We start from the raw sequence: 57,181 nt of genomic DNA, 5'->3' as shown, positions 1-57,181 counted from the left end.
CACGACGAGGTCAGCGTGCGGCGGGCGCCGAAGATCTCGGTCTTCCTCATCGTCGGCGCGATGGCGGGCGTCGTCGTCTCGTTGATCGTCACGTCGCTCTTCCCGTTCGACGAGGGCGAGGGCATCGCCTCGACCTACGGCTACTTCGCGCTGTGGGGCCTGACCTTCGGCGGCGCGATCGGCGCCACGGTCGCGATCGTCGCCGACCGCAGCTCGATCCGCCGCGCCAAGCGGGTGCGGGCCGAGCGCGAGAGCGTCGACGCCCCCGACGAGCCCGCCGTCGAGGGCGAGCTCGAGTAGAGCCCCCGGGTCTCGAGCAGAGCCCCCTGCGGGTCAGGAGCCGGAGGCGCGCCGCAGCCGGGCGAGCAGCTCCGGCCCGCGCTCGTCGAGCGAGCGTCCGCCGCGCACGACGCCGACCACCACGAGCACCCCGCCGAGCAGCAGGCCCACGACCAGCGCCGCGACCCCGAGCAGCAGGCTGCCCTGGGCCAGCGCGACGAGCCCCAGCGCGATCTCGGGCAGCGCGAACGCGAACGACAGCGCCCACGCCGCGTACATGCCGAGCGCCGACGTCAGGCTGGCGCCCTGCGGCGACTTGAACGGGCTCTCGCCCGCCGCGGGCACCGGCATCAGGAAGCGGGTCGACGCCACGCTCGAGACCCCGAAGCCGGTGAGCATGACGCCCAGGCCGATGCCGAGCAGCGCGGGTGCCTTCGTCAGCTCGCCGAGCACGGCGAGGGGCACGAGGGTCGCGACGACCACCACGGGCACCGCGAAGAGCGAGAGCGTGATGACGCGCCCCGCCCGGTCGGCACGGCCGGAGACCCCGGTGGAGAGGTGCGCGGCGAACGCGGTGCCGTCGTACGACACGTCGGCGCACAGGGTCACGGCGAGCAGGGCGGCGATGCCCGGGCCGAGCGCGGAGAGCAGCCAGTCGCTGCCCGTCGTCGCGGCGAGGAACACCGCGAGCACCGGCAGCAGCGGCACGATCACGAGCGAGCCGCCGTAGCGCGGGTCGCGCAGCCAGTAGACGGCCGTGCGGGCCGCGACGGCGCCGGTCGGCGTCGCCGGGAACCAGCGGAACGGCCCGAGGCCCTTCGAGCGACCCGAGGCGGCCGCGCCCGGCGACGAGACCAGCGCGGCCCGCAGCCCGACGCGCCAGAGCAGCAGCAGCACGGCCAGGGTGGCGAGGGCGATCAGGGCCTTGACCCCCGCCTCCCCGGGGCGGCCCAGGGCGAGGTCGCCCGGCACCGACCAGACGGCCCCGAGGGGCGTGAACGAGAGGACCCCGGCGATCTTCGGCAGGTCGTCGCGCAGGCTCGAGAGGCCCGTGCCCGCCAGCACGATCAGGGGACCGGCGAGGATGAGCGGCACGAAGACGAGCACGCCCATCACCTCGCGGTAGCGCCGATGGGCGCCGAGCGAGCTGGTCAGCGACTCGAGCGCTCGCGACGCGGCGATGCAGGTGAGCACCCCGACGACGCCGCAGACGACGGCGGTGAGCAGTGACAGCGGGTGCTGCCACCAGCTCAGCCCGGTCGCGACACCGGCGACGAGGGTGACGAGCCCCGGCACGCCGAGCACCCCGCACACCAGCAGGGCCACGAGGAGGCGGTCGGCCGGCAGCGGGAACGCCCGCAGCTTCGAGATCGCGAGCGTCTGGTCGACGCCGCGCAGCAGCAGCGGCACGACGACCCAGCCGAGCACGGCGACCGAGCCGCCGAGCACCCCGACCGTCCACGCCCAGGTCTCGGGCGCGAACGACAGCGCGAACAGCCCGCCGACGAGGAGGGCGAGGATGCCGAGGCCGTAGAGGAGCCCGATGATCGCGGCGATCAGCTGCCAGGTGCTGCGACGGAACCCGTTCAGCATCACCCGCCAGCGGAGGCTCAGGAGGTGCGCAACCACGAGGGCCCCTGTGCGTGCTGCCGGCCGCCGACGAGCTCGACGAAGCGGTCTTCGAGGCTGGAGCCGGCGCGCACCTCGTCGGTCGTGCCCGCCGCGAGCACGCGGCCCGACGACACGACGGCGACGTGGTCGCACATGCGCTGCACGAGGTCCATCGAGTGGCTCGAGACGATGACGGTGCCGCCGCCCTCCACGTAGCCGTGCAGGATGTCGCGGATGTTCGCCGCCGAGACCGGGTCGACCGACTCGAACGGCTCGTCGAGCACGAGGAGGCGCGGGGCGTGGACGAGCGCGCAGGCCAGCGCCACCTTCTTGGTCATGCCCGCGGAGTAGTCGACGACGAGCGTGCCGCCCGCCTCGCGGAGGTCGAGCAGGTCGAGCAGGTCGCCGACGCGGAGGGCGGTCGTCGCGCGGTCCATCCCGTTGAGGAGGCCGTGGTACGTCACGAGCTGCTCGCCGGTCAGCCGGTCGAAGAGGGCCACGCCGTCGCTCAGGACGCCGACGAGCGACTTGGCGCGGACGGGGTCGCTCCACACGTCGGTGCCGAGCACCTCGATCGTGCCGGCGTCGGGGCGCAGCAGGCCGGTCGCCATCGACAGGGTGGTCGTCTTGCCGGCGCCGTTCGGGCCGACCAGCCCGTAGAAGGAGCCGAGCGGCACCGTGAGGTCGAGGCCGTCGACGGCCACCTTGGGGCCGAACGCCTTGCGGAGGCCGGCGATGCGCAGGGCCGAGGCGGCGGTCACCGCCGGGGCGGCGCCGGGGGCCGGGGCCTTCTCGGGCACCGCGGGCGGGCGCACGGTCGCGGTGTCGTCGGGGGGCACGGGGGAGCCGAGGTCGCTCATGGGCACGAGCCTATTGACGACGGCTCGGGTCGGCCACCGTCTCGTGGGGGAGGCGCGGCCGCCCAGGCCGACCCGCGCCTCCCTCACGGTCAGCTGAGCTGGTTCGCCTCGACCCAGGCCAGGTACTCGGGGGTGACCGAGCCGGTGACGTAGTCGCCGGTGAAGCAGCTCATCTCGAGGTCGACGACGTCGCTGCCCTCGGTGATGGCGCTCCGCATGTCTTCGACCTCCTGGTAGATGAGGTGGTCGGCGCCGAGCTCGCGCGCGATCTCGGGGATCTTGCGGTCGTGGGCGATGAGCTCGTGCCGGGTCGGCATGTTGATGCCGTAGACGTGCGGGTAGCGCACCGGAGGCGCGGCGGAGGTGAAGGTGACCTCGTTCGCCCCGGCGGCGCGGGCCATCTCGACGATCTCGCGCGAGGTCGTGCCGCGCACGATGGAGTCGTCGACGATGAGGATGTTCTTGCCCTTGAACTCGCTCGACATCGCGTTGAGCTTCTGGCGCACCGAGCGCTTGCGTTCCGCCTGCCCCGGCATGATGAAGGTGCGGCCCACGTAGCGGTTCTTGTAGAAGCCCTCGCGGTACTCGATGCCCAGCTTGCGGGCGACCTGCATGGCGGCGGGCCGCGACGAGTCGGGGATGGGCATGACCACGTCGATGTCGCCGGTCGGCGCGTAGGTCGCGATCGTGTCGGCGAGGCGGTCGCCGAGGCGGAGGCGGGCGTCGTAGACCGAGATGCCGTTCATCACGGAGTCGGGCCGGGCCAGGTAGACGTACTCGAACGAGCAGGGCACCAGGCGGGGCGCCGCGTGGCACTGCTTCGACACCATCTCGCCGTCGAGCGAGACGAACACGGCCTCGCCGGGGGCGACGTCGCGGACGATCTCGTAGCCGCCCGACTCGAGCACGAGCGACTCGCTCGCGACGATCCACTCGTCGCGCTGCCCGTCGGCGGCCTTCCGGCGGCCGAGCACGAGCGGACGGATGCCGAACGGGTCGCGGAAGGCGAGCAGGCCGTGGCCGGCGATCATCGCGATCGCGGCGTACGAGCCCTGCACCCGGTCGTGCACGCGGGTGACCGCGGCGAAGATCTGCTCGGGGTCGAGGTCGGTGCCGTTGACCTGCTCCTGCAGCTCGTGGGCGAGCACGTTCACGAGCAGCTCGGTGTCGCTGTTCGTGTTGAGGTGCCGGCGGTCGACGTGGAAGAGCTCGCTCGTCAGCTCACGCGTGTTCGTGAGGTTGCCGTTGTGCACGAGGACGATGCCGTAGGGGGCGTTCACGTAGAACGGCTGCGCCTCCTGCTCGTTCGTCGCCGCGCCCTTCGTGGCGTAGCGGACGTGGCCGAGGCCCATCGTGCCGAGCAGCGCCCGCATGTCACGCGTGCGGAAGCCCTCGCGGACCTGCCCCTTGGTCTTGTGCACGTGGAAGATGCCGCGCTCGGCGGTCGCGATGCCGGTGCTGTCCTGCCCGCGGTGCTGCAGCAGGAGGAGGGAGTCGTAGACGAGTTGATTTGCTGGCTCGTGCGCGACGAGACCGACGATGCCGCACATGCGGATCTGGCTCCAGACCGTAGAGTTGGGGTTACTGCGTCAGTCTGCCACGACACCGAACGGATGAACGAATGGTGACCTCCCCTGCCCCCTCGAGCAGCGCCTCCTACGCGGCGGCGGGGGTCGACACCGCCGCGGGCGACCGTGCCGTCGAGCTGATGAAGGCGGCCGTCAGCGCCACCCACGGGCCCGGCGTCGTCGGCGGGGTCGGCGGCTTCGCGGGGATGTTCGACGTGTCGTTCCTCAAGGACTACGACCGGCCGCTGCTCGCGACCTCGACCGACGGCGTCGGCACGAAGGTCGCCATCGCGCAGGCCCTCGACAAGCACGACACCATCGGGCAGGACTTGGTGGGCATGGTCGTCGACGACATCGTCGTCGTCGGCGCCCGCCCCCTCGTGATGACCGACTACATCGCCTGCGGCCGCGTCGTGCCCGCCCGCATCGCGTCGATCGTCGAGGGCATCGCCCGCGCCTGCTCGGAGACCGGCACCGCCCTCGTCGGCGGCGAGACCGCCGAGCACCCCGGCCTGCTCGGCCCCGACGACTACGACGTCGCCGGCGCCGCGGTGGGCGTCGTCGAGGCCGGCTCGCAGCTCGGCGAGCACCTCGTCGTCGACGGCGACGTCGTGCTGGCCCTCGCGTCGTCGGGGCTGCACTCGAACGGCTTCTCGCTCGTGCGGCACATCCTCGCCTCGCGCGACCTCGGCTACACCGACAGCGTCGACGAGCTCTCGGGCACCCTCGGCGAGGCCCTGCTCGAGCCCACCCGCCTCTACACCGCGCCCCTGCTGCGCGTGCTCGACGACCCGGCGCTCGCCGGGGCCGTGCACTCGCTCAGCCACGTCACCGGCGGCGGCATCGCCGCGAACCTCGCCCGTGTGCTGCCCCGCGGGTCGTGGACGGAGGTCGACCGCACCACCTGGTCGCCCGCCCCCGTCTTCCGCGTGCTCAGCGAGCTCGCCGGATCGACGCTCGAGTCGAGCGAGGGCACCTGGAACCTCGGCATCGGCATGATCGCCGTCGTCGCGGCCGACCGCGCCGCCGCCGTCACCGCGGCCCTCGCGGCCGACGGCGTCGAGACGTGGCAGGTCGGCACCGTCGCCACGTCGACCCGCGACCTCAGCGGCTTCGAGCAGGGCGCCAAGGGCGTCGACGGCGGGGCCGTGCGCCTCGTGGGGGCGTACGCCGGCTGAGCCGGTGCGGAGCGGAGCGGGCGGCGCCGGTCGGGGCGGGGTCGCTGGTCGCCGGTCGCTGCTCGCTGCTCGCTCGCCGCGACTCCCCTTTGCTGCAAATGCCGACCGGCGAGCCTGCAATGCGGAGGAATCCGGGTACCAGAGAGGCTCTGGGGGCGGAATGGTCGGCATGTGCCCCGAGGAGGCGCGGGGCGGGTCGGCGGGGCCGGTCGGGGGAGACGGGGCGGCCGGGGCGGCGAGACGGTGGCCGATCGCCGCGGGCGGCCGAGGATGCGGGTGCGGAGGCGGGCGTCGCGTCGTAGGATCAGCGCACGCCCTCCGGGGCGCGACCCGACGACGACGTCGGGACGGACGACGAAGGAGTCGACCAGATCATGACCACGCACCCGCACGCCCTGCCCGCCCGCTCGACCCGCGCCTCCCGGGTGCCGGCCGCCTCCGCTGCTCGTCGCCCCGGCTACACGCCGGTCCGGAGCAGCCGCCGCGTCGCCGTCGTCACCGCGACGGGCCTCGTCGCCGTCGTCGCCGTGGGACTGCTGCCGGTGCTCGCGCAGTTCGTCGGCTAGGGAGCTGCTGATCGGCGGGGCGCCGCTCGCCCCGTCGGTCGAGCTCGCTGCCCAGGCGTGACTCAGCACGCAGAAGTCGTCGGCGAGGCGCCGCTCGTCGGCGTCGGGCTGCTCAGAGGACGCAGAACTCGTTGCCCTCGGGGTCGGCGAGCACGACCCACGACGCGTCGACCTGTCCGACGTCGACGCGCATCGCCCCGAGCCCGATGAGACGGTCGACCTCGGCGGCCTGCTCGTCGCGGCTGTCGGGCCGGAAGTCGAGGTGCAGCCGGTCTTTCACGGTCTTGGGCTCGTCGACGTGCACGAACAGGAGGCCGGGCAGCACGTCGGGCGCGGGCCGGATCTCGGGCTCGTCGTCGCCCGTCGAGACGACCACCCAGCCGAGGGCCTCAGCCCACCAGGCGGCGAGGGCGGCGGGGTCGCTCGAGTCGACCACCACTTGTTCCCAGGTGAGAGCCATGCCGGTCAGCCCCGTCGTCTCGGATCGCGCTCGTGAGCCGTCGGCTCAGGCGCTCTTGTCGTGCTCGTGGCCAGCGTCGTACTCGTCGTCGACGAAGTCGTCGGCCCACTTGTCGACGTACTCGTCGCCCGAGTCGCTCTTCGTGGCGAGTTCTTTCTCGAGCGCACCGTAGTTGGTGTCAGGGCTGAAGTACTTCAGCTCTCTGGCGACCTTGGTGTGCTTGGCTTTCTGACGGCCGCGCCCCATGCGTGACCCCCTCTGCTCTCGGCCCGGAAACGGTGTCGGACGAACCGGGTACAGCCGACAGATGACAGTTGCAAAACTGGACACGATCTTATCACGGGGCCCCGCCGCCCCCGTCCCCCCGAGCGGGTGCTGTGCCGGGGGCGCGGGGGCGGTCCTCAGCGGGGCGGCGCGACGTCGTGGGTGGCCGCCCAGACCGCGACGGCGGCGGCCGCGGACCACGCCTGTGGGCGGCACGACGCCGGGTACGGCACCGGCGACGGCACTTCGCCGCGGTCGTCGCCGGAGTGCAGCTCGGGCATGCGGTGGTCGAACGACGGCGCCGCCGCGAGCAGGCCCTCGGCGAGGGAGCGCGCCTCGTCGTCGAAGCCCGCGCGCGCGAGGCCCGAGACCGCGACGGCAGTGTCGTGCGTCCACACGCTGCCCCCGTGGTAGCTCAGGGGCCAGAAGCCCGCGGCGTCGCTCGACAGGGTGCGGAGCCCGAAGCCGGCCGCCAGCTCGGGCGACACGAGCCGGGCGGCGACCAGCGCCTCCTCGTGCTCGTCGAGCAGGCCCGTGCCCAGCAGGTGGCCGAGGTTGCTCGTGACGGTGTCGACCGGCCGCTTGGCCGCGTCGAGCGCGATGGCCGGGTAGGCCCCGGCCGCGTCGGAGACCCAGAAGGAGGCACGGAACCTGTCGCGCAGGCGCGCCGCCCACGCCCGCCACGCGGCGCCCCCCTCGCGGCCGAAGTGGTCGAGCAGGTCGGCGCCGTGCACCGCCGCCTCGTAGGCGTACGCCTGGACCTCGCAGAGCGCGATCGGCCCCTCGGCCAGGCGCCCGTCGCGCCACTGGACGCTGTCGCCGCTGTCCTTCCACCCCTGGTTGGCGAGGCCGTGCCCCGTCTCGTCGACGTACTCGAGCAGCCCGTCACCGTCGCTGTCGCCGCTGTCGCGCATCCAGGCGAGTGCCGCCTCCGCCGCGGGCAGCAGCGCCTCGACCTCGGCGTCGGGCAGGCCCCAGCGCCACGCGTCGTGCAGCAGGCAGACCCAGAGCGGAGTCGCGTCGACCGTGCCGTAGTAGAGCGGGGGGAGGCTCACCCCCTCGCCGGGGATGGTGAGGGTCTGCTGCCGCAGCTCGTGCATCACCTTGCCCGGCTGCTCGGCGGTATCGGGCACGGAGGCGGTGCCCTGCAGGCGCGCGAGGGCCCGGAGCGTGCCCGCCGCCACGGTGCGGTCGAGGGGCAGCGTGAAGCGGGCCGCCCAGATCGAGTCGCGGCCGAACAGGGTGAAGAACCACGGCGCCCCGGCCGCGTAGAAGACGTCGCCCGGCTCGTCGGCCGTCGTGAGGCGCAGCGCCGCGAGGTCGTCGTGCGCCCGGTCGAGCCAGCGAGCCAGCCGGTCGTCGCGCGGCGCCGGGTCGGGCGCGGCCCAGGCGAGCGGGCCCGCGACGCCGGCGACGACGGGGGAGGGGCGCGACGCGGTGAGGGCGAGGGCGACCGAGGCCGAGGCCCGGGGCGGCACCACCAGCCGCCACGTGGCCACGAGACGGGTGCCGTCGTGCTGCACCGCGCCTCCGGCACCGCCGTCGACGCCGGCCGCGTCGAGGGAGACGGCGACGCCGTCGGAGGTCCAGGAGGCGCGGGCGCCGTCGCCCGCGACCGTCACGTCGTCGGGGCGCCCGCCCGGCAGCCCGGCCTTGACCAGCTCGAGGGGGGCCGCGTCGGGCCGCAGCGCGAGCGCGACGGTCAGCGTCAGCTCGCGGTCGAGCCGCGACGTCACGGTCAGTCGGTCACGCATGCCGCCCACGTCGACCGAGCGCAGCACCGACAGGCGGACTCCGGGGTCGGCCCCACGGTCGTCGACGCCGCGCAGCAGCGACTCGACCCGCAGCGTCGACGCGTCGACGGCGACCGTCGCGACGGTCTCGGGCACGCGCCCGTCGACGGTCAGCGTCAGCTCGTCGACGAGGCGCACGTCGCCGAGGTAGAAGCCGTGCACCGCGGCCCGGCCCATCGTGCCGTCGTCGGACGACCAGGCCTGCGCCGGGGCGCGGAGCACGACGGTCTCGGCGGCGAGGAAGGGCTGGAGGCCGGGGTGCTCGGTGCTCGCCTGGTCGTCAGTCCTGGTTCGGTGCTCGGTGCCGGCCGGGTCGGCGGCTCCGTCGCGCTGGTCGGCGGGGCGGGGGTGGGCGGCGGTCTCGGTCATGTCGGTGCTCCGGGGGTCGGGGCGGGCGTGGGGAGGGGGCCGGCGGGGCTCACTCCTTCACCGCGCCGTCGCTGGCGTTCATGATGCGGCGCTGGAAGACGAAGAACACGAGCGCGACGGGCACGGTCATGATCGCCGCGGCGGCCAGCTTGATCGGGTACTGCGACCCCTGGCTGAGCTGCCCGGAGGCGAGGCTCGCGACGCCCTTGGTGAGGGTGGTCAGCTGGGGGGACTGGGTCGAGACGATGAAGTGCGAGAGCTCGTTCCACGAGCCCTGGAACGACAGGATGACGATCGTCACGAGGGCGGGCCGCGCCATCGGCAGCACGATCGACCAGAAGACCCGGAAGGTGCCGGCGCCGTCGATGCGCGCCTGCTCCTCGACGCTGCGGGGGATCGACTCGAAGAAGTTCTTCATGATGAAGACGCCCGCCGCGTCGGTCAGCAGCGGCACGATCATGCCCGAGTACGAGTCGTACATGCCGAGCTGGTTGATGACGAGGAACTTCGGGATGAGCAGCACCACGGTCGGCACGGCCATCACGCCGACGAGCAGCACGAAGATGAGGCCGCGCCCCCGGAACTGCAGCCGGGCCAGGGCGTACCCCGCGAGCGAGTTGAAGAACACGCGCCCGGCCGTCACGAACACCGTGACGACGGCCGAGTTGGCGAACCAGGTCGGGAAGTCGCTGTTGAGGAACAGCTGCCGGTACGCCGCCGTGGTCGCCGTGGCCGGGATGAGCGAGAGCGGGTCGGACGCGGCCTCGGGGTCGGTCTTGAACGACGTCGCGACGTTGATGAGGAACGGTGCGATGTAGATCACCGCGATCACGATCAGCACCGCGTAGAGCACCGAGGTGCCGGCCACCCGGGCGGAGCTGCGCCGGGGCCGGCCCGCGGGGCGGGGAGCGGCGGGAGGCGCGGCGAGGGGGGAGGGCGTGGGGGTCGCGCCCTCGCGGGGCAGCGTCGCGGTCATCGCCCGGCTCCTGTCGTGTAGAGCGCCGTGCGGCGCGTCGAGACGGCGCGCTCGCGGAGCACGATGCGCTGCAGGATCGTGAGCGCGACGATGATGACGAAGAGCACGAAGGCGATGGCGGCGCCGCGGCCCCACTCCTGGTCGCTGAAGGCCGAGGTGTACGAGAGGTACGCCGGCGTGAGGGTCGTCTTCTGCGGCCCGCCCTGCGTGCCCGTGTAGATCTGGTCGAAGACCTGCCAGGTGCCGATGAGGCCGAGGGTCAGCACGGTGAAGAGCGTGGGTCGGAGCTGCGGGAGGGTGATGCTCCAGAAGCGCTGCCAGCCGTTCGCGCCGTCCATCATCGCGGCCTCCTGCACGTCGCCGCCGAGGTTCTGCAGCGCCGCGAGGAAGAGCAGCATGAACGTGCCGCTGGTCGTGAAGACGGCCATGAGGATGAAGGCCGACATGGCGACGGAGGGGCCCGCGAGCCAGTCCCAGAGGGTCACGCCGAGCGCGGTGTGCTCGGCGAGGAAGGCCGGCGGGCGGGTCACGCCGACGAGCGCGAGCAGGTTGTGGAGCACCCCGCTCGCGTCGTTGAACCAGGCCGGGCCCGTGATGCCGAGGAACGAGAGCGCCTTGTTGACCGCCCCGCTCTGCGAGAAGAGGAAGAGCCAGAGCACGGTGATCGCGACCGAGCTGGTCACCGACGGGAAGTAGAAGGCGGTGCGGAAGAAGCCGCGCCCGCGCAGCACCTGGCGGTTCACCAGCACCGCCAGCAGCAGCGAGACCGCCGTCTGGATCGGCACCACGAGCAGCACGTACCAGGCGTTGTTGCGGAGGCTGATGCCGAAGTCGCGCTCGGCGAGGCCGCCGCCCGAGAGGAGCTCGCGGTAGTTGTCGAGCCCGACGAAGCCGACGCCGGCGGCGAAGGGCGACCCCCGGCCCGTCCAGTCGGAGACGCTGACCCAGAGGGCCATGAGCACCGGGACGGCGAGGAACAGGCCCAGGATCACCAGGATCGGGGCGACGAACAACCAGCCAGAGAGGCTCTCCCCCCGCGTCGCGGCGCTGCGGCGACGCGGGGGCTTCGTGACGACGGCGGTCATGGTCGGCGCCTAGTCGAGGATCGCGGCGAAGTTCTGCTGCGCGGACTCGAGGATCGTCCTCGGGTCGCCGTCCTCGAGCCCCGCGAGCTGCGAGTTGAAGTCGGCGATCACCGCGGCGGAGCCGTCCTGCGTCGGGACGCCCTGGGCGAACTCGACGGAGTCGAGGAAGGCGGCCTCGTCGGGGTTCGCGGACTTCCACTCCTCGGCGGCGGACTCGATCGACGGCATCACGCCGAAGGCATCGGCGAAGGCCAGCTGCTGGTCGGTGCCCGTGAGCTGCTCGACCAGCGCGACCGCCGCCTCCTGGTTGGGGCTGTCGGCGGCGATGCCCCAGCAGTTCGTGAACTGGAGGGTGCCTTGGCCGCCGGGGCCGGCGGGCAGCTCGGCCACCCGGTACGAGACGTCGGGGTAGTCGGCGCTCATCGCGCCGGCGATCCAGTTGCCCTCGATGGTCATCGCCGCGGCGCCCGTGCCGAAGGCCTCGCCGCCCCAGCCCGCGCCGAGGTCGCTCGAGTAGGCGGCGTCGCCGCTCGCGAGGAGCTCCTGCACGTAGGTGAGCGCCTCGACGTTCTCGTCGGAGTCGAGGGTCGCCTCGGTGCCCTCCGCGTTCGTCACGGTGCCGCCGGCCTGCGCCATGAAGGCGCCGACGCGGGCGTACTCGGGGCTGAACGCCAGACCGACGTGGTCGGCCGTGGTGAGCTCGGCGGCGACCTCGCGCAGGCCGTCCCAGTCGGTGGGCACGTCGGCGTCGGTGAGGCCGGCCTCGGCCCACATGTCGTCGTTGATGATCAGGCCGAGGGTCGAGAAGTCCTTCGGGGCGCAGTAGAACTGGTCGTCGACGGTGAAGCTGTCGACGAGGGCGGGGTAGAAGTCGTCGGCGTTGCTGAGGCGGTCGCCGTAGGCGAGCAGGCTGCCGTTGCCGGCGAAGCCCGCGAGGGCGTCGGTGGAGAGGTAGAAGACGTCGGCCGGCTCGCCGGAGGCGAAGCCCTGGCTCAGCTGCTGCGGCAGGTCGGAGGCGACGCTCACCTCGGCGCCCGTGCCCGAGTCGGAGGACCAGGCGGCCACCGCGTCGGTGACGGCGGTCGCCTCGGCGTCGCCGCTGGCGGCGATGAGCACGCTGAGGGCGTCGTCGCTCGAGGTCAGCTCGCCGGAGGCGCCGGCCCCGTCGGAGGTGTCGCTGAAGCCGGAGCCGCCGCAGGCGGTGAGCCCGAGCACGGAGATCGTGGTGAGTGCGGCGGCTGCTGCCAGCCGGGCGGTGCGTCGTTGCATGAGGGGCCTCTCGTCGCGTCGTTGCGAGGTGGTGCGGTCGGGGTGCTGTCTTGATCGTTCATATTTGATCGATCAAATCGGTGACGTCAGAGTAGGCAGCCGCCCTCGCGGCTGTCAAGCACGACCGCGCGGGGCGGACGACGCGCTGGGGTAGCGTGACGGCAGGCCGGTCAGCGGGGCGGGCCGGGAGCGGAGGTGGGCGTGCCCTCGGTGCCGACACCGCGACTCCCCACGGTCAGCGACGTGGCCGAGGCGGCCGGCGTCTCGCGGCAGACCGTGTCGAACGTGCTGAACGCCCCCGCCGTCGTGCGCCCCGACACCCGCGGCCGCGTCGAGAAGGCCATCGCCGACCTCGGCTACCGCCCCCACGCGTCGGCCCGTCGGCTGCGCACGCGGAAGAGCTCGACCATCGGCGTCCGCCTCGACCCGGTGCAGAACGGCATCTCGGGGGCCGTGCTCGACAGGTTCCTGCACGCGGTGACCGAGCAGGCCGACCGACGCGGCTACCGGATCCTGCTCTACACGGCCGCGAGCCCTGCCGACGAGATCGCCCAGTTCGGCCGGCTGCTCGACGGGGCGGACGTCGACGGCTTCGTGCTGACCTCGACCTCGTTCGACGACCCCCGCACCGAGTGGCTGATCGCGGCCGGCGCCGAGTTCGTCACCTTCGGCCGCCCCTGGGGGCTCGACGACGTCGACGACCCCCGGCACCGCTGGGTCGACGTCGACGGGCGCCACGGCATCGGGTCGGCGACCCGGTCGCTGCTCGACGACGGCGCGCGGCGCATCGCCTTCGTGGGCTGGCCCGCCGAGTCGGGGGCGGGCAACGACCGGAGGCGCGGCTGGCGGGAGGCGATGGCGGCGGGGTCGGGGCTCTCGCCGGAGGCCCTCGACGCGCTCGACCTGCACCTGGAGGACTCCGTGTCGGTCGCGGCCGGGGCGGTGCGCGGGCTGCTCGAGGGCGGCGGCCTCGACGCCGTCGTGTGCGCCAGCGACACCCTCGCGCTCGGGGCCTCGACGGTCGTCGGCCCCGGCGTGCGCGTCGTCGGCTACGACGACACCCCGGTGGCGGCGGCCCTCGGCTTCTCGAGCGTGCAGCAGCCACTCGAGGAGGCCGCGTCGGCCGCCCTGCAGCTGCTGCTCGACGGCGGGGCCGGTGGTGAGGCCGGCGGGGCTGCGGGCGGGGCTGCGGGCGGGGCTGCGGATCGTCACCGGCTGCTGCGGCCGCGGACGGTGTGGCGCTAGGGGGCTGACGACGCGGGCGGGTGCCGGGGGCGTGCCCCGTGCCTCCCTCTGGCCCCGATCCGAGAGAGATCCGTGCCGGACGGCTGCAGATGTGCGGAACGCTGGTGCGTTGACCGCCGATCACTCTCGGATCACGAAGTTCCGCGGCGCGGGGGCGGAGATGCCGACCATCGGGCCGGGGGAGGCGCTCTGGTACCTGACTTTCGCGGTGTTGCAGGGCCCGCGGTCGGCATCTGCCACAGGTGAGCCGAGGAGGCGCGGGGCGGCGCCTCGGGGAGGGGCGAGCCGGCGAAGGGGCGCAGTGTCGCGCCTGCGGCCGCTAGCGCTTGCGGCGGGAGGCGGAGCCGCCGGGGCTGTTGCGCGCCGTGGAGCGCGCCTTGCGGGCGGCCTTGGCGGCGGCGCTCCGCGAGCCCTTGCCCTTGCCCGCAGGGGCGCCGGTCGAGCCGGCCCCCGCGGCACCGTGGGGCGACGCGGGAGTGCGGACGGACCCGGTGTCGGTCGTCAGGGGCTCGGCCAGCCCGAGGCCGACCGCACCGCCCTCGACGGCCGCGCCGGCGCGGCCGGCCGGACCCGCGCCTCCGGCGCCCTGGGTCGGCCCCGCCGCGGTGCCGACGGGCCCCAGCGGCTTGCGCGGGAGGGGGCGGATGGGCTCGCCGCGACGGTCCTGCCCGGGCACCGGCCGCGAGCGACGGCCGTAGAGCACCTCGGACGAGTCGAGCAGCCACGGCACCAGCGAGATGGTGACGCCGTGCACGAGCATGAGCTTCTGGCGGATGCGCCGGCTCTTGTGGTTGTGCAGCGCCGCCTCCCACCAGTGGCCGACGATGTAGATCGGCGTGTAGACGGTCACGACCTCGCTGCCGTGCTCCTCGCGGTGCGCCTTGATGTACTTGATCAGCGGCATGCTGATGTCGCGGTACGGCGACGGCACGATGCGCAGCGGCACCTCGATGTTCTGCTCCGCCCACTGCCGCTGCAGCCGCGCCGTCGAGTCGTCGTCGATGCCGACGTGGATCGCCTCGAGCGACTCGTGCCGCGCCGCGATGGCGTAGTCGAGGGCCTTGAGCACGGGCTTCTGCATCGTGCCGACCAGCACGATCGCGTGGTCGCCGTGCGAGCCGAACTGCGTCGTCGCGTCGGGCTCGATCTCGACCAGCACGTCGCGGTAGTAGCGGTTCACCCCGAGCATCAGCGTGAACAGGATCGGCATGATCACGAAGACCAGCCAGGCACCGTGCGTGAACTTCGTCACCGTCACGACGATCAGCACCGAGGCCGTCAGCAGCGCCCCGAAGGCGTTGATGCCGCGGGCCCGGTAGACGGCGCCGCGGTCGGCGCAGCCCTCGCGCAGCATGCGGGTCCAGTGCACGACCATGCCGGTCTGCCCGAGCGTGAACGACACGAAGACGCCGATGATGTAGAGCTGGATCAGGCCGGTGACGCTGGCCTGGTACACGAGCAGGATGGCGCAGGCCACCAGGGCGAGCACGATGACGCCGTTCGAGTAGATCAGGCGGTCGCCGCGCGTGTTGAGCGCCTTCGGCGCGTACTGGTCGCGGGCGAGGATGGAGCCGAGCAGGGGGAAGCCGTTGAACGCCGTGTTGGCCGCGAGCAGCAGCACCGCCGCGGTGCACGCCTGGATCAGGTAGAACGGGATCCCGAACAGTGAGCCGCCGAACACCGCGCTCGCGATCTGCGCGATGAGGCTGCGCTGCGGCGTGCCCTCGCAGTCGACGAAGCCCTGCAGGTCGCAGGCGTCCTCGGCGTAGTGCACCTTCGCGATCAGCGCGACGGCGACGAGGCCGGCGAACAGCACGATGGCGATGCCGCCCATGAGCACGAGCGTCTTCTGGGCGTTCTGCACCTTGGGGCGACGGAAGGCCGGCACGCCGTTGGCGATCGCCTCGACGCCGGTCAGCGCCGAGCAGCCGCTCGAGAACGCCCGGAGCAGCAGGAGGATGAACGCCGCCTGCGTCAGCTGGTCGGCCTGCACCGTGTACTCGGCGCTCTCGGCCACGGGCGGGTCGCCGAGGGCCGTGCGCACCAGGGCGATCACGATCATCACGAACACGCTCGACACGAAGAGGTAGGTCGGCACGGCGAACGCCTTGCTCGACTCGCGGACTCCCCGCAGGTTCACCGCGGCCAGCACGATGACGAAGAAGACCGCCAGCTCGACCCGGATCGGCGCCAGCTCGGGCACCGCCGAGATGATGTTGTCGACGCCGGAGGCCACCGACACGGCGACCGTCATGACGTAGTCGACCAGGAGCGCGGAGGCCACGACGAGGCCGGCCTTCTCGCCGAGGTTGCGGTGGGCGACCTCGTAGTCGCCGCCTCCCGACGGGTAGGCCTTGATCAGCTGGCGGTACGACGCGACGACCACGAGCAGCAGCACGACGACCGCGACCGCGACCCAGGGCGCGAGGGTGAGGAACCCGAGGCCGCCGATCAGCAGGATCATCAGGAGCTCCTGCGGCGCGTACGCCACCGAGCTCAACGGGTCGCTGGCGAAGATCGGCAGCGCGAGGTGCTTCGGCAGCAGCTGCCCCTCGAGCTTCTCGGAGGGGAGGGGTTCGCCGATCAGCCACCGCTTCGGCGACCGGACGTCGTCAGTCACGAGCGGCGACTCTACTCCGCGGCGAGGGACTGTCAACTCGGGGGTGGCGGCGTTCATTCCCGATCCGTCGGGCGGGCTCCGAACAGTCTCGTACCGGGGGCTCCGGGCTCAGGGGAGGCGCGCCTCCGGCAGGTCGGCGACAGGCGTCGAGGAGTCGCGGGTCGGCGCCCCGGGGGAGGGCTCGGCGGGCGTCGCGGCGGGCGGCGCGCCCGGGGTCTCGGCCGCCGGGCGGCGTCGGGCCAGCGCGGGGATGGTCACGGCGACCATCGGGCCGATCAGCAGCGCCTCGAGGGCCGTGCCGATCCCGACCTGGCCGCCGAGGAGCCAGCCGATCGCGAGCACCGTCACCTCGATCGCCGTGCGCGCGACGCCGATCCGCCAGCCCAGCCGTCGGTTGAGGCCGAGCATGAGGCCGTCGCGCGGCCCGGGCCCGTGGTCGGCGCTGATGTAGAGGCCGCTCGCCACGGCGAGCAGGGCGAGGCCGAGCGCGAAGGTGAGGCCCTGGGCCCACCACGCCGTCTGCTCGGGCAGCACCCGGAGCACGACGTCGGCGACCGGGCCGATCGTGATCGTGTTCGCGACCGTGCCGAACCGGACCCGCTGGCGCAGGGGGATCCACGCCAGCAGCACGAGCACGCTGGTCGCGACGACCACCACCCCGTACGAGAGGCCGGTCTGCGCGACGATGCCGGTCGACAGGACGTCCCACGGGGCGAGCCCGATGCCGGCCCTGACCATCAGCGCGAGGGCGACCCCGTAGAGCACGAGGCCGACGGCGAGGCGCGCGAGGCGCTCGACGTGGTCGCCGCGGCGGAGGGCGGTCAGGGGGAGGCGGGGGTACGGCACGTCGACGATCCAATCGGTCAGGTGGACTGGTCGCAAGGTGCCAATCGCCCTAGTGTGGCCGCATGACCACGGTGACCACCAGCGGACCAGCCGTCTCGTCGCGGGCCCTCGGCTCCCTGCTCGACTCGTGGCGCGCCTCCTCGGCTCCCGGCTACGCCGCCCTGGCGGACCGCGTCCGGCTGCTGGTCGTGGACGGGCGGCTGCCCGTCGGCACGCGCCTGCCGAGCGAGCGCGACCTGTCGGCCCACCTCGGGGTCAGCCGCACCACCGTCGCCGCCGCGTACGCGTCGCTGCGCGAGACCGGGCACGTGCAGAGCGTGCGCGGCAGCGGCAGCACCGTCCGGCTGCCGGCCCGGACGAGCCTGCCGCGCGCCTCGTCGTCGGCCGGGCTGCTCGACCTCACCAAGGCCGCGCTGCCCGCCGTCGACGGCATCGCCGAGGCGGCCCAGCGCGCCGCCGCGAGCATCGGCGGCTACCTCGCCGACAGCGGCTACGACACCGTCGGCCGCCCGGTGCTGCGCGAGGCGATCGCCGAGCGCTACCGGGCCCGCGGCCTGCCGACCGATGCCGAGCAGATCGTCGTCACCCTGGGGGCGCAGCACGCCATCGCCCTGCTCGCGCGCGTGCTCGTCGGCCGGGGCGACCGCGCGGTCGTCGAGGCGCCGGGCTACCCGCACGCGTTCGAGGCGCTGCGCGGCGCGGGCGCGCGGCTCGCCCCCGTCAGCGTGACCGTGCGCGACGGGTGGGACGAGTCGGCCCTGCTGCAGACGCTCCGGCGCACCAGCCCGACGATCGCCTACCTCATGCCCGACTTCCACAACCCGACCGGGGCCACCATGCCGGCCGATCAGCGCGTCCGCGTGCTCGAGGCCGCGGCGGACGAGGGGACGGTCGTCGTCGCGGACGAGACGATGGCGGAGCTGCGGATCGGGGGGCCGCTCGGTGGGGGGCCGCTCGGTGGGGGCCCGCTCGGCGGGGGCTCCCTCGGGGGCGGGCACCGCGCCTCCCCGCCGTTGCCGATGGCGGCCTACGGGCCCGCCGTGCTGATCGGCTCGGCGGGCAAGTCGCTCTGGGGCGGCCTGCGGATCGGCTGGATCCGCGCCGAACGCCCCCTCGTCGACCGCCTGGTGCGCGCACGGTCGGCGGGCGACCTCGGCACCCCGGTGCTCGAGCAGCTGATCGTCGCCGACCTGCTCGGCGACATGGAGGGGATCCTGGAGGCGCGGGCCGGCCAGCTGAGACGGGGTCGCGACCGCGTCGTGGCCGGGCTGCGCTCCGCCTTCCCCGGGTGGCAGGTGCCGTCGCCGGCCGGCGGGCTCACGACCTGGGTCGCCCTCGGGGCGCCCGTCAGCTCGCAGCTCACCTTCGCGGCCCGGCAGCAGGGGCTGCTGCTCGCCGCGGGGCCGATGTTCGGCGTCGACGGCGCCTTCGAGAGGTTCCTCCGCGTGCCGTTCTCGTACCCCGACGACGAGACCGACCGGGCCCTCGCGGCGCTCGCGGCGGCGTGGGAGGGGATCGACGGCGTGCAGGTGCCCCGCGGGGCGGTGATGGCGGAGGTCGTGTAGCCGCGTTCCCAGAGAGACTGACGACAATGGAGGAGTGCACGACGTGCACGTCCTCCTCACCGGCCTTCACCAGCCACGTCTCCGGGAGCCCCGTGCACCTCCTCTCCGTCTTCAGCCTGCGCAACCGCGCCCTGATCGCCCTCGTCACCATCGTGGTCGCGGTCTTCGGCGGCATCGCCCTGACGAGCCTCAAGCAGGAGCTCGCGCCGAGCGTGCAGTTCCCGCAGATCGCCATCGTCAGCTCGTACCCCGGCGCGACCCCCGAGGTCGTCAACGACGACGTGTCGACGCCGATCGAGCAGGCCGTGCAGATCATCCCCGGCCTCGAGGGCACGACGGCCACGTCGAGCACCTCGCAGAGCACGGTGTCGGCCGAGTTCACCTACGGCACCGACCTGAACTCCGCCGAGCAGAAGATCCAGTCGGCGATCAACCGGCTCTCGCTGCCCGACTCGGTCGACACGCAGGTCGTCACGGGCAGCCTCGACGACCTCCCGGTGATCCAGATCGCGGTCACCGGCTACGACCAGGCCGACGCGCAGACCCTCGTCGACCGCCTCACCACCACGACCGTGCCCGACCTGCAGAAGCTCGACGGCGTGCGCGAGGCGTCGATCTACGGCGACGCGGGCCAGCGCGTCACCATCACGCCCGACCAGACGGCGCTCGCCGCGGCGGGCCTCACCGCCCAGGCCTTCCAGGACGCCCTCGACGCGAACGGCACGCTGATCCCCGGCGGCACGATCACCGAGAACGGCCAGACCCTCTCGATCCAGGCCGGCGAGCGCATCACGAGCACCGACCAGATCGCGGCCCTGCCGCTGCTCGGCGGGTCGGGCACCTCGCTCGTCACGATCGGCGACGTCGCCGACGTGCAGCTGACCAGCGCGCCCGTCACCTCGATCAGCCGCGTGAACGGGCAGGACGCCCTGACCGTGGCGGTCACGAAGACCCTCGACGCGAACACCGTCGACGTCTCCGAGATCGTCCGCGACGCCATCCCGGGCCTCGCCACCGACCTCGGCGACGGCGTCGAGCTGACCGTCGTCTTCGACCAGGCGCCCTTCATCCAGCAGTCGATCGACAGCCTCGCGACCGAGGGCCTGCTCGGCCTGGCGTTCGCGGTCGTCGTCATCCTCGTCTTCCTGCTCTCGGTGCGGTCGACGATCGTCACCGCGATCAGCATCCCCACGAGCGTGCTGATCACCTTCATCGGGCTGCAGGCGGCGGGCTACACGCTCAACATCCTCACGCTCGGGGCGCTGACGATCGCCATCGGCCGCGTCGTCGACGACTCGATCGTCGTGATCGAGAACATCAAGCGGCACCTGACGGCGGGCACGGACCGGCTGCAGGCCATCTCGGTGGGCGTCCGCGAGGTCGCCGGCGCCATCACGGCGTCGACCGTCACGACCGTCGTGGTGTTCCTGCCGCTGGCGTTCGTCGGCAACATCACGGGCGAGCTGTTCCGGCCGTTCGCGCTGACGGTGACGATCGCTCTGATCGCCTCGCTGTTCGTGGCGCTGACGATCGTGCCGGTGCTGGCGTACTGGTTCCTGCGGGCGCCGAAGGCGCACAAGCACGCCGGCGGGGCCGGTGCGGGTGCCGGTGCCGGTGCCGGTGCTGACGCCGGCGTCGGCGCGGAGGCGCGGGTCGGCTCGCGGGAGCCGCTCACCACGGCCGCCTCCGACCCCACGGACCCGACGCCGCTCGACCGTCTGCGCCGCGTCTACGTGCCGGTGCTGCGCGGGACGCTGCGTCGCCCCGTCGTCACCCTCGTCGCGGCGGCGCTCGTGCTGGTCGGGACGGGCGCCGTCATCCCGCTGATGAAGACGAACTTCCTGGGGTCGAGCGGGCAGAACACCTTCACGGTGACGCAGACCCTCGCCCCGGCGTCGAGCCTCGACACCCTCTCGACCGCGGCGACGCAGGTCGAGGACGTGCTCGAGGGCATCGACGGCATCGACACCGTCCAGCTGACCATCGGCTCGAGCGGCACCTCGATCGCGAGCTTCTTCGGCGGCAGCGGCGACAGCACGGTGACGTACTCGATCACGACCGACGAGGACGCCGACCAGGAGGCCGTCCAGGCCGACGTCCGCTCGCAGCTCGACGGCGTCAGCGACGCGGGCACGATCGAGCTGGCGGCCTCGAGCGGCTTCGGCACGAACAACGACATCACCGTCGACGTCTCGGCGCCCGACCCCGACACCCTGCAGACCGCGACCGACGCCGTGCTGGCCGAGGTGCAGGACCTCCCCGGCACCGCCGAGGCGAGCTCGAACCTGCAGTCGGCCCAGCCGATCATCGGCGTCACCGTCGACCGCGACGCGGCGGCCCGGATCGGCCTCAGCGAGGTCGCCGTCGGCGGCATCGTCTCGCAGGCCGTGCAGGCGTTCCGCGTCGGCTCGGTCGAGATCGACGACAGCTCGGTCGACGTCTACACGCTCGACCCGACGCCGCCGGCGACGCTCGACGACCTCCGGGCGATCCAGCTGCCGAGCCCCACGGGCCCCGTCCGTCTCGACTCGGTCGCGACGGTCGACCAGAGCACCGGGCCGACCTCGGTGACGACGAAGGACGCGGTCCGCACCGCCACGGTCACCATCACGCCCTCGGGTGACGACCTGTCGAGCGCGGGCACCGAGGTCTCCGACGCGCTCGCCGACGTCTCGCTGCCCGCCGGCGCCGACGCGGTGGTCGGCGGGGCGACGGCCGACCAGGCCAACGCCTTCTCGCAGCTCGGCCTCGCGGTGCTGATCGCGATCCTGATCGTCTACATCGTCATGGTGGCGACCTTCCGCAGCCTGCTGCAGCCGCTCCTCCTGCTGGTGTCGATCCCGTTCGCGGCCACCGGCGCGATCCTGCTGCAGCTGGCCTCGGGGATCCCGCTCGGCGTCGCGTCGCTGATCGGCGTGCTGATGCTGGTGGGCATCGTGGTCACGAACGCGATCGTGCTGATCGACCTCGTCAACCAGTACCGCGAGAAGGGGCTCCGGGTGCGCGAGGCGCTGCTCGAGGGGGCGTCGCGACGTCTGCGGCCCATCCTCATGACGGCGACCGCGACGATCTTCGCCCTGACCCCGATGGCGCTCGGCATCACGGGCCACGGCGGGTTCATCTCGCAGCCGCTCGCGATCGTCGTCATCGGCGGGCTGGTGTCGTCGACGGTGCTGACGCTGGTCGTGCTGCCGGTCATGTACTACCTCTNGGGGCGGGGGGGGCCTCGGGCGCCGCAGGCGATCGCGAGGCTGCTGGGGTGTCGCCGGCGTAGCTCGTCGCTCGTCGCTCGTCGCTCGTCGTGCCGAGGGCGCCGTGTCACCGCGAGGTGGGGCGGCGCCCTTCGTCATGCGGGGGCGAACGGGGGATGCACGCCGCGCCCTGAGTCGCGCTCGGAAGGCGGGAGGGATCAGCTCGGTGCGAGCGGCGGCGGGAGGCTGTGGCGGCCGTGCCTGTCGGGTCACTCTCGAATTTGGAAGGAGTCGCCGTGGTCGGGCTGCAGAACCCGACCGTGGGGGCTGTAGTAGTGGGATATCCGGGTACCAGGGGCCGTGGCGGGTGCGGATGGTCGGGTTGTGCGGCGGTGTCGGAGCGCGGAGCGCTGGGCAGGGCCGCGCGGCTGGCCGCGCTCGGAATACGGGAGGGATCTGCTCGGGGCGGGCGGCAGCGCGCGGCTGTGGCGGCCGTGCAGCTCGGATCACTCTCAAATTTGGAAGGGGTCGCCGTGGTCGGGCTGCAGAACCCGACCGTGGGGGCTGTAGTAGTGGGATATCCGGGTACCAGGGGCCGTGGTGGGTGCGGATGGTCGGGTTGTGCGGCGGTGTCGGAGCGCGGAGCGCTGGGCAGGGCCGCGCGGCTGGCCGCGCTCGGAATGCGGGAGGGATCTGGTCGGGGCGGGCCGTGGCATGCGGCTGTGGCGGCTGCTCGGGCCGTATCGCTCTCGAATTTGAGAGTGCGGCGGGGTGACGGGGGCCTGCGGTGACGGTGTCGGAGCGCGAAGCGCTGGGCAGGGCCGCGCGGCTGGCCGCGCTCGGAATGCGGGAGGGATCTGCTCGGGGCGGGCCGTGGCATGCGGCTGTGGCGGCCGTGCAGCTCGGATCACTCTCAAATTTGGAAGGGGTCGCCGTGGTCGGGCTGCAGAACCCGACCGTGGGGGCTGTAGTAGTGGGATATCCGGGTACCAGGGGCCGTGGTGGGTGCGGATGGTCGGGTTGTGCGGCGGTGTCGGAGCGCGGAGCGCTGGGCAGGGCCGCGCGGCTGGCCGCGCTCGGAATGCGGGAGGGATCTGGTCGGGGCGGGCCGTGGCATGCGGCTGTGGCGGCTGCTCGGGCCGTATCGCTCTCGAATTTGAGAGTGCGGCGGGGTGACGGGGGCCTGCGGTGACGGTGTCGGAGCGCGAAGCGCTGGGCAGGGCCGCGCGGCTGGCCGCGCTCGGAATGCGGGAGGGATCTGCTCGGGGCGGGCCGTGGCATGCGGCTGTGGCGGCCGTGCAGCTCGGATCACTCTCAAATTTGGAAGGGGTCGCCGTGGTCGGGCTGCAGAACCCGACCGTGGGGGCTGTAGTAGTGGGAGATCCGGGTGCCAGGGGCCGCGACGCGGGGGGATGGTCGGCATGTGCAGCGGTGGGGCGGGGGAGGCGGGGGTTCCGCGGGCGGGAGGCGTCGGGTACCGTAGGTGGGTCGGCTCAAGACACCGCGCCTGTGGCGCGAACCGATCGGGCGCTGAGTGCAGCGACGATCACGCATAGAGGGTTTGTCAGTCTTGTGGGCCGGATTCTCGACGGATGTCGTCGAGATGAATTCACGAACGTGAACGGTCCTGGCCAAAGGCTGCCCGGGTATCACCTCGCGTCACCGCGCAAGCCCGGAGAGAACCACCATGCCCCCCTACGACAAGACGCCTTCGCGCGCCCGCAACGACGACGGCCCCCGCGGCGGCGGCTCCAAGAGCCCCAAGCACCGCGGCCACCGCCCCGACGAGGCCGGAGCCCCCGCCCGCAAGGACCGCTGGAACAGCGACGCCCGCGCCGAGCGCCGTGGCGACGCCCCCCGCACCGGCGGCGGCCGCCCCAACTGGGAGCCCCGCGAGAAGACCGGCAACAGCCGCTTCGCCCCCCGCGACCACGACGCCCGCAACGGCGAGCGTGGCCGTGACGGAGGCGCCCCCCGCTTCGGCCGGGACGGCGGCCGCGAGGCAGCCCGTGCCGGCCGCGACGGTCGCCCGACCCGCCCCTGGGAGCGCTCGGAGCGCCCGGCTCGCGACGACCGCGGCGGTCGTGACGACCGTGGCGGCCGCGACGACCGCGCCCCGCGCGGCTACGACCGCGACGCCCGCCCGCAGCGCGACGACCGCGCCCCGCGCAGCTGGGACCGCGACGCCCGCCCCCAGCGCGACGACCGCGCCCCCCGCTCGTACGACCGCGACGAGCGCCCCGCCCGCCGTGACGACCGCGCGCCCAAGAGCTACACGCCCGCCGGGCGCCCGCCCCGTGACGACCGCCCGCAGCGCTCGTTCGACCGCGACGACCGCGCTCCGCGCAGCTTCGACCGCGACGACCGAGCACCCCGCAGCGACCGCGGCGACCGTAACGACCGCCCCCAGCGCAGCTTCGACCGCGACTCCCGCAGCGACCGCCCCCAGCGCTCCTTCGACCGCGACTCCCGCAGCGACCGCCCCCAGCGCTCCGACCGCGGCAGCGACCTGTACCCGAAGCGCGACGCGGGCCACTACTCGCCCGAGGACGACGTCAAGCTCGAGAAGCTGCAGGCCGCCGTGGTCACCGCGGCCGACGTCGAGGGCGTGAGCTTCGGCGACCTGGGCCTCGGCGACAACATCGAGCGCCAGCTGGCGTCGATGGGCGCCGCCGCTCCGTTCGCCATCCAGGCGGCGACGATCCCCGACGTGCTGGCCGGCAAGGACGTCCTCGGCCGTGGCCGCACGGGCTCCGGCAAGACGATCGCCTTCGGCGCTCCGCTGGTCGAGAAGCTGATGGAGAACAACGGCGCCAAGGGCCGCAAGCCCGGCCGCAAGCCGCGCGCGCTCATCCTCGCCCCAACGCGCGAGCTCGCGATGCAGATCGACCGCACCGTGCAGCCCATCGCTCGCTCGGTCGGCCTCTTCACGACGCAGGTCTACGGCGGCGTGCCGCAGGCCCGCCAGGTCGGCGCCATCAACCGCGGCGTCGACATCGTCATCGGCACCCCCGGCCGCATCGAGGACCTCATCGACCAGGGCCGCCTCGACCTCAGCGAGGTCACCATCACGGTGCTCGACGAGGCCGACCACATGTGCGACCTGGGCTTCCTCGAGCCGGTGCAGCGCATCATCCGCGAGACCGCCGACGTGAAGCCGAACGGCGACCGCGCCCAGAAGCTGCTCTTCAGCGCGACCCTCGACAAGGGCGTCGCGAAGCTCGTCGACGAGTTCCTCGTCGACCCGGCCGTGCACGAGGTCGCCGGCGAGGACCAGGCCAGCGCCACGATCGACCACCGCGTGCTGCTGATCGAGCAGCGCGACAAGACGGCCGTCATCGAGCAGCTCGCCTCCGGCCCGGGCAAGACCCTCGTCTTCGCCCGCACGCGCGCCTTCGCCGAGCAGCTCGCCGACCAGCTGGAGGACGCGGGCATCCGCGCCACGAGCCTCCACGGCGACCTCAACCAGGCCCGTCGCACCCGCAACCTGCAGATGCTCACCAGCGGCCGCGTCAACGTGCTCGTCGCGACCGACGTCGCCGCCCGCGGCATCCACGTCGACGACATCGAGCTCGTCGTCCAGGCCGACATGCCCGACGAGTACAAGACCTACATGCACCGCTCGGGCCGCACGGGCCGCGCCGGCAAGGAGGGCACGGTCGTGACGCTGATCACGCGCCAGCGCCGCCGCCGCATGGAGGAGCTGCTCGACCGCGCCGAGATCGACGCCGAGATGATCGAGGCCCGCTCCGGCGACGCCCTGCTCGACCGGCTCGCCGGCGCGGGCGCGTAACGACAGCGCAGCACCACGGTACCCGACGGGCGCTCACCTCACGAGGTGGGCGCCCGTCGTCGCGTCCGGGGGCCCGAGGGAGGCGCGGGTCGGCCCGCCCGTACCGCCCGCGTCACGGGGGCAGGACCGCCCCTAGGCTCGCGAGGTGCCCCCGACCCGTGAACGCCCCGGCCTGGTGCCGGTGCTCGTCCACGACCGCCGGCGCTGGTACGTCGTCGACCCCGCGCTGACGCCCGACGCGGCCGCCGACGCCGTCGCCGAGCTGCGCCGGTCGGCGGCCCCGACGAACGTCGGGAGCGGGCGGCGCGTGCTGCGGTGGGCGCCGCTGGTGCTGTTCGTCGTCACCACGGCGACCGGGGGCGCCGGCGTCGCGGCAGGCGTGGAGGCGCTGCCCCTCACGGAGGAGTTCGGCGCGATGAGCATCGCCGTCGTCGGCGTCCTCGCCGTCCTCGTCGGCGCGATCGCCCTGGCGTTCAGCGTCAGCGACCGTCTCGCGCCCGACCTCGTCGGCCCCGCTCCCTCGGCACAGGTCGTCCCGGTGCCGCGTCACGTGCTCTCGTGGCTGCGCGACGACACCCCGGCCGAGGCTGTCTGGCGCGTCACCGCGGCCGTGGGGCTCGTCGAGGAGCTCCGTGGCGCGAGGTGGGCAGTCGCTGACGCCGACGGACAGGAGCGCGAGGACGGCCGGGGCGACGAGGGCCCGGGCGGCGAGGCAGTCGCCCGCCGGGCCGTGGCCGTGCTGGTCGCCGCCGAGGCGACCGCGGTGGACGAACTCAGGGCCGTCGCGGCCGCGACCGGCTACGTTCCGTCTCGCCGGCACGCCGAGGTGGACCGGTGACGGCGTTCGTGAGCATCCCTGGTGACGACGAGGAGTCGTGCTGGTTCGTCGCAGCCCCGGGGGTGCCCACGGCCGCGGTGGAACGGGAGCTCCGACGTCGGGGCTGGGCCGCCGAGCCCACCCGGTGGTCGACGCGGTGGCTGTACGCCGCAGCGACGATCGCCGGGGCCGTCATCGGCGTCGCGGTGACCCGCGAGGTGGGTCACCTGCACGAGTGGGCGTCGCTCGCGGCCGGTGCCGTCCTCGGAGCCGCGGTCGGCGGGGGGCTCGTCGCCGTCGGCCACGACGTCGTCCCCGGGCCGCGTCGTGATCCGGCGGCCCTGCGCCGGACCGTCCGTGACGCCCTCGACGGTGACGGCGTCGTCACCGTCCCCGTCGAGTTCCGCACCTGGGCCGAGCAGCACGACCCGCCCGTGCCGCACGACGACCTCGCCGAGCTCGCCCGGCGGCTCTCCGACTCGGAGGACGCCGCCGACGAGCTCGACCTGTGGCGGCTGGTCGTGCACGCCGACACCTCGCCCCGCGCCTTCGCTCTGGTCGACCCGATCTACCTCCAGCACCACGCGGCGGCCCGGGCACGCCTCGACGAGGTGGCCGACCGCCTGGGCTTCCCGGTGCCGGCGAGCTGCCTGCCGGAGTCGCTCCGCTGACGACGCAGGCGGTCCGTACAGGCCGACCCGCGCCTCCCCGGTGCTGACGCAGGGCTAGCGGCGGTCGAGCAGCCCGCGCACGAACGACGCCTGGCCGAGGTGCTGCTGGCAGTCGCCGAGGATGCTCACGAGCCGCGCCCCCGCCGTGACCGGCGGGTCCCACTGCTCGTCGACGACGTCGTCCCAGGAGGCGGCGTCCAGGTCGTCGAGGTAGCCGCGGGTGCGCAGGGTGACCGCCTCGAGGTAGGCCACGAGCAGGTCGCCCTCGACCCGCACCGAGGCGACGTCGGCGGGCGACATGCCGTAGCCCATCTCGGCGGGGGAGAAGGGCAGGCCGAAGGCCCCGACCCAGCCGTCGACCGACCACACCTCGTCGCTGCCCGCGAGGTCGGCCACCTGCGCGTCCTGACCGCGCGCGGTGTGCCAGACGAGCCAGGCGATCGTGTTGGCCTCGGGGTCGGCCCGCCAGGCGAGGTCGTCGACCGAGAGGCCGTCGACGGCCGAGCGGGCGATGGCGGGCAGGCGCGAGAAGGCGTCGATGAGCACGTCGGAGGGAGTCATCGCGCCACCCTACGACCGGCTGCGCGCGAGGGTCCGGCCGCGAGGAGCGCCGACCGGGGCGGAGCTAGTCGGACGAGGCCGGTGCCTGCGCCGAGCCCTCGGCCGCACCGGCAGCGAGGGCGGCCAGGTCGGCGTCCGCCTGCGCCGCCGACCGGACGAGGGAGTCGCCGATCGCGCGCATCGCCGCGGCCAGGAAGTCGAGGTGGTGCGGATCGACCGCGTCGCGGAACGCCCCGCGGTAGAACTCGTCGATCTCGTCGATGGCCTTGCGGCCCGCCGGGGCCAGCTCGAGCACGACGCTGCGCCGGTCGGTGGGGTGCGGGGCGCGGTGCACGAAGCCGGCGGCGCCGAGCCGGTCGATCAGGCTCGTGGTGGCGCCCGTCGACAGCTCGAGCGCCTCGGCGGTGGCCTTGGGCGTCGAGGCGGCGTTCTCGCCGACGAAGCGGAGGCAGCGCAGGTCGCTCGTGCCGATGCCGTAGTAGGTGGCGACGAGGCGCTCCACGCGCTCGTTCTCCTTCTGCAGGGCGCGGAACGCGTGGAGGACGCCCGAGACGTCGAGCAGCCCGTCGTCGTGGAGGGGAGGCGCGGCGCCGGCGGGCGGCTGGGGGGAGACGTCGGTCATGGGGTGGGCTCCGGGGCCTCGGGGGCGGGTCGTGCGCGAGCGTGCGGGGCGACACGGTGCGGGGGGTCACGACGAGGGGCGAGATCGACACCCGCCGAGGGCGGGGAGCGAAGTGCCTCGACGACGAGCATAGCTCGGATGACGAGTAGTTCACCCGTCGAGCCATGTCCCCTTGAGTGGGGGCATGCTTCGGCTTGCGTGCTACTCGGGAGGCAAGTAACTTGATTGTCGTACCACTTGAGAGGCCAACCACTCGGATGCCGAGCAAATTGTTCTCCGAGGCTCTCCCCCCCCAACTTCCCGTTCCACCCCAACCACCTGGAGCTCCCCATGTCGCGTCCCACCCCCCGCATCGCCCGCCTCGCCGCCTGGATCGCCATCCCCGCCGCCCTCGTCGCCTCCGGCCTCGTCGTCTCGCAGGCCTCCTACTCGGCGTTCTCGTCGACCACGGCCAACCCGACCAGCAACTGGACCGCGGGCAGCGTCGCCCTCACCGACGACGACGGCGGCACCACGGCCGACGGCTCGACCGGCGCCGCGATGTTCCAGGCCACGAACCTCAAGCCCGGCTCGACCGGCTCCAAGTGCATCGCGGTCACCTCGACGGGCTCGCTCGCCTCGGCCGTCAAGCTCTACAGCAGCAGCTACTCGACCACCAAGGCCCTCGGCGACAACATCACGCTGAACATCACGCAGGGCACCGGCGGCGGCTTCGGCTCCTGCACCGGCTACACGCCCGCCCAGGGCGCCGCCGGCGCCGTCTACTCCGGCACGGTCGCCGGCCTCAGCACCGCCGCCACCAACTACGGCAACGGCGTCGGCACCTGGGCGACCGTCGGCGGCACGACCCCCGAGGTCCGCACCTACCAGGTGACCTACACGGTCAACGCCGCGGCGACCAACGCCCAGCAGGGCGGCACCGCCGCGATCGCCCTCACCTGGGAGGCGCAGAACAGCTAGTCGCCCGGCCGCCGGCCCCGACAGCCGACGGCCCCGACCGCCGCCGGCCCCGACCGCTGACCGCTCCACCGACTCCCGTCGCCGCTCCTCCCCCCTGCGTCGCGACGGGCCCCACCTCGCCGCCCGCCCCGACCCCCCGCGGGGCGGGCGGCGAGGACCTCCTCTGGCCCCCTGAGCCGGCCGGAGGAACAGCAGCACCGCAGGACACCCGATCGCCCGCGACGCCGCACCGCACCACCGCACCACCCGGCCCCCCACCTCGCCGGTCGCACGCCCACCCCGAGCACCACCGCACCGCCCCGACGCACCACCGCACCACCGCCCCGCCCGACCCGGAGCGCAGCACGACAGCAGCACCGCACCGCAGCACGACAGCACTCACCACGCACGCACCACGAGACCACGAGGCACGCCATGACCACCTTCGACTTCCTCAGCCCGGCCACCACCGCGGCGCAGGTCGCCGGGTCGCGGCGTGCCTCTCGGTCGTGGTCGCACTGGCTCCGCCTGCTGGTCGGGGTGCTCTCGCGCACCGTCCTCGCCACCGCGGTGGGCCTCCTCCTCTGGGCCGCCGTCCCCGCCGTGATCGGCTGGACCCCCACGACGGTCATGACCGGCTCGATGGAGCCGCGCATCCACCCCGGTGACATCGTGGTCGCGAAGCCCGTCGCCGAGTCGGCGATCCGCCAGGGCCAGGTGCTCCTCTTCCAGGACCCCGACCGGGCCGACCACCTCCGCCTGCACCGCTACCTCGACAACGGCGAGGGCACGACCATCGTCACCAAGGGCGACGCCAACCCGCAGGCCGACAGCACCCCGGTCGCCCGCGACGCGGTCGTCGGCGTCGGCTACCTGCGCGTGCCGTACCTCGGCACGCCCTTCGTCTGGGCCCAGGCCGGCCAGACCGGCCACCTGCTCGTCACGGGCAGCCTCCTGATGCTGCTCGTGCTCGGCGCCCGCGCCGACCGCTACCTGCTCAAGGGCCTGGAGGGCCCCGAGGAGTCGCCCCGCACCTCCCGCCGTCCGGTCGCCCTCGCCGGCGGTCGCGTGGCCGCCCGCCGCAGCGTCCGTCGTGCGGCCCGGCTCCGGGTCGCCGGCAGCACGCTCGCCGTGGTCGGCCTCGTCTCGGGCCTCGCCGTGACCCTCGTCGTCTCGGGCGGCGCCGGCGCCGCCTTCTCGGCCCAGGTCGCGAACCCGTCGAGCGCCTTCGGCGCCGCGTCGACCTTCGACTGCCTCACCGACGCGTACAACGACCAGACCTCCTTCGGCTTCTCGTACAACGAGACGTCGGGCACGACGACGGCCGACGGCAGCGCCTTCGCCCGCGTCGGCACCCTGAGCTCCGGCGCCTCGTTCGTCGGCGGCTCGTGCGCGGCGAACTCGAGCCCGTCGCTGCAGCTCGACGGCACCTCGGGCCAGGTCACCACGGCCGTCATGCTCGGCGGGCAGCCCTCGTTCACGGCCGAGACCTGGTTCCGCACGACCACGACCCGCGGCGGCGCCCTCGTCGGCTTCTCGTCGGCGCAGACCGGCACCACCACGACCACCGACCGCGCCCTCTACATGACGAACACCGGCACCCTCGCGCTCGGCGTCCGCCCCACGACCAGCACGGTGAAGACGACCGTCACCCCCCGCGCCTACAACGACGGCGCCTGGCACCACGTCGTCGCGACGCTCTCGAGCACCGCCGGCGTCGTCATCTACGTCGACGGCCAGGCCGTCGTCACCGACACCACCTCGAAGACCGCCCAGGCCGCCACGGGCTACTGGCGAGTCGGCTACGTGCCGCTGACCGGCCTCGGGTCGGCGCCGACCAGCAGCTGGTTCGCGGGCCAGGTCGACGGCAGCACGATCTACAACAACTCGGCGCAGACGGCCTCGCAGGTCCAGGCGCGGTTCGCGGCCGGGCACTGACGCACCGCTCCTCCTCGGGGGCTCGACCCGCGCCTCCTCGGGGCTGGCCCCCGCTCTGGGAGACTGGCCGGATGCCCCTCCAGATCAACGACGTCTACGTCGACGGCCGCCTGCACGCGTCGCACGACACCCTCGACGAGACGTACGCGGCGCTCGCCGAGACCGGCGGCACCGCGTGGGTCGTGCTCAGCGAGCCCGACGCCGCCGAGCTGGCCTCGCTGCAGCGACGCTTCGACCTGCACGAGCTCGCCGTCGAGGACGCCGGCTCGGGCCACCAGCGCGCCAAGCTCGAGCGGTACGGCACCACGCTCTTCGTCGTCGTGCGGCCCGCGGTCTACCTCGACGACGAGGAGACCGTGGCGTTCGGCGAGATCCACGGCTTCGTCGGGCCCGACTTCTTCATCGGCATCAACCACGTCTCGCACATCGACGCCCGCCACGTCGCCCGCAGCGTCTCGCGGCTGCGCACGAAGCCCGACCTGCTCGGGGCCGGCCCGCAGGCGATGCTCTGGGCCCTGCTCGACGCGGTCGTCGACGCCTACAAGCCGGTCATCGACGGCCTCGAGAACGACATCGACGAGATCGAGCAGCAGCTGTTCTCCGGGGCGCCCGGCGTCGCGCGGCGCATCTACGAGCTGTTCGGCGAGGTCAGCGACTTCCAGAAGGCGTCGCGGCCGCTGATCGCGATGCTCGACGGGCTGCTGCGCGGCGGCGAGAAGTACGGGCTCGGCACCGAGCTCGAGCGGCGGCTGCGCGACGTGCAGGACCACGTCATCCGCGTGGTCGACCGAGCCGACACCTTCCGCGCCGTGCTGCAGAACGCGCTCGCGCTGAACGCCACGCTCGTCGCCCAGGACCAGAACGAGGTCACCAAGCGCATCTCGGCCTGGGCCGCCATCCTCTTCGCACCGACCCTCGTCGGAGCGATCTACGGCATGAACTTCGACGTGATGCCCGAGCTGCACTGGACCCTCGGCTACCCGTTCGCGCTCGGGCTGATGGCCGCGATCGGCGGCGGGCTCTGGGGGGCGTTCCGGCTCAAGCGCTGGTTGTAGGAGGCGCGGGGCCGGGCGCGCGGGGGCGCCCGCGGGCCTCGAGGTGCCCCGTTCTGGGTGCTCGGCGCGCGTGAGGGCCCGGAACGGGCCACCTCGATGAACGGGGGAGGCGCGGGGACGGGCGTCAGCGCTGGTACAGGCGGCGAGGCTCGAGGAGGGCGTCAGCCGCTCCGGGGTCGAGGGCCATCGCGACCGCGGCGTCGCCGTCGAGGTGCGCGGGGAAGTTCAGTCGGGTGAACCTGCCCGTCGGGTCGTCCGGCGACACGGGGACGGCGACGGAGGACCTGTGCAGGGCCTCGACGAGGACGAGTCGGCGATCGTCATCGAGGGCCCGCCCTCGGTGGTCTCGGAGGACCACCTCGGCACGGGCCGCCTTCCCGGCGGAGAGGCGGAGCGTGACGATCGACGGGCGGCCGCGCCGTCGGACGACGCCGACCTGCGCGGCGTCCACGGCAGCGAGCGAGACCGTCCGGGCACCCGATCGGAGGCTGTCCGAGCGGAGCGACACGGCGGCGACCGGCCACCGGTGTGCCCGGACCAGGACGGTGGCGACGACCACCACGATCGGCACGACGATTGCGGCCGCCAGGCCTCCGGTGAAGGACACGTCGAACAGCCGGGTGAGGAACCACGCGATCTGCATGACGTTGACGGCCACGAGGACGAGGAGGAACCACTGGACCCCGGCCCAGGGCGTCCACCAACGGCGCTCGCCGAGCGTCACCCAGCCCTGGGGCAGGGCGTCGGCGGCGGCGGTGTCGCCGGGGTCGGCCACGTCAGTCGGCTCGGATGATGCGGCGGGCCGTGCGGACGTCGGGGCCGAGCCGGGTCAGGTGCTGCTCCAGGTCGGCGACCGCCGCCTCCAGCTGGTCGTCGGTGAGCGGGTCGAGCGCGTCGAGGACGAACAGGGCCGACGTGGTGTCGTCGCGGAGCGCGGTGCGCGGGCCCTGCCGCCAGTTCCAGCGGCGGCAGGTGACGCCCTCGTCGTCGCACCAGACGACCTCGCCGGCGTCGGGGTGCTCGGTCACGGGCTCGCCGCCCGCGCTCGTCTCGAACGCCTCGTCGCCGACGGCGCGGACGAGGCGGGGCGCCCCGACGTAGCGCGAGAGGTCCTCGCCGCCGAGCGGGATCGCGTGCGAGACCGAGACGGCGTTGTAGAGGTCGGTGAGGCGGTTGACCCGCGGCAGGCCGGACTCCGCGCGGCGGATGAGCGCCTCGGCGCTGTTGCGCGTCCGCTGCGGCTTCGCGCCGAACGCCCGGTACGCGTCGCGCCAGGCGGCGACGTGAGGCAGCTGGTCGACGGGCGCCTCCGCCAGGGCCGCGGCGGCCGACCGCTCGGCGGCCTGCAGCAGCGCCTCGCTCTCGTCGTCGCTGGGGCCGGGCACGATGCCGTCGACGGCCACGAGCGCGGCGCGGTAGTCGGGGCGGAGCGCGAAGACGGCGGGGTCGACGGAGGCGGCGGCGAGCAGGCCGGGGAGGTCACGGTCGGTCATGGGCACAGCATGCCACGGGGCGCACGAGGTTCCCTCGGGTCGGTACCCTGGCGACGTCGCAGGGTGCGACGCCAGCAGGGGGGAACGACATGAGCGACGACGGACGGAACGGCCAGGGCGGGCAGGGCCAGGGCGGCGAGCAGGGGCAGCAGCCCGGGGAGGCGCCTCGCTGGCCGTACGGATCGCAGCCCGCGGAGGGCCGGCCGCGGCTGAGCCCGCAGGCGCCCTCGGGGCAGCACCCGTCCGGGGAGCAGTCGCCGTCCGGGCAGCAGCCGCCGTACGGCCAGCCGTCCTCCGGCCAGCCTTCGTACGCGCAGCAGCCGAACGGCCAGCAGCAGCCGCAGTACGGGCAGCAGCCGTACGGCCAGCAGCAGTACGGCCAGCAGCCCTACGGCCAGCAGCCCGGCAGCGCGGTCGCTCCGCCCCAGCCGCTCTACGGCACCCCCGTCCCGCTGGCCGCCGACGGCACGGTTCCGCTCTGGGCGCCCCTGTACGGCGCGGGGCCGGTCGAGTCGATCAAGCGCTTCTTCCAGAAGTACGCGACGTTCTCGGGGCGGGCGAGCCGCAGCGAGTACTGGTGGGCCGTGCTGGTCAACACCGTCGTCTTCATCGTCCTCGGCATCGGCGGCGGCATCGCCGGAGCAGCGGGCGCCACGACCGCGGTCGACGGCACCTCGCAGCCGGGCCCCGGCTTCTACCCGTTCGGCATCGTCCTGGCACTGGTCGCGTTCGGCACGATCATCCCGTGGCTGTCGATCGGCGTCCGTCGCCTGCACGACGTCGACCTGAGCGGGTGGCTGATCCTGCTGAACCTCGTGCCGTACCTCGGCGGCTTCGTGATCTTCATCCTGTCGGTGCTCGGGCCGAAGCCGGGCGGGGCGCGCTTCGACGTGCCCGCTCCCCAGGGGGCCGCACCGCGCCTCCCGCAGGCCTGACCCGTCGCCGAGGCCCCCGGGGGCGCTGACGGCAGCGCGCCCCGGGGGCCTCGCCGTGGCCCCGGAGGCCTCGCCGGGCCCCCGGGGCGTCGCCGGGGCCCGGGCGGTGCCCTAGAGCGCGACCGCCTCGATCAGCACGAGCTGCTCGGGGAAGAGGACGGGCGCCTGCACGCCGCCGAGCCGCAGGGCACGGCCGCTCAGCACGACGCCGTCGAGGGCCCAGGCGAGCGGCGACTGGCCGGGCCCGGCGAGCGGGGCCGTCGGGGCCGCGAGGGCCACGCGGTAGTCGCGCTCGTCGTCGAGGCCGGGCAGCGTGACCGGTCCGGGCGGGTAGCTTGCGCTGGTGGCGACCTGGGTGAACGTGTAGAGCGCGCGGCCGAGGTCGGCCGCGACGACGCCGCGCAGGTCCATGCCCGCGTCGGGCAGGTCGGCGTGCACGACGGCCCCGGTGTGCAGCAGGTCGCGGTGGGCCTTGTGCACGGTGATCCAGGCGGCCAGCTCGTCCAGGGTCGCGTCGTCGACGTCGGGCGAGCTGATGTCCCACTCGACGCCGAAGTGGCCGGGCAGGGCGACGCCGGCGCGGAACGACAGGTCGTGGCGACGGCCGGTCGAGTGCGAGCGGGGGCCGCTGACGTGCGCGCCCATCAGCTCGACCGGCACGAGCAGGCCGGTGTGCTTCTGGTTCACGAGGCGCTCGACGGGGTCGATGCAGTCGCTCGTCCAGATGCGGTCGGTGTGGTCGAGGACGCCGAGGTCGACGCGGGCCCCGCCGGAGGCGCAGCTCTCGATCTCGAGGCCGGGGTGGCGCGTGCGCAGCGCGTCGAGCAGGCGGTAGAGGGCCAGGACGTTCTCGTGGACCGCCGGCCGTGCGGGCGAGCCGGCCCCCGCCTCCAGCAGGTCGCGGTTGTGGTCCCACTTCAGGTAGGCGACGTCGTGGTCGGTGACCAGGGCGTCGAGCTGGCCGAGGACGTGCTCGAACGCGTCGGGGTTCGACAGGTCGAGCACCTGCTGCTGGCGCGCGACGGCGGGCAGGCGGCCCTCGCCGGGCCCGAGGACCCAGTCGGGGTGCGCCCGGGCGAGCTCGCTGTCGGGGCTGACCATCTCGGGCTCGACCCAGATGCCGAACTGCATGCCGAGGCCGGTGACGTGCTCGATCAGCGGCGCCAGGCCGTCGGGCCACACCGTCTCGTCGACCCACCAGTCGCCGAGCGACGTCGTGTCGTCACGACGGCCGTGGAACCAGCCGTCGTCGAGCACGAAGCGCTCGATGCCGACGCGGGCCCCGGCGTCGGCCAGGGCGGTGAGCCGGGCGAGGTCGTGGTCGAAGTAGACGGCCTCCCACGTGTTGAGGGTCACCGGGCGGGGCGTCGAGGGGTGGCCGGGGCGGGCACGGAGGAGGCGGTGGAAGCGCGACGAGAGCTGCGTCAGTCCGTCGCCCCACGAGCCGATCGACCACGGCGTCTCGTAGCTCTCGCCCGGCCCGAGGCGGACCTCGCCGGGAGCGAGCAGCTCGGCGAGACGGGTGTGCGTCGCGCCCGTGACGATGCGCTCGACGCTGACGCGGTGGTTGCCGCTCCAGGCGAGGTGGGCGGCGTGGACGAGCCCGCGCTCGAACGCGAAGCCGGGCGTGCCGGTCGCGACGAGCAGGGTCGCGTCGGCGCCGGGGCGTCCGCGGCGGCTCTCGCGGTCGTACCGGCCGACCGTCAGGGCGTGGCGCTGGGGCGTGCGCTCGCGGAGGTGGCGGCCCGTCGTGTCGAGCACCTCGCCCGCGGTGTGCGGCAGGGGGAAGCTGGCGGCGAGCTCGCCCAGCTCGTAGGTGGCGGCGGTGTCGAGGGCGGCGGCGGCCGAGGCGTCGAGGCCGCGGGCGTCGTCGCCGGTCGAGCCCGCCGCGGTGTTGGACAGGCGGAGGCGCTGGTGCAGCAGGCCGTGCACGTCGAGCCGCAGGGTGACGACGAGGCGCAGCTCGGCGGCGGGGTCGTCGGCGGTGACGGAGACGGTGGTGCCGGGGGAGCCGGCGATGCCGGGGGCGGCGGTGGTCGCGGTGGCGGTGCTGGAGTCGCTGGAGTCGCTGGAGTCGCCGGAGGCGCCGGAGTCGGCGGCGTCGGCGGTGCCGGAGTCGCCGGAGTCGCCGGAGTCGGTCTTGCGGACGTCGAGCTCGGTGACGGTGAAGGCGGGCGAGAAGGAGGCGCCGGCACGGCTGCCGAGGAGCCCCGGCGTGCCCTGCCAGCCGTCGGACTCGAGGGGCAGGAGCGTCAGGCGGGCGGGCTCGTCGATCGCGCCCGAGGTGCGCTGGGGGCGGGAGGCGAGCACGAGGCCGGCGAGGGCGGCGTCGCTCAGCTCGCCGAGGTCGGGGCCCCAGTGGACGATGCTCGGCAGGCCCCCGCCCGAGGTGTCGAGCACGACGCTCGTGCCTCCCTGGCGGAGGTGGAGCTCGGGCGGGAGGGCATCGGTGCGGCGCTGCATGGGTTAGTTCTATGACGGAAGGAATAGGGGTGTCAAGTCGGCGTCGGGGCCCTCTCCGCGCCTCCTTTCTGTCCGCAGCGGAAGATATGCTCGGCGGGCCGCGTCTCTGCGGCCTCCGTGGGTCCGCCCGCGGCCGCGACGATGCAGGAGAGTGCCCATGGCGACGACGGAGCCCGCACTGAGCGAGTCCGGTCGCGAGCTCGTGCGCGAGGTGCTCATCCACGGGCCGATCGCGCGAGCGGAGCTCGGGCGTCGGCTGGGGCTGTCGCCCGCGAGCCTGACGCGGCTGAGCAGGCCCTTCCTCGACAGCGGGCTGTTCGTCGAGGGCGCCGTCGAGCTCGCCGGGGCGGTCGGCAGGCCGGCGAGGCCGCTCGACGTGCAGGCCGACCTGCAGCGCTTCGTCGGCGTCAAGCTGACCGGCGACCAGGCGTTCGGCGTGCTGACCGACCTCCGCGCGAGGGCGCTCGGCGAGCACGTCGCCGACCTGGCGGGTCGGTCGCCGGAGGAGGTGGTGGAGGCGCTGGTCGCGGTGGTGCAGGCGCTCACGGCGGGCTCGAGCGGCAGCGGCAGCGGCAGCGGCGTCGGCGTCGGCGTCGCGGGCGTCGAGGGCCTCGCGGGAGTCGGGGTGAGCATCGGCGGCAAGGTGACCGGGCAGAGGACGGTGCTGCGGGCGACGTTCCTCGCGTGGCGGGAGGTCGACCTGGGCGGGATGCTCGCGGAGCGGCTCGGGGTGCCGGTCGTCGTCGAGAACGACGTCGTGGCGCTGACCGAGGCGGAGCGCTGGTTCGGCCTCGGTCGCGGCGTCGACGACTTCGCCGTGGTGACGGTCGGCGCCGGCGTCGGCTACGGCCTGGTGGTCCACGGGCGGCAGGTCGTCACGCCCGACACGGGGCTCGGCCTCGGCGGGCACGTCCCCCTCGACCCGACCGGGCCGATCTGCGTCGACGGGCACCGCGGCTGCTCGACGGCGATGCTGTCGACGACGAGCATGTGCGCCTCGGCCGTGATGGGCCTCGGTCGCCGCGTCGCCTACGACGAGCTGCTGGCGCTCGCCGCCTCGGGCGACCCGGTCGCCGTGCAGGTCGTCGGCACGGCCGGCCGTTCGCTCGGCCGGATGGTCGCGGCCGTCGCGAACCTCACGATGGTCGGCACCGTGGTGCTGTCCGGCGAGGGCGTCGGCCTCGTCGACGTGCCCGTCGCCGCGACGGAGCTGCGCGCGGGCATCGCCGCAGACCGCGACCCGGACGCGTCGGAGGTGCGGGTGCTGACCGGCGCCGCGGACTTCGGGGCGTGGGCACGCGGGGCGGCGGCGGTGGCGGTGCAGGCGCGCATCGGGTCGCTGGGGGCGTGAGTCGCTTGGGCCGGGCCGGGCGCCTCGGCCCTCGCGGTCAGTTGCCGAATTGAGGGGTCCAGCGGGCTGCTTAGCCCCTCAATTCGGCAACTGAGGTGCGCGGGCGCAGCGTTGGTGTGGGGGCGGGGGCGACTAGGTGCCCCGATCTGGGGCTCGGCGGGTGCCGAGGGGCCAGGTCGAGGCACCTGGATGGGCAGGGGGAGGTGCGTCAGCGGTCGAAGAGGTCGCCCAGGCCGGGGATCGAGGAGCCCTCGTCCGGGCCGGTGTCTGCGCGGCGGCTCGTGACCAGGAGCGCCGCGACGAGAACGGCGGAGAAGGTGCCGAGCCACGCGCTGACGTGTCGGCTCAAGTCGTTCAGGAGGACGGCCCAGCGAAGGTCCGTGGTGAGCGTGCCCGCGGGGTAGGGGAGCAGCGCCGGGCCGACGAACAGCACCAGGCTCAGGGCGAGGCTCACGAGGGCGAGGCGACGGAGCCGGAGCCGGGTGATGGGGAATGTCATCAGGGTTGCTCCTGGTCGTCGGGCCGCTCCGCGACGTCACCGATCGAGGAGCGGTTCGGGGCGAGCCCCGAACGGACGCACCTGCTGCAGGCGCTCACGGCCCAGAGTGGCCGCCGCCCCCTCCTTTGTCAACATGTCAGATGTGCCATTGCGCCGCGGTCAGTTGCCGAATTGGGGGGTGGAGCGGGCTGCTTAGCCCCTCAAAACGGCAACTGAGGTGCGCGGGCGCGGCGCTGGGGTGAGCCGAGCACGACGAGGTGCCTCGAGCTGGGGCTCTGCGGGGGCCGAGGGGCCAGATCGAGGCACCTGGATGGGCAGGGGGAGGCGCGTCAGCGGTCGAAGAGGTCGCCCAGGCCGGGGATCTGGAAGCCCTCGCCGAGACCGCCGACCTGCTCGCCGAGGCCGGTGAGGCCCTCCTCGCCGGCCTGCGCGAGGCCGTCGACGCCCTCCGTGAGGCCGCCGAGGCCCTCGCCGAGCCCGGCGATGCCCTCGAGCCCGAAGTTCTCGGCCAGGCCGCCGAAGTCGACGCCGTCCGCCAGCGCACCGGAGAGGAGCGGCGCGGCCACGCTGCTGACCGCGGCACCCGCCGCGACCGTCAGGGCGAGGCCGCCGAGCGCGGCGACGCCGACCCCGGCCGCCGCGCCCGCCGCGAACGTCCCGGCGCCCGAGCCCGTGCGGGAGCCCGCGCCCGAAGTGCTGGCGCCGGTGGCGGCCCCTGCCCCGGCGCCGCCGCCGAACACACGCTGCATCAGGCCGGGGTGCGCCGTTTCGCCCCGCGTCGCCGCGCGGGCGAGGTCGTCGGTGCCGCCGCTGCGGGGCTGCTCGTGGGCGGGCAGCTCCTCGCCGAGGCGAGCCTGCACGAGCTCGCGCTGCTCGGGGGTGAGCCGCGCGAACGCGTCGCGGTGCACCTGCTCGAGCTGCTCCGGTTCGGCCGTGCGCAGGAGGTAGTCGTACTTGCCGAGGGCGACGCGGTCGGCCTCGGAGGCCCGGACCTGCGAGGCGGAGGCCCCCGCCGACGGGGCGGACTGACGGGGCTGCTGACCGGGGGCGCGCCCCGGGGCCTGGCCCGCGCCTCCTGCACCCTGCTGGCGCTCGTCACCCGTGAGCTTGTCGGCGGCGGTGCGGACGAGGTCGCGCCAGTCCGTGCCGGAGCCGGGGCGCGAGCCGCCGCGGCCGCCGGCGGACGACGAAGAAGAGGAGGATGAGGACGACGAGTCGCCGAGCGCTTTCGCGGCGGCGCCCAGGAGGCGCTTGAAGTCGGGCATGGCCACAGCGTGGCGGCCCCCGATGTGCAGACCCCCCGGAGAAGCTGCGGGAGTCATCCGAACCGGACGGTCCGCTCGTGCCGGAGCCCCCTCCGCCTCCGCCACCGCGCATCCTGCCGCGTTCTGTGGACGATGACCGTCGGCGTCGTCGGTGGATCAGACCGGGGCGCAGACGGAACGGCGTGGCACGCCGCCCCGACGCACGATCACGCCTCGAACTGGGGGCACGACGGCCGTGACGCGGCGTCGGGGCTTCGTTTAGCGTCCAGGTCACTGCGCGCGGCGACCCGCCGCCGCGGCCCTGCTCCCGAGGCGGCCGCGACCCCGACACGCGCAGAACGACCCCGAAGGCACTCCACCATGTCCTCCCACGTCTCCCTGCGCCGTCGGCGCGTCCGCACCACCCCGCTCGCCCTCGCGGCCGGCGTCATCGGCTCGATCGTGCTCAGCCTCACGATGACGGGCACGCTCTCGTCGTTCACGGCCAGCATCGCGAACGACAAGAACACCGTCGGCACGGCCTCGCTGGCCATGAAGGAGGCGCTGGTGTCGTCGTCCGTGCCCGGCACGACGAGCGGCACCACCTGCAGCAGCACCGACGGCGGCGCCGGCTCGTCGGCGGCGACCTGCTCGACCATCAACAAGTTCGGCGGCGACACCGCCATGACCCCCGGCGGCCCCGCCGCGACCACGCAGGTCAGCATCCAGGCCACGGGCACGGCCGCCGTCCGCACCTTCACGCTCTCGCCCGGCACCTGCACGCAGACCGCGACGGCCGGCTCCGCCACGACGGGGTCGGCCACCGACCTGTGCAGCAAGATCCGCGTCTCCGTCACGACCGCGGGAGGCGCCTCGGTCTTCTCCGGGACGGCGGCGGGCCTCGCCAGCGGCGGCCCGATCACCCTCACCGCGCCGAGCGGCCAGACGGCCGTGCCCTTCACCTTCGTCGTCTCGCTCGACTCGACGGCCGACAACAGCTACCAGTCGCTGACGGCCTCGATGCCGCTGACGTGGACCTTCACGGCCTGACGTCGGCGCCCCTCGCGCGTCGGCTCGGCGCGCTCCTGCTCGCCGTGGCGGTCGTCGGCGCGGTCGCCCTGGCCGTCGCGGCGGGGGCGTTCCACCACGGGGGAGGGCGCTGGTTCGTCGTGACCTCCTCGTCGATGGGGGAGGCGGCGCCGGTGGGGACGCTGGTGCTCACCGAGCCGACCCGCGCCTCCGGCCCCTCCGCCGACCTGCGCGTCGGCGACGTCGTGACCTTCCGCCCGCCGACCGTGCCGGGCGAGGTGTACACCCACCGGGTCGCGTCGACAGGCGCCGACGGCGTCCGCACCAGCGGCGACACCACCGGGGCCGTCGACCCGTGGCTGCTCGGCGACGACGACCTCGTCGGCCGGGCCGTCGCCCTGCTGCCCGGCGTCGGGTGGCTCGTGCGCGGGCTGCCCTGGCTCGCCCTCGGGGCGCTGGCGGTCTGGGCGGTCGGCACGCGCCTCCGCTCGGACTCGGCGCGCTCGGCCTTCCGCCTCGTCGCGGGCTGCGCCGTGGTGCTCGGCGTCGTGTCGGTGCTGCGCCCGTTCGTCGGGGCCGTGCTGCTCTCGACCACGGTCGACGCCGCGGGCCGGGGCGTCGCCCACGTCGTCTCGACCGGGCTCGTGCCCGTGCGGGTCGCGGCCGAGGGCGGCGGCCACGCCGACCTCGTCAGCGGGGCCGTCGGCCAGGTGCCGGTGCCCGCGGGCGCCTCCGCCGTCGACCTCACGACGTCGCTGCACCTGCCCGTCGTGGGCTGGGTCGTCATCGCGCTGATCTGCGCCTCGCCGCTGATCGCGGTGCTCACGCTGGGCCTGCCCGCGGGGGAGCCCCGGGCCGAGCGCGGCCGCCGCCGGGCGGAGCCGGCGTGAGCGGGCGGCACCTCGCGCGCCGCGCGGCGGCGCCCCGGCTCCGTGCCCTCGCCGCCGTGCTGGCCGTGGCGCTCGTCGCGGGCCTCGGCCTCGTGACCGGCTCCACCGAGGGCACGAGCGCGGCCTTCACGGCGTCCGTCCGCAACACGGGGGACCGCCTGCAGACGGCCACCTACTTCCGGTGCCCCGACGCGTGGGCCCCGCAGCGCGACGGCGCCGTCTTCCAGTGGCCGCTCGACGAGAAGGCGATCGCCCAGCTCGTGCGCGACACCTTCTCGGACACGGCCGGGGCACCGCTCTCCGGCCACACCGGCGACACGGGCGGCACCTGGCTGCGCCACAACTCGAGCGGGAGCACGGAGGTCGTGTTCACGGGTGCGGGCCGCGTGCGGAAGTCGGGCAGCACCTCGTTCGTCCTGTACCGCTCGGAGCCCGCCTCGAGCAGCCCGAACTACACGGTGAGCGCCGACGTGTTCGTGCGCAGCACCGTCGCCGCCGACGCCGTGGGGCTGGTGGGCCGCCTCAACACGGGCTCCGCGACCAGCACGACCGGCACCTACTACACGGCCCGCTACGAGCAGGCCGACAAGCGCTGGGCGCTGTGGTCCGTCGTCGACGGCGGCCAGACCCTGCTCGGGACGTCGCCCGCGACGCTCGCCGACGGCAGCACGACGCGGTTCTCGCTCGACCTGGTGGGGTCGACGATCCGCGTGCTCGTCGGCGGCGCGCAGGTGATCGCCGTCACCGACACCAGCATCACCGAGACGGGCCGAGCCGGCCTCGCGGTGGGCACCCCCGGCGGCTCGGCCTACGCGACGAGCGACACCACCGGCCTGCAGCTCGACGCCTTCGTGGTGCAGCCGACGCAGCGAGCCACCGACGTCTCCGGGCACGGCGCGACCGGCGCCTACGTCGGCTCGCAGGGCACCCTCGCCCGCCCTCCCCTGCCGAGCTGCCCCCGCGACCCCGGGGCCGCCTACGACCCCGACGGCAGCACGAGCTACGTCACGTACCCGACGAAGCAGTCCGACCCGCAGACCTTCAGCATGGAGACCTGGTTCCGCACCACCAGGCCGCAGGGCGTCGTCATCGGGTTCGGCGACTCCGCCACGGGCACCTCGACGCAGGCCGACCGTCTGCTCTACGTGAGCGCCGAGGGGCGCCTGATCTACGGGCAGCGGCCGCGCAACGTGCAGACGATCCGCACCACGACGTCCGTCACCGACGGGGCCTGGCACCACGTCGCCGTGACGTACACGCCGAAGGGCGGCATGACGATGTACCTCGACGGGCGTCGCGTCGCGTACGACGCGACGGTGCAGTCGGCGATGAACTACGACGGGTACTGGCGCGTCGGGGCCGGCACGATCCCCTCGGGGTGGCCCGTGACCCCCGACTCGCCCTACTTCGTCGGAGGGCTGCGCTACGCGGCCGTCTACTCGGTGGTGCTGACCGAGGAGCAGGTGCGGCAGCACTGGGAGGCGGGGCGGTAGGAGGCGCGGGTCGGCCGGGGCGCGGAGCGGCCGGGGGACGCGGGGCGGCCGGGGGACGCGGGGCGGCCGGGGGACGCGGGGCGGCCGGGGGACGCAGGGCGGCCGGGCTCGAGTGGTCACGAACTGCTCCTCCCGGGCGCCGGGAGGAGCAGTTCGTGACCACTCGGAGGGCCCCGGGCCGGGCCGGGGCGGACCGGGGCGTGGACCGGTCGGTCGGGGCCTGCGAGACTGAGGCGATGCCACCCGTGCTCGCAGTCCTCCCCGGCTCCAGCCCCGGCGCCTTCGACACCGGCGTCACGCTCGCCGGCTTCGTCATCGGCGTCATCGTCGTCGCGATGGTGGTGCTCATCGTGGTCAAGGTCGTGTCGGCCCGGCGTCGGGGCATCAACCCGTTGACCTTCGACGCTGAGCTCGCCGCGAAGCTCCGCGACTCGACGGTGCTGCAGCCCGAGAAGTCGGTCGAGGTGCGCCTCGCCGAGATCGACGACCTGCACGGCCGCGGGGTCATCACCGACGCCGAGCGGGAGTCGGCGCGGGCGTCCGTCCTGCGCGGGTGAGCGGGCTGGGGGCGGGGCGTGCTCCGGGGGCCGGGCCCGCGACTCCCTCAGGCCCCGAGCCGGTGGACGACGTCGTCGCCGGGGTGCCGGTGCGGCGGTACGCGGCGGCGGTGCCCGCCGGGGACGGACCCGAGGAGGCGCGGTCGGCCCCCGTGCTCGTCTGGGCCCACGGCGGAGGGTTCTTCCGGGGCGGGCTCGACCAGCCGGAGGCGCACGAGGTCGCGTCCGCCCTGGCACGCCGCGGGGTCGGCGTGGTCACGGTCGACTACCGGCTGACGCCGTGGCCGCTCGTGGGGCGGGTCGGGCGGGCCGGGCGTGGGCGCTCGCGGTTCCCGGGGCCGGTCGACGACGTGTCGGCGGTCTGGCGGAGCGTCGCGGAGGCCACGCCCGGCGGCGCGCTGATCGGCGGGGCGAGCGCGGGGGCGTGCCTCGCCGCGGCCGCCACCCTGCGGGCGATCGACGAGGGGGCGGCGCCGCGCGGGGTCGTGCTCGGCTACGGCTTCTTCCACCCCGTGCTGCCGGTCGACCGGGCACTGCAGCGGTCGGTGCGGGGGCACCGGAGGCTGTCGCACTCCCGCTGGGGGCTCGACCTAATGAACCGGAACTACGCCGGCACCGCCGCGGCGCTCGCCGAGCGGCACGCCTTCGCCGGCGGGCAGGACCTCGCCGGGTTCCCGCGCACGCTCATGGTCGACGCCGAGGCGGACTCGATGCGGGCCTCGGGCGACGCGTTCGCGCGCGAGCTGGCGGCGTCGGGCGCGGAGCTCGAGCGGCACGTGCTGCCGGGCACCCGGCACGCCTTCCTCGACCGGCCGCGGCTGGCGGAGTTCGGGGCGGCGGTGGAGCTCGTCGCGGGGTGGTGCCTTCGGGGGTGAGGGGTGCGGGGGTCGGCTGGTCCGGGGGTCGGGTGCGGGGCCCGGGGGTCGTGTGCGGGTGCGGGTGTGGGCTCTCGCGACCGGCGTCGGGGCGGTCAGCTCAGGGTCGGTCGGCGACGGCGCGCACGGCGGCGGCCGACGACCGGGCGTTCGCTCCGAGCAGGCCGAGCACGAGGGCGACGACGGCGGCCGCGACCAGCACGACGATCATCGGCCAGGGGGCGTCGACGGCGAGGCCGACGACGACGAGCAGCACGCCGAGCACCGCGGCGGCGGCGGGAAGCGTCCACCCCGGCAGCCGGTTCGCCCGCGACGACCAGCTCGGCATCGTCGCCCACTCGTGCGCGGCGCGGCGCACGGCCGGGTCGGGGTGCGCCTCGCCCCGGCCCGCGAGGCGGACGACCTCGACGCGCGTGGCGGTCGGCAGGTCGGCCCAGGTGAGCGAGGCGGCGGGGGCGGTCACGGAGGCGAGCGTAGCGGGCGCGGGGCGCCGGGCGCCGGGCGCCGGGGCGCGGGGCGCGGGGCGGGCGCGGGCGCCGACGCCGGGCAGGGGCCGACACCAGCGCGGTCACCGGAAGACGCGAGTGATCTCGCCCGTCGACCCGCGCCTCCCGCCTGTCTGCGTCGGTGGCGGGCCGATCGCTCTCAAATTCGAGAGAACGGCCGTGCAGCGCGAGGCAGGGGCGGGGCCGTCGGGGGAGGAGGTCGGGGGCGCGGGGGGCAGAACGCGAGTGATCCGGGTCGTCGGCCCGCGCCTCCCGCCTGTCGTCGTCGGTGTCGGGCCGATCTCTCTCAAATTTGAGAGGGGGGCACGCGGACGGGCGTCGATGAGCGGGGGAAGAGACGGAGCGGGGGAGGAGACGGACCGGCGAGGAGACGGACCGGGGGAGGCGCGGGGCGGGCCGGTGCGACTGCGTAGGGATGCCGTGAGGAGGCTCCCGCCCCGACACCCCCGCGCACTATGCTGCGGGAGGCCCGCGAGGGCGCGCCCGCCTCGGGACGCTCATGCCACGGGCCCGGCGCACGGGCCCGACCCGCACGCACCCCGCACCACGCACCACGCACCACGCACCACGCACCACGCACCACCCCGCACGCCCGACCACGAACGCACGACCGAGAGGCAGGTGACTCGCGACATGACCGGTGATCATGATCGTCAGGGACGCCCTCGCCTCGTCGGCGGAGCGTTCCGGATCTGACCGGCTCGGCCCGCTCCGCGGGTCGGCACCCGGCTCGGCCCGCCCCGGCGGCCGAGGCTCCCCGGCCGCCCCGGCCGCCGCGCCGGCGCAGCCCGCCCGCGCCCACGCAGCCTGCGCGCCCCCGCGCGCCCGCACCGGCCCCCGTCGCTCGCTCCCCTGCCTCCTGCACCGACAGGAGACCCGCCCATGGCACTCATCGACAACGGCATCTACGTCGGCGGCACCCGCACGCGGACGCCCGCCGACCTCCGCGAGACCTACGCCGCCCTCGACGACACCGCGGGCGGCCTCGCCTGGATCGGCCTCTTCCGCCCCAGCCCCGCCGAGCTCGACTCGGTGGCGGCCGAGTTCGACCTGCACCCGCTCAGCGTCGAGGACGCCCGCAAGGGCCACCAGCGCCCCAAGCTCGAGCGCTACGGCGAGACGCTCTTCATCGTGCTGCGCTCCGCCTGGTACGACGACGAGCGCGAGGCGGTCGAGTTCGGCGAGGTGCACCTCTTCGCGGGGCCGCGCTTCGTGCTCACCGTGCGGCACGCCGAGCGCCCCGACCTCGGCCAGGTGCGCAAGCGCCTCGAGGCCGACCCGGAGTTCCTCGCCAAGGGGTCCGAGGCCGTGCTCAGCCGCGTGCTCGACGAACTGGTCGACGGCTACGCCCCCGTCGTCGCGGGCCTGCAGGACGACATCGACGAGATCGAGGACGACCTCTTCGACGGCCAGGTCGACCCCGAGTCGTCGAAGCGCATCTACCAGCTGCTCTCGGAGGTGATCGGCTTCCAGCGCGCCATCGGGCCCCTGCCCGAGATGGTCGACTCGCTGCTGCGCGGCGCCGCCAAGTACGGCACCGACGACGAGGTGCAGGCGCAGCTGCGCAACGTGCTCGACCACACCATCCGCATCACCGAGCGCGCCGACACCTTCCGCGTGCTGCTCGAGAACGCCCTGACCCTGCACTCGACGCTCGTCACCCAGGAGCAGAACGACGCGATGCGCCGCATGACCAGCGCCAGCCTCGCCCAGGGCGAGGAGAGCCGCCGCCTCGCCCGCGCCTCGATGGAGCAGGGCGAGGAGGTCAAGAAGATCTCGTCGTGGGCGGCGATCCTCTTCGCACCGACCCTCGTCGCGTCGATCTACGGCATGAACTTCGACGTGATCCCCGAGCTGCACTGGCGCTTCGGCTACCCGTTCGCGCTCGGGCTCATGCTGCTGCTCGGCGTCGCCCTCTGGCTCGTCTTCAAGAAGAAGCACTGGCTGTAGGAGTCGCGGGCCGGCCCCCGCAGGGAGCCGTGCCCCGTCGAGATGCCTCGTCCTGGGGCGTCGGGGCCGGCGGAGGCCCAGGGCGCGTCACCTCGACGACGGCGCGGGCGCTGGCGCGCCGGCGGGCGCGGGCGCGGGCGCGCCGGGCGTCGCGGGCGGCACGCCGTTGAGGCGGTAGTCGCCGACGGCGCGCTCGCGGAGGATCGCCGGGTTGTGCGACGCGATCGTCCGCGCGTTCCGCCAGTGGCGGTCGAGCGCGAGCTCCGTGTCGACCGCGGAGGCGCCTCCCACCTCGAAGAGGGAGGTCGCCGCCTCGAGCACCAGCGGCAGCACGACCTGCTGCGCCTCGAAGACCCGCACGAGCGCCTCCTCCCAGCGGGAGCCGTGGCCGTCGTCGGCGGCGCCCGCGCGGTCGGCGGCGTCGACGTGCCGCACCGCGGCGAGCGTGATCGCCTCGACCGACGACGCGATGCTCGACAGCCGCCCGACGACGCGCTGCACGAGCGGGTCCTCGCGGGGCGACGACGTGCCGCCGACGCCGAAGGTGCGCGTGCGGGGCCGCACGAACGCCACCGCGTCGCGGACGACCGCCCGCGCGGTGCCGCTCAGCGCCGCGAGCAGCACGAGCTGGTAGAGCGACTGCGCGTGCGCGAGCGGGCGGCGCTCGGCGTTCTCGCCCCACGGGATGACCTGGCGCGGGTCGACCACGACGTCGTCGAAGACCGTCGTGCCGCTGCCGGTGAGCCGCTGGCCGAAGCCGGCCCAGTCGTCGACGCGGGTGACCCCGGGGGCGTCGGCGCGGACGCTCAGCGCGACCCGCTCGCCGTCGCGGTCGCCCCCGACCCGCACCGCCCCGACCCAGATCCAGTCGGAGTAGATCGTGCCGGTGCTGTAGTACTTGCGACCGGTGAGCACGAGGTCGTCGCCGCGCTGCTCGAGCCGCGTCGTCACCTCGGTCGCCGCGCCGCGCTCGGCCTGCGCGTTGCCGACGAGGACGTCGCCCGCGGCCAGCCGGTGCAGCCACTCGTCGCGCAGCGGCCCGTCGGGCTGCGCCCGCTGCGTCTCGACGAAGGCCACGTGCCCGCGGAGCAGCTGCGGCAGGTTCGAGTCGGCCTCCCCGAGCCGGACGAGGAGGCGGTACTCCTGTTCCAGCGACGCTCCCCACCCGCCGTGCGAGACCGGCACCCGCAGCGCACCGAAGCCGGCCCGTCGCAGCTCGTCGACCTCGGCCACGGGGAGGCGGCGCTCGCGCTCCCGGGCGACGGCGCCGGCCGCGATGCGCTCCAGCACCGGGGCGAACGCGGCCTCGACGCGGGCGTCGACCCGCGCCTCCTCGCGGGCGTCGACCCGCGCCTCCTCGGGGCTGCCCTGCTCGCCCGTCGTCCGGTCGGTGGTCTGCGTGTCGTGGCTCATGAGGTCCTCTCGGTCGAGCTCCATTCCTCGCAGACGGACGGCTGCTCGACCACCCCCGGCGTCACGCGGCGACACGTCCCGTCACGCACCGTCACTCTCCGTCACGCGTCGACACGGACGCTTCACCGACGGCCTCCCGGCTGGCACAGTCGCTCCCCACCAGCACCACCACGATCACCACGACGACACCCAGGGGAGACACCATGAGCGAGCAGCACGACCACCACGACGACCAGGCCGGCCGCACCGACGGGGCCGAGGGGCACGACCCGGCACCCGGCGCCGAGAGGGCCGACCGGCCCGCGGGCGGCCTCCGCGCCGGCCTCGACGAGGCGCGCCGGAAGCGGCGCCGAGCGCTCTTCACCGTGCTCGGCGTCGCCGGCGTCGCGGCGCTCGTCGGCGGGGGAGTGCTCGTCGGCACCGCCGTCGGGGGCGGCACCGACCCGGCCGACGCGGCGGACGGCGACGTCGAGCGGCTCAGCGTCCGCATCGCGGGCAGCGGCGAGAGCGAGCTGCAGGACGCGGTGGCGACGGTCGCGGCGGAGGACGGCCTCGACGTGGAGTGGGTCAACTTCGACGACTGGACGCTGCCCAACTCGGCGCTCGTCGCGGGCGAGGTCGACGCGAACGCGTTCCAGCACACGGCCTTCCTCAGCGCGTACAACACGGCGAACGACACCGACCTGACGCCCGTGTTCTCGACGTCGATCAGCCAGTGGGGCGTCTTCTCGGCGACGAAGTCGTCGCTCGACGAGCTCGAGCAGGGCGACCACGTGGCGATCCCCGACGACGCGGCGAACAGCGGACGGGCCCTCGGGATCCTCGAGGCGGCCGGCCTGATCGAGGTCGACGACGGGGCCGGGATCTTCCCGACCGTCGACGACGTCACGGAGAACGACCTCGGCCTGCAGTTCGTGCCCATCGGCGCGACGACCATCCCGACCCAGTTCGACGACCCGAGCATCGACGCGGTCGTCGTCGGCACGTCGTACTTCGACCCCTCGCAGGAGATCGACGCCGACGACGCGCTCTACCTCGACGACGCGCTGAGCGACGGCTCGCGACCCTACGTCAACGCGGTCGTCACCCGGGCCGACGACGTCGACGACCCCGCGTGGGACGTGCTCGAGGACGCCTACGCCGACCCGCGCGTCGCCGAGGCGCTCGAGCGCGACTCGTTCGGGGCCGTGGTGCTGGTCGACGTGTCGGCCGACGACCTCCGGGCGACGCTCGCCGAGCTCGAGGCGGCGGCCCGCGAGCAGGCGTCGTGAGCGCGGCGGGGGGCACCGCGGCGGCCGTGGCCGTCGGCGGGGCGGGCGCGGACCTCGGGGAGGCGGGCCTCGCCCTCGGGGGGCCGGGCGCGGCGACCGAGCCGACCCGCGACTCCTCGGTGACCGGGGCGGGCGACGCGATCGTGGAGTTCCGCGGGGTGTCGAAGTCGTACGAGGTGCAGGGCCGCCGGGTCGACGCGCTGCGCGACGTGAGCCTGTCGGTCGAGCGCGGCGACGTCTTCGGCATCGTCGGCTGGTCGGGGGCCGGCAAGTCGACGCTGCTGCGGACGGTCAACGCCCTGGAGCGGCCCACGGCGGGCTCGGTGCACGTCGACGGGCGCGAGATCTCGGCGCTGCGGGGGCGGCAGCTGCACCGGGCGCGGCAGCGCATCGGCATCGTCTTCCAGCAGTTCAACCTGCTCCAGTCGCGCACGGTCTACGGCAACGTGGCGTACCCGCTCCGGCTCGCCGGGCTCTCGCGCGACGCCACCGTCGACCGCGTCGAGGAGCTGCTCGACTTCGTCGGCCTCGGCCACAAGGCGCTCGACCACCCGTCGCAGCTCTCGGGCGGGCAGAAGCAGCGGGTCGGCATCGCCCGGGCGCTCGCGACGAAGCCCGACGTGCTGATCAGCGACGAGGCGACGAGCGCCCTCGACCCGCAGACGACCGGCGAGGTGCTCGACCTGCTCCGCCGCGCGAACGACGAGTACGGCGTGACCATCCTGCTCGTGACGCACGAGATGGACGTGATCCGCTCGATCGCCGACCGGGTCGCGGTGATGCAGGACGGCGAGGTCGTCGAGACCGGCTCGGTCTACGACGTCTTCGCGTCGCCGCGGCACCCGACGACGTCGCGGTTCGTCTCGTCGGTGCTGCACCACCGGGCGTCCGCGGCCACGCTGACGCGCATCCGCCAGGTGCACACGGGCCGGCTCGTGCACCTGCACGTCGTCGACCGCGACTCGAACGACCCCTTCCTGTCGCGGGTCGCCCGCGAGCACGGCGTCGACGTCAACGTGGTCTACGGCGGGGTGAGCGAGCTGCAGTCGCGGCTGTTCGGCGACCTGACCGTCGAGCTGCTCGGCGACGACGACCGGGTGGAGGCGGCGCTCCGCGACCTGCGCCGCACGACGACGGTGGAGGAGGTGGGGGCCCGTGCGTGACCTCGACCCCGCGGTGCTCTGGCCGAAGATCGGTGCGGCGCTGCTGCAGACGCTCCAGATGGTGACGGTGTCGTTCGTGCTCGCGACGCTCTTCGGGCTGCTGCTCGGCCTCGTGCTCTACTCGACGCGGCGCGGAGCGCTGCTCGAGAACGCGGCGGTGTCGACGGCGCTGAACGCGGTGATCAACGTGGTGCGGCCCATCCCGTTCATCATCCTGATCGTGGCGATCTCGCCGCTGACGAGGGCGGTGATCGGCACCAGCATCGGCACCGGCGCCGCGATCTTCGCGCTGACGATCGTGGCGACGTTCTCGATCGCGCGGATCGCCGAGACCAACCTCGTCGCCGTCGACCGCGGCGCCGTCGAGGCCGGCGCGGCGATGGGTGCGTCGCCGCTGCGGGTGCTCGGCACGATCGTGGTGCCGGAGGCGCTCGGCCCGTTGACCCTCGGGCTCACCTACATCTTCGTCGCCCTGGTCGACGCGACCGCGGTCGCGGGCCTCGTGGGCGGCGGCGGGCTGGGCAACCTCGCCATCACCTACGGCTACCAGCGCTTCGACACCGTGGTGATGGTCACGGTCATCGTGCTGATCATCGTGCTGGTGCAGGCGGCGCAGCTGCTCGGGAACCGGGTGGCGCGGAGGGTGCTGCACGCGTGACGGGTGCGGGCCGCGCCGCGGGCACGCCGTGCGCGCGTGCACGTCCTCCTGGTGAGTTGCCATTTTGGGGGGCTCATGAGCGCCTGGAGGCCCTCAAAGTGGCAACTCAGGGGACGCGGTGATCGAGGTGACTCGTCCTGAGGTCTCGACGGCGTGGGGGGCCCAGGACGAGTCACCTCGATGACGGAGGGCGCGGCCGCGGCCGCGGCAGCCGCGACTAGGGCAGCAGGCCCGAGCGGTAGGCCCAGATCACGGTCTGCAGCCGGTCGCGGGCGTCGAGCTTCGTCATCACGCGGGTGAGGTGCGACTTGACGGTGCTCGTCTCGATCACCAGGCGCTCGCCGATCTCGTCGTTGGAGAGCCCCTCGCCGAGCAGCCGCACGATGCTCTGCTCGCGGGGCGTCAGCACGTCGACGGGCGGGCCCGCGAGGGTGGCGGCCCGGCGCCGCGTGAACTCCTCGATCACGCGACGGGTGGTCGCACCGTCGATCGCGGCCCGGCCGGAGGCGAGCGCGCGCACGGCGGCGACGAACTCCTCGGGCTCGGCGTCCTTGAGCACGAAGCCGCGTGCCCCCGCCTCGAGCGCCCCGAAGACGTACTCGTCGAGGTCGAAGGTCGTCGCCACCAGCACGGCGGGCCCGCCGCCGGCACCGGCGCTCGTCGAGCCGGCCCCACCGCCGCCGACGGCGCCCGTCGCGCCGGCACCGGCGACCGCCACACCTGAGCCCGCCGCACCCGCAGCACCGGCGACCGCCACACCTGAGCCCGCCGCACCCGCCGCACCGGCGGTGATCGCCCGCGTCGCCTCGATCCCGTCGCCGCCCGGCATGCGCACGTCCATCACGACGACGTCGGCCCGCGTGTGCTGCAGGAGCGTCACCGCCTCGCGGCCGCCCGCGGCCTCGCCCACGACCTCGATGCCCCCGGCGGTCTCGAGCACCACCCGGAACCCCGCCCGCACGATGGACTGGTCGTCGACCAGCACGACGCGGATCACGCGCCGCTCCCGTCGCCGGCCGTCGTGCCGCCGATCGCGGTGCCCGACGCGCCGACCCCCGCAGGCCCGGCAGGCGCCCCGGGCGCCCCAGCCGCCCCGCGCGCAGCAGTCGCCACGTCGGCCTCGACCGGCAGCTCCAGCCGCACCCTCCACGAGCCCGCCGCCGTCGGCCCCGCCTCGAGGCGTCCGCCGACGAGCGCGGCCCGCTCGCGCATCCCGACCAGCCCGTAGCCCGGGGCCGTGCGGCCGGCCGTCGCGGGCATCGCGTTCTCGACCACCACGACGAGGCGGCGCGGCTCGGCCAGGAGGTCGACGGCCACGGGTGCTCCGGGAGCGTGCCTGCGGGCGTTGACCAGCGCCTCCTGCACCGTGCGGTAGGCGGTGACGTCGGCCAGCGGGGGCAGCGTCGGCAGTGACCCGTCGGCCCGCACCTCGACCACGGTGCCGGAGGCGCGGGCCGAGTCGACGAGGGAGCCCACGTCGCCGAGCCCCGGCACCGGCACGCTGCCGTCGGCGTCGTCGCCGGTCTCGCGGAGGATGCCCACGATCGAGCGCAGCGCGTCGAGCGTCTCGCGGCCCTGGGAGCGGACGCTGCGCAGCGACTCCTTCGCGCGCTCGGGGTCGCCGTCGACGAGCCGCTCAGCGGCGCCCGCCTGCACGACGAGCCCGGTGAGGTGGTGGGCCGCGACGTCGTGCAGCTCGCGGGCCATGCGGGTGCGCTCCGCGGCGACCGCGGCCCGGGTCAGGGTCGCCTGGTGCTCGACCGTCTCGGCGGCGCGGGCCCGGACGTCGTGCTCGTGCCGGCGGCGCAGGGCGACCCACGAGCCGACGGCGGCGCTGACCCCGACGATCAGCACGGCGCTCGTGATGAGGGCCAGCGCCTCGGCGGCCGGGTCGAGGAGGTCGAGCGAGGGCAGGGCGACCGCTCCGAGCGCCCGCTTCGCGACGCCCGTCGCACCGACGACCGCCCCGACCGCCGCGACGGCGACCGCGGCGACCCCGGCGCCGACGACGACCCGCGTGGGCCGCAGCGAGCCGACCGTGTAGGCGAGCACGACCGGCGCCGCCGTCCACAGCGCGATGCCGGACGGCAGGACGGCGAGCAGCGCGGCCTGCAGCACCATGACGGCGAGGAGGGCCGGGACCGGCCGCACGCGGCGGAGCGCCAGGGGCACGTGCTGAGCGAGGGCGAGCCCCACGACCAGCCCGACCTGGGCGGGCGGCACGACGCCGCCCCGGTCGGCGCCGAGCAGCTCGCCGGCCGCCTGCAGCCCGGCGAGGAAGGCGAGGGCGACCAGGGCCCAGGCGGCCGCGAGCACGACGTCGCGGCCCAGGTCGCTCCGCACGCCCACCCGGGCCAGGGCCCGGCGGAGCGCCGAGGGGCGGGGGGAGGCGGTGGCGGTGGTCACGGTAGGAGCTTGCCAGGTGCCGCCGGTCGCCGGGGCGGCCGGGGCCGCCGTGTGCGGGCGGTCGAGGGGCGCGTCGCCCTGTGAGGGGGTCATCAGTAGCTCACGCTCGGCGAGATGAGCCGGTACGCCAGCGCGAACCAGGCCAGGGCGACCAGGGCCAGCACGACCAGCACGCGACCCGTCACCACGAGGGCGCCGCGACGGTCGCGGACGGCCTGCCAGGTCGCCAGCACCGCCGGCACGACGGCGAGCACGCCGACCACCTGCAGCACCTGGAGCACGCGCAGCGACACCGCGGGCACGTCGACGAACGACAGCGCCTGCACGGCGACCAGGGCCCAGCCGACGAGGGCGACCACGGTCGCGAGCTGGCCGAGGCGCGAGAGCAGCAGGGTGCGACGACCCCCACGGGCTGCGGCGTCGGCAGGAGCCGTGGCCGGCAGCTCTCCGCGGCGGCGGCGCCCGGCGCCGGCGACGGCGACCGCCGGCCAGGCGACCAGCGAGACGAGCAGCACGACGACCGACAGGGCCACCGTCGGCAGCACCAGCGAGGCGGTGCCCCAGACGGGTGCTCGCAGCAGGGTGAAGGAGGCGCCCCACGAGATCGCCGACACGGTCGCGTCGTCGTCGCCGTCGGTGCGCGTCGCGAGCACGGCGTCGCCGCCGACCTCGCGCCAGGCGTTCGCGCCCACCTGCTCGTACACGCCGGTGGTCGTCCCGAGCGGCTTCGGGGTGACCGCGACGGTGCCGTCGCTGCGCGGCACGACCGTGGTCTGGCCGCTGAGCGCGAGCAGGGCGCCGGGGTTGCTGAAGGGCGATCGGGAGGAGATGTACGTGCCTGCGAGGGCGGCCGCGGCGCTCGCGTCGCCGGACGACGCGGAGCCGGGGGAGGTGTCCGCGACCGTCTCGGCGTCGGGGCCGGCCTCGGCGGCCGCGCCCGTGCCTCCTGCACTGGCTCCCTCGTCGTCGCGCAGGTAGCGGTCGGCGAAGCCCTCGAGCAGGGTGGTGCGCAGCTCGCTCGAGTCCATCGGGTCGCGTCCGTTGCCGTTCAGGGTGACGAAGATGCCGGCGTCCTGCTCGGGGAACATCCGCATCGCGGTGTGGAAGACCTGCGTGTCGCCGTCGTGGCCGAAGGCGGGCAGGCCGGGCGTGCTGTCGTCGAAGAAGGCGAGGTCCATGCGCTGGCCCTCGGCGAGGGTGCCGAGGTCGTCGGCGTCGAGCGCGGGGCGGTGCATCTCAGCGAGCGTGTCGGCCGTGAGCAGCGACTGGTCGGCGGGCAGGTCGCCGAGGTGGGCGAGCATGAACCGGGCCATGTCGGTGGCGCTCGACGTCATCGCCCCCGCCGGTGCGGCGTTCACGACCTCGGTCGGCCACGACGGCTGCGAGTCGTCGGGGTAGCCCTTCGCGAGGCGGGCGTCGAGGTCGGCGGGCAGCGGCTGCTCGAACGACGACGACGTCATGCCGACGGGCCCGAACACCTCCTCCTGCACGAGCTCGGCGAACGGCTCGCCGCTGACGCGCTCGGCGACGTAGCCCGCGAGCGAGGCGCCGTAGTTCGAGTACGCGGGCGTCGTGCCCGGGGCGAAGACCTGCTCGGGCGGGGCGGCCGACACGGCGTCGCGCAGCGACACCTCGCTGCCGGGCGTGCCGATCAGGCCGGCGATGACCTCCTCGAAGCCCGAGGTGTGGGTCAGCAGGTGGCGCAGCGTCACGGCGCCCTTCGGGGTGTCGAGGTCGAAGTCGAGGTACTGCTGCACGTCGGCGTCGAGGTCGAGCCGGCCGTCCTCGACGAGCCGCATCACGGCCGTCGCGGAGACGACCTTCGAGACGGAGCCGACGCGGAAGAGCGTGTCGTCGGGGTCGACGGGCCGGGCCGGGTCGCCCTCGGTGCCCGTGTCGGCCAGCCCGTAGCCGCGGGCGGTCAGCAGCTGGCCGTCGGCCACGACGCTGACGGAGGCGCCGGGGATGCCCGTCGTCTGCAGCGCGGAGCCCAGGGCCCCGTCGAGCCAGGAGTCGACGTCGGAGGCGGTGAGGGCGTGCCCGCCGGGCTGGTGCTGCGGCGGGGCGGGGGGAGCGGGCTCGGCGGAGGCGGTGCCCGTGCAGGCCGCGAGCGGCAGGGCGAGAGCGACGACGGCCGCGGCGGCGGCGAGGCGGGGCAGGAGTCGGCGGTCGCGGCGGCCCCTCGGGGCCCCGCTCTCGGCGTGTGTCGATGTCATGACTCCACGCTCGCGCCCGGAGCGCGCCGCCACAGGGTGCGCAGGTCGTGACCTCGCCTACGACCTCCGACGCAGGTGCAGGGCCGACCCGGCGCACCGTCGGTGCACCCCGGGCACGCGGAAGACCCCCTCCTGCTCACGAGCAAGAGGGGGTCCCACCGGGATGCCGGCCCTACGTCGAGGGATGCAGCACCGGCGCGGTCGTCACCGAGCAGCGGGAGAGTGCTACTTGGTGGCGACGGTGATCTTCGCGACGCCGACGAGCATCTCGTCCTGGACGGCGTCGGTCTTGAAGGTCTGGTTCAGCAGCGCGGCCGCGTCGGGGCTGACGTGCACCGTGGTGCCCTCGAGGATGGCGTTGTCGCCCTCGGTCTGGAGGGGCTTCAGCGAGCCGCCGTAGAGGTTGAAGAGGTAGGCGTCCTCGGCGGCGACGGTGCCGTTGGCGGTGACGGTGCCGTAGAGCTTCGACTCGCCCGGGTCGATCCGGAAGTCGGTGAGCTCGACGACGGTGCCGTCGGCGGCGGTCAGCGACAGGCCGGAGCCGTCGTGGTCGATCTCGCCCTGGACGTAGGGACGGACGTCGCTGGCGGGGTCGTAGTAGTCGACGTTGCCGCCCGTGATCGGGAAG

46 protein-coding genes and 2 pseudogenes (1 of these 48 cut by a window edge) are annotated in these 57,181 nt (G+C 74.5%); 24 read left to right on the top strand and 24 right to left on the bottom strand.

The annotated features are described in order from the left end of the window. A protein-coding gene (locus tag IFT72_RS15440; protein ID WP_192047001.1) for a hypothetical protein crosses the window boundary here: on the top strand, window positions 1-300 show its 3' portion. Its footprint begins 126 nt before the window's first position; the window shows 300 of its 426 coding nt (coding positions 127-426); its start codon lies beyond the left edge, outside the window; it ends in the stop codon at window positions 298-300. Window positions 301-333: 33 nt separating this feature from the next. Here IFT72_RS15440 and IFT72_RS15435 read toward each other — a convergent pair whose 3' ends face one another. The 3 genes from IFT72_RS15435 to purF form a co-directional block, all read right to left on the bottom strand. Next, entirely contained in the window at window positions 334-1,908 is a 1,575-nt protein-coding gene (locus tag IFT72_RS15435; protein WP_197981585.1) for a transporter, read from the bottom strand. Then, window positions 1,890-2,750, bottom strand: a complete 861-nt coding sequence (locus IFT72_RS15430) for an ABC transporter ATP-binding protein (protein ID WP_192047000.1) — start codon at window positions 2,748-2,750, stop codon at window positions 1,890-1,892. Before IFT72_RS15430 ends, IFT72_RS15435 begins: the two co-directional genes overlap by 19 nt. 89 nt (window positions 2,751-2,839) lie before the next feature. Further along, a complete protein-coding gene (gene purF / locus IFT72_RS15425; protein ID WP_056051828.1) occupies window positions 2,840-4,300 on the bottom strand; it encodes an amidophosphoribosyltransferase in 1,461 nt (486 codons plus the stop codon). A gap of 71 nt (window positions 4,301-4,371) precedes the next feature. Between purF and purM the strand changes: the two genes are divergently transcribed. Continuing rightward, a complete protein-coding gene (purM, locus tag IFT72_RS15420) occupies window positions 4,372-5,496 on the top strand; it encodes a phosphoribosylformylglycinamidine cyclo-ligase (protein ID WP_185231091.1) in 1,125 nt (374 codons plus the stop codon). Between the two features lie 374 nt (window positions 5,497-5,870). After that, on the top strand, window positions 5,871-6,062 hold the full coding sequence (locus IFT72_RS15415; RefSeq protein WP_056051831.1) for a hypothetical protein: 192 nt from the start codon (window positions 5,871-5,873) through the stop codon (window positions 6,060-6,062). Window positions 6,063-6,174: 112 nt separating this feature from the next. Here the strand turns inward: IFT72_RS15415 and IFT72_RS15410 are convergent, their stop codons facing one another. From IFT72_RS15410 to IFT72_RS15385, 6 genes are all read right to left on the bottom strand, one after another. Next, window positions 6,175-6,522, bottom strand: coding sequence for a VOC family protein (locus tag IFT72_RS15410; RefSeq protein WP_192046999.1), 348 nt, complete (start codon window positions 6,520-6,522; stop codon window positions 6,175-6,177). Between the two features lie 45 nt (window positions 6,523-6,567). Next, window positions 6,568-6,768, bottom strand: coding sequence for a DUF3073 domain-containing protein (locus IFT72_RS15405; RefSeq protein ID WP_056051837.1), 201 nt, complete (start codon window positions 6,766-6,768; stop codon window positions 6,568-6,570). A gap of 155 nt (window positions 6,769-6,923) precedes the next feature. Beyond that, window positions 6,924-8,948, bottom strand: coding sequence for a glycogen debranching N-terminal domain-containing protein (locus IFT72_RS15400; RefSeq protein WP_192046998.1), 2,025 nt, complete (start codon window positions 8,946-8,948; stop codon window positions 6,924-6,926). 49 nt (window positions 8,949-8,997) lie between these two features. Further along, entirely contained in the window at window positions 8,998-9,924 is a 927-nt protein-coding gene (locus IFT72_RS15395; protein WP_185231097.1) for a carbohydrate ABC transporter permease, read from the bottom strand. Further along, window positions 9,921-11,009 (bottom strand): carbohydrate ABC transporter permease, encoded by a 1,089-nt coding sequence (locus IFT72_RS15390; RefSeq protein WP_167261727.1) that lies wholly within the window; start codon window positions 11,007-11,009, stop codon window positions 9,921-9,923. Before IFT72_RS15390 ends, IFT72_RS15395 begins: the two co-directional genes overlap by 4 nt. A 9-nt stretch (window positions 11,010-11,018) precedes the next feature. Next, window positions 11,019-12,278 carry an extracellular solute-binding protein gene (locus tag IFT72_RS15385; RefSeq protein ID WP_185231099.1) on the bottom strand — a complete coding sequence of 420 codons (1,260 nt, stop codon included), beginning with the start codon at window positions 12,276-12,278 and terminating at the stop codon, window positions 11,019-11,021. Window positions 12,279-12,521: 243 nt separating this feature from the next. Here IFT72_RS15385 and IFT72_RS15380 point away from each other — a divergent pair, with 243 nt between their 5' ends. Further along, complete coding sequence (locus IFT72_RS15380; RefSeq protein ID WP_371741323.1) at window positions 12,522-13,523, top strand: LacI family DNA-binding transcriptional regulator; 1,002 nt, start codon at window positions 12,522-12,524, stop codon at window positions 13,521-13,523. A gap of 319 nt (window positions 13,524-13,842) precedes the next feature. On the opposite strand, the gene IFT72_RS15375 is transcribed toward IFT72_RS15380, so the two are convergent. Together IFT72_RS15375 and IFT72_RS15370 are read right to left on the bottom strand one after the other, a co-directional pair. Then, on the bottom strand, window positions 13,843-16,110 hold the full coding sequence (locus IFT72_RS15375; RefSeq protein ID WP_244634609.1) for an APC family permease: 2,268 nt from the start codon (window positions 16,108-16,110) through the stop codon (window positions 13,843-13,845). Window positions 16,111-16,251: 141 nt separating this feature from the next. Continuing rightward, window positions 16,252-16,989 carry a hypothetical protein gene (locus IFT72_RS15370; RefSeq protein WP_192046996.1) on the bottom strand — a complete coding sequence of 246 codons (738 nt, stop codon included), beginning with the start codon at window positions 16,987-16,989 and terminating at the stop codon, window positions 16,252-16,254. Between the two features lie 62 nt (window positions 16,990-17,051). On the opposite strand from IFT72_RS15370, the gene IFT72_RS15365 reads away from it, so the two are divergent. The 6 genes and pseudogenes from IFT72_RS15365 (at window position 17,052) to IFT72_RS15345 (ending at window position 27,026) form a co-directional block, all read left to right on the top strand. Further along, on the top strand, window positions 17,052-18,554 hold the full coding sequence (locus IFT72_RS15365; RefSeq protein ID WP_192046995.1) for a PLP-dependent aminotransferase family protein: 1,503 nt from the start codon (window positions 17,052-17,054) through the stop codon (window positions 18,552-18,554). Window positions 18,555-18,646: 92 nt separating this feature from the next. Further along, window positions 18,647-21,764: pseudogene (locus IFT72_RS15360) on the top strand (efflux RND transporter permease subunit); the annotation flags it as partial. Between the two features lies 1 nt (window position 21,765). Further along, the coding region (locus IFT72_RS16790) for a hypothetical protein (protein WP_371741322.1) at window positions 21,766-22,078 on the top strand (313 nt) is incomplete at its 5' end. A gap of 1,354 nt (window positions 22,079-23,432) precedes the next feature. Further along, window positions 23,433-25,538 (top strand): DEAD/DEAH box helicase, encoded by a 2,106-nt coding sequence (locus tag IFT72_RS15355; protein ID WP_192046994.1) that lies wholly within the window; start codon window positions 23,433-23,435, stop codon window positions 25,536-25,538. 145 nt (window positions 25,539-25,683) lie between these two features. Next, on the top strand, window positions 25,684-26,376 hold the full coding sequence (locus IFT72_RS15350) for a hypothetical protein (RefSeq protein WP_192046993.1): 693 nt from the start codon (window positions 25,684-25,686) through the stop codon (window positions 26,374-26,376). Continuing rightward, window positions 26,373-27,026: a hypothetical protein gene (locus tag IFT72_RS15345; RefSeq protein WP_192046992.1), complete on the top strand. Its 654-nt coding sequence runs from the start codon at window positions 26,373-26,375 to the stop codon at window positions 27,024-27,026. The genes IFT72_RS15350 and IFT72_RS15345 overlap by 4 nt, the downstream gene beginning before the upstream one ends. A gap of 54 nt (window positions 27,027-27,080) precedes the next feature. On the opposite strand, the gene IFT72_RS15340 is transcribed toward IFT72_RS15345, so the two are convergent. Both IFT72_RS15340 and IFT72_RS15335 read right to left on the bottom strand, forming a co-directional pair. Further along, window positions 27,081-27,587 carry a DinB family protein gene (locus IFT72_RS15340; RefSeq protein ID WP_192046991.1) on the bottom strand — a complete coding sequence of 169 codons (507 nt, stop codon included), beginning with the start codon at window positions 27,585-27,587 and terminating at the stop codon, window positions 27,081-27,083. A 64-nt stretch (window positions 27,588-27,651) separates the two neighbouring features. Beyond that, window positions 27,652-28,209, bottom strand: coding sequence for a MarR family winged helix-turn-helix transcriptional regulator (locus tag IFT72_RS15335; RefSeq protein ID WP_192046990.1), 558 nt, complete (start codon window positions 28,207-28,209; stop codon window positions 27,652-27,654). 330 nt (window positions 28,210-28,539) lie between these two features. On the opposite strand from IFT72_RS15335, the gene IFT72_RS15330 reads away from it, so the two are divergent. The 3 genes from IFT72_RS15330 to IFT72_RS15320 all read left to right on the top strand — a co-directional run bounded on the left by IFT72_RS15330 (window position 28,540) and on the right by IFT72_RS15320 (window position 32,141). Then, window positions 28,540-29,169, top strand: a complete 630-nt coding sequence (locus tag IFT72_RS15330; RefSeq protein WP_167261745.1) for a hypothetical protein — start codon at window positions 28,540-28,542, stop codon at window positions 29,167-29,169. Window positions 29,170-29,583: 414 nt separating this feature from the next. After that, window positions 29,584-31,086 (top strand): signal peptidase I, encoded by a 1,503-nt coding sequence (locus tag IFT72_RS15325; protein WP_192046989.1) that lies wholly within the window; start codon window positions 29,584-29,586, stop codon window positions 31,084-31,086. 71 nt (window positions 31,087-31,157) lie between these two features. After that, the gene (locus tag IFT72_RS15320; RefSeq protein ID WP_056051876.1) at window positions 31,158-32,141 is read left to right on the top strand and encodes a magnesium and cobalt transport protein CorA; all 984 of its coding nucleotides are present in this window, start codon (window positions 31,158-31,160) and stop codon (window positions 32,139-32,141) included. A gap of 124 nt (window positions 32,142-32,265) precedes the next feature. Here IFT72_RS15320 and IFT72_RS15315 read toward each other — a convergent pair whose 3' ends face one another. Then, window positions 32,266-32,916: a hypothetical protein gene (locus tag IFT72_RS15315; protein ID WP_192046988.1), complete on the bottom strand. Its 651-nt coding sequence runs from the start codon at window positions 32,914-32,916 to the stop codon at window positions 32,266-32,268. 1 nt (window position 32,917) lies between these two features. Further along, window positions 32,918-33,634 (bottom strand): B3/4 domain-containing protein, encoded by a 717-nt coding sequence (locus tag IFT72_RS15310; RefSeq protein ID WP_192046987.1) that lies wholly within the window; start codon window positions 33,632-33,634, stop codon window positions 32,918-32,920. Window positions 33,635-33,723: 89 nt separating this feature from the next. On the opposite strand from IFT72_RS15310, the gene IFT72_RS15305 reads away from it, so the two are divergent. Next, complete coding sequence (locus IFT72_RS15305; protein ID WP_192046986.1) at window positions 33,724-34,569, top strand: DUF805 domain-containing protein; 846 nt, start codon at window positions 33,724-33,726, stop codon at window positions 34,567-34,569. Window positions 34,570-34,680: 111 nt separating this feature from the next. On the opposite strand, the gene IFT72_RS15300 is transcribed toward IFT72_RS15305, so the two are convergent. After that, entirely contained in the window at window positions 34,681-37,032 is a 2,352-nt protein-coding gene (locus IFT72_RS15300) for an alpha-galactosidase (RefSeq protein WP_192046985.1), read from the bottom strand. A 157-nt stretch (window positions 37,033-37,189) separates the two neighbouring features. On the opposite strand from IFT72_RS15300, the gene IFT72_RS15295 reads away from it, so the two are divergent. Beyond that, window positions 37,190-38,383, top strand: coding sequence for an ROK family protein (locus tag IFT72_RS15295; protein ID WP_192046984.1), 1,194 nt, complete (start codon window positions 37,190-37,192; stop codon window positions 38,381-38,383). Between the two features lie 208 nt (window positions 38,384-38,591). Here the strand turns inward: IFT72_RS15295 and IFT72_RS15290 are convergent, their stop codons facing one another. Continuing rightward, window positions 38,592-38,882, bottom strand: coding sequence for a hypothetical protein (locus IFT72_RS15290; protein ID WP_192046983.1), 291 nt, complete (start codon window positions 38,880-38,882; stop codon window positions 38,592-38,594). A gap of 329 nt (window positions 38,883-39,211) precedes the next feature. Then, a complete protein-coding gene (locus tag IFT72_RS15285; RefSeq protein ID WP_192046982.1) occupies window positions 39,212-40,147 on the bottom strand; it encodes a cation-transporting ATPase in 936 nt (311 codons plus the stop codon). A gap of 360 nt (window positions 40,148-40,507) precedes the next feature. On the opposite strand from IFT72_RS15285, the gene IFT72_RS15280 reads away from it, so the two are divergent. From IFT72_RS15280 to IFT72_RS15260, 5 genes are all read left to right on the top strand, one after another. Continuing rightward, the gene (locus tag IFT72_RS15280; RefSeq protein WP_167261762.1) at window positions 40,508-41,176 is read left to right on the top strand and encodes a hypothetical protein; all 669 of its coding nucleotides are present in this window, start codon (window positions 40,508-40,510) and stop codon (window positions 41,174-41,176) included. Continuing rightward, window positions 41,158-42,045 (top strand): S26 family signal peptidase, encoded by an 888-nt coding sequence (locus IFT72_RS15275; RefSeq protein WP_192046981.1) that lies wholly within the window; start codon window positions 41,158-41,160, stop codon window positions 42,043-42,045. Before IFT72_RS15280 ends, IFT72_RS15275 begins: the two co-directional genes overlap by 19 nt. Then, on the top strand, window positions 42,042-43,538 hold the full coding sequence (locus tag IFT72_RS16785; RefSeq protein WP_056051895.1) for a LamG domain-containing protein: 1,497 nt from the start codon (window positions 42,042-42,044) through the stop codon (window positions 43,536-43,538). The genes IFT72_RS15275 and IFT72_RS16785 overlap by 4 nt, the downstream gene beginning before the upstream one ends. A 236-nt stretch (window positions 43,539-43,774) precedes the next feature. Beyond that, window positions 43,775-44,095 (top strand): SHOCT domain-containing protein, encoded by a 321-nt coding sequence (locus tag IFT72_RS15265; protein ID WP_192046980.1) that lies wholly within the window; start codon window positions 43,775-43,777, stop codon window positions 44,093-44,095. A gap of 62 nt (window positions 44,096-44,157) precedes the next feature. After that, the gene (locus IFT72_RS15260) at window positions 44,158-44,970 is read left to right on the top strand and encodes an alpha/beta hydrolase fold domain-containing protein (protein ID WP_192046979.1); all 813 of its coding nucleotides are present in this window, start codon (window positions 44,158-44,160) and stop codon (window positions 44,968-44,970) included. Window positions 44,971-45,070: 100 nt separating this feature from the next. Here IFT72_RS15260 and IFT72_RS15255 read toward each other — a convergent pair whose 3' ends face one another. Beyond that, entirely contained in the window at window positions 45,071-45,433 is a 363-nt protein-coding gene (locus IFT72_RS15255) for a hypothetical protein (RefSeq protein ID WP_192046978.1), read from the bottom strand. Between the two features lie 925 nt (window positions 45,434-46,358). On the opposite strand from IFT72_RS15255, the gene IFT72_RS15250 reads away from it, so the two are divergent. Next, window positions 46,359-47,426, top strand: coding sequence for a magnesium and cobalt transport protein CorA (locus IFT72_RS15250; protein ID WP_056051908.1), 1,068 nt, complete (start codon window positions 46,359-46,361; stop codon window positions 47,424-47,426). A gap of 87 nt (window positions 47,427-47,513) precedes the next feature. Here IFT72_RS15250 and IFT72_RS15245 read toward each other — a convergent pair whose 3' ends face one another. Next, the gene (locus tag IFT72_RS15245; protein WP_192046977.1) at window positions 47,514-48,839 is read right to left on the bottom strand and encodes an acyl-CoA dehydrogenase family protein; all 1,326 of its coding nucleotides are present in this window, start codon (window positions 48,837-48,839) and stop codon (window positions 47,514-47,516) included. A 203-nt stretch (window positions 48,840-49,042) separates the two neighbouring features. Between IFT72_RS15245 and IFT72_RS15240 the strand changes: the two genes are divergently transcribed. The 3 genes from IFT72_RS15240 to IFT72_RS15230 are packed head-to-tail and all read left to right on the top strand — an operon-like array spanning window position 49,043 to window position 51,931. Next, entirely contained in the window at window positions 49,043-50,110 is a 1,068-nt protein-coding gene (locus IFT72_RS15240; protein ID WP_192046976.1) for a MetQ/NlpA family ABC transporter substrate-binding protein, read from the top strand. Beyond that, window positions 50,107-51,273, top strand: coding sequence for a methionine ABC transporter ATP-binding protein (locus IFT72_RS15235; RefSeq protein ID WP_371741321.1), 1,167 nt, complete (start codon window positions 50,107-50,109; stop codon window positions 51,271-51,273). Before IFT72_RS15240 ends, IFT72_RS15235 begins: the two co-directional genes overlap by 4 nt. Beyond that, window positions 51,266-51,931, top strand: a complete 666-nt coding sequence (locus tag IFT72_RS15230) for a methionine ABC transporter permease (protein ID WP_056051911.1) — start codon at window positions 51,266-51,268, stop codon at window positions 51,929-51,931. The genes IFT72_RS15235 and IFT72_RS15230 overlap by 8 nt, the downstream gene beginning before the upstream one ends. A 217-nt stretch (window positions 51,932-52,148) precedes the next feature. Here the strand turns inward: IFT72_RS15230 and IFT72_RS15225 are convergent, their stop codons facing one another. From IFT72_RS15225 to IFT72_RS15210, 4 genes and pseudogenes are all read right to left on the bottom strand, one after another. After that, on the bottom strand, window positions 52,149-52,928 hold the full coding sequence (locus IFT72_RS15225) for a response regulator (RefSeq protein ID WP_192046975.1): 780 nt from the start codon (window positions 52,926-52,928) through the stop codon (window positions 52,149-52,151). Further along, on the bottom strand, window positions 52,925-54,337 hold the full coding sequence (locus IFT72_RS15220; protein WP_371741320.1) for a sensor histidine kinase: 1,413 nt from the start codon (window positions 54,335-54,337) through the stop codon (window positions 52,925-52,927). The genes IFT72_RS15225 and IFT72_RS15220 overlap by 4 nt, the downstream gene beginning before the upstream one ends. A 92-nt stretch (window positions 54,338-54,429) precedes the next feature. Next, a complete protein-coding gene (locus IFT72_RS15215; protein WP_192046973.1) occupies window positions 54,430-56,553 on the bottom strand; it encodes a serine hydrolase in 2,124 nt (707 codons plus the stop codon). A 225-nt stretch (window positions 56,554-56,778) separates the two neighbouring features. Then, window positions 56,779-57,181 (bottom strand): annotated as a pseudogene (locus IFT72_RS15210) (hypothetical protein); the annotation flags it as partial.

The sequence above is a fragment of the Frigoribacterium sp. CFBP 8754 genome (assembly GCF_014841815.1).
Taxonomy (GTDB): domain Bacteria; phylum Actinomycetota; class Actinomycetes; order Actinomycetales; family Microbacteriaceae; genus Frigoribacterium; species Frigoribacterium endophyticum.
This window is presented reverse-complemented; position numbering and strand designations above follow the sequence as displayed.

What these genes read in the sequence shown, in the direction of transcription:
- IFT72_RS15385 (WP_185231099.1), bottom strand. Translation starts at nt 12,278, where the DNA reads ATGCAACGACGCACCGCCCGGCTGGCAGCAGCCGCCGCACTCACCACG.
- IFT72_RS15325 (WP_192046989.1), top strand. Translation starts at nt 29,584, where the DNA reads ATGACCACCTTCGACTTCCTCAGCCCGGCCACCACCGCGGCGCAGGTC.
- IFT72_RS15300 (WP_192046985.1), bottom strand. Translation starts at nt 37,032, where the DNA reads ATGCAGCGCCGCACCGATGCCCTCCCGCCCGAGCTCCACCTCCGCCAG.
- IFT72_RS15215 (WP_192046973.1), bottom strand. Translation starts at nt 56,553, where the DNA reads ATGACATCGACACACGCCGAGAGCGGGGCCCCGAGGGGCCGCCGCGAC.
- purF (WP_056051828.1), bottom strand. Translation starts at nt 4,300, where the DNA reads ATGTGCGGCATCGTCGGTCTCGTCGCGCACGAGCCAGCAAATCAACTC.
- IFT72_RS15355 (WP_192046994.1), top strand. Translation starts at nt 23,433, where the DNA reads ATGCCCCCCTACGACAAGACGCCTTCGCGCGCCCGCAACGACGACGGC.
- IFT72_RS15415 (WP_056051831.1), top strand. Translation starts at nt 5,871, where the DNA reads ATGACCACGCACCCGCACGCCCTGCCCGCCCGCTCGACCCGCGCCTCC.
- IFT72_RS15265 (WP_192046980.1), top strand. Translation starts at nt 43,775, where the DNA reads ATGCCACCCGTGCTCGCAGTCCTCCCCGGCTCCAGCCCCGGCGCCTTC.
- IFT72_RS15290 (WP_192046983.1), bottom strand. Translation starts at nt 38,882, where the DNA reads ATGACATTCCCCATCACCCGGCTCCGGCTCCGTCGCCTCGCCCTCGTG.
- IFT72_RS15285 (WP_192046982.1), bottom strand. Translation starts at nt 40,147, where the DNA reads ATGCCCGACTTCAAGCGCCTCCTGGGCGCCGCCGCGAAAGCGCTCGGC.
- IFT72_RS15340 (WP_192046991.1), bottom strand. Translation starts at nt 27,587, where the DNA reads ATGACTCCCTCCGACGTGCTCATCGACGCCTTCTCGCGCCTGCCCGCC.
- IFT72_RS15390 (WP_167261727.1), bottom strand. Translation starts at nt 11,009, where the DNA reads ATGACCGCCGTCGTCACGAAGCCCCCGCGTCGCCGCAGCGCCGCGACG.
- IFT72_RS15400 (WP_192046998.1), bottom strand. Translation starts at nt 8,948, where the DNA reads ATGACCGAGACCGCCGCCCACCCCCGCCCCGCCGACCAGCGCGACGGA.
- IFT72_RS15365 (WP_192046995.1), top strand. Translation starts at nt 17,052, where the DNA reads ATGACCACGGTGACCACCAGCGGACCAGCCGTCTCGTCGCGGGCCCTC.
- IFT72_RS15330 (WP_167261745.1), top strand. Translation starts at nt 28,540, where the DNA reads ATGTCGCGTCCCACCCCCCGCATCGCCCGCCTCGCCGCCTGGATCGCC.
- IFT72_RS15280 (WP_167261762.1), top strand. Translation starts at nt 40,508, where the DNA reads ATGTCCTCCCACGTCTCCCTGCGCCGTCGGCGCGTCCGCACCACCCCG.
- IFT72_RS15405 (WP_056051837.1), bottom strand. Translation starts at nt 6,768, where the DNA reads ATGGGGCGCGGCCGTCAGAAAGCCAAGCACACCAAGGTCGCCAGAGAG.
- purM (WP_185231091.1), top strand. Translation starts at nt 4,372, where the DNA reads ATGGTGACCTCCCCTGCCCCCTCGAGCAGCGCCTCCTACGCGGCGGCG.
- IFT72_RS15395 (WP_185231097.1), bottom strand. Translation starts at nt 9,924, where the DNA reads ATGACCGCGACGCTGCCCCGCGAGGGCGCGACCCCCACGCCCTCCCCC.
- IFT72_RS15320 (WP_056051876.1), top strand. Translation starts at nt 31,158, where the DNA reads ATGCCCCTCCAGATCAACGACGTCTACGTCGACGGCCGCCTGCACGCG.
- IFT72_RS15240 (WP_192046976.1), top strand. Translation starts at nt 49,043, where the DNA reads ATGAGCGAGCAGCACGACCACCACGACGACCAGGCCGGCCGCACCGAC.
- IFT72_RS15430 (WP_192047000.1), bottom strand. Translation starts at nt 2,750, where the DNA reads ATGAGCGACCTCGGCTCCCCCGTGCCCCCCGACGACACCGCGACCGTG.
- IFT72_RS15295 (WP_192046984.1), top strand. Translation starts at nt 37,190, where the DNA reads ATGGCGACGACGGAGCCCGCACTGAGCGAGTCCGGTCGCGAGCTCGTG.
- IFT72_RS15250 (WP_056051908.1), top strand. Translation starts at nt 46,359, where the DNA reads ATGGCACTCATCGACAACGGCATCTACGTCGGCGGCACCCGCACGCGG.
- IFT72_RS15245 (WP_192046977.1), bottom strand. Translation starts at nt 48,839, where the DNA reads ATGAGCCACGACACGCAGACCACCGACCGGACGACGGGCGAGCAGGGC.
- IFT72_RS15305 (WP_192046986.1), top strand. Translation starts at nt 33,724, where the DNA reads ATGAGCGACGACGGACGGAACGGCCAGGGCGGGCAGGGCCAGGGCGGC.
- IFT72_RS15335 (WP_192046990.1), bottom strand. Translation starts at nt 28,209, where the DNA reads ATGACCGACGTCTCCCCCCAGCCGCCCGCCGGCGCCGCGCCTCCCCTC.
- IFT72_RS15410 (WP_192046999.1), bottom strand. Translation starts at nt 6,522, where the DNA reads ATGGCTCTCACCTGGGAACAAGTGGTGGTCGACTCGAGCGACCCCGCC.
- IFT72_RS15310 (WP_192046987.1), bottom strand. Translation starts at nt 33,634, where the DNA reads ATGACCGACCGTGACCTCCCCGGCCTGCTCGCCGCCGCCTCCGTCGAC.